Origin of the sequence: Ilyomonas limi, assembly GCF_005233845.1 — a bacterium.
In the GTDB taxonomy this organism is placed as follows: domain Bacteria; phylum Bacteroidota; class Bacteroidia; order Chitinophagales; family Chitinophagaceae; genus Ilyomonas; species Ilyomonas limi.
In genome coordinates this window covers 77501-135171 of sequence record NZ_SZQL01000004.1, presented here as the reverse complement: position 1 = coordinate 135171, position 57671 = coordinate 77501, and the positions used below count along the sequence as shown (strand labels likewise).

Genomic DNA, 57671 nt, shown 5'->3' with positions numbered 1-57671 from the left:
GATCTTTACAATACATAAACTTATTTAGAGTTTTTCGCAATAGATTGTCTCTTAATGATTCTGTTTTTCTCTAAAAATTATTACTGTTTTCAAAATCAATAACTTACGAAAAAACTCTGAGCAGGTTCCATATAAGTTCTTGTATAAAAGACAATTATTAAGTGAATAATACTACATTTTATTTTGCCGAAAGCATTGTTTGCATACCGCAACTTAGATAGTTGTTAAATATGTGTACTATTTGCAGGTATGTTCTTTAAGTAAACTTAGCCGCCTGAAACAATAAAATTTTATTGAACGCATCCTGTTTCAAAACGATTTCTAACATCATACATAAGCATTACATTTGCTACCCGTTTATTTTTTACCTATATAAAAACAAAAACCAATGGCTGAAAAAATTAAAGTAGCAAACCCGGTGGTAGAGCTGGATGGCGATGAAATGACGCGCATCATCTGGAAGTTCATCAAAGACAAACTCATTCTTCCATACATTGATGTGGATATAAAATATTATGATCTCGGTATTGAGCACCGCGACGAAACCAACGACCAGGTAACGATAGATGCGGCTAATGCTATTAAACAATATGGCGTAGGTATTAAATGTGCCACTATTACGCCAGATGAAGCCCGTGTAAAGGAATTTAACCTTAAGCAAATGTGGAAAAGCCCTAATGGCACCATTCGTAATATTTTGGATGGTACTGTATTTCGCGAACCAATTGTGTGCAGCAATGTACCGCGCCTGGTGCCCAACTGGACAGCGCCCATTTGCATTGGCCGTCATGCGTTTGGCGACCAGTACCGCGCCACCGATTTTGTAACTAAAGGCAAAGGCAAACTGATTATAAAGTTTGAGGGCGAAGACGGCAACTCCCAGGAATATGAAGTATATAATTTTAAAGGCGATGGTGTGGCTTTAGCCATGTACAACACCGATGAAAGTATCCGAGGTTTTGCACATGCTTGTTTCAATCAGGCTAAGAGTAAAGGCTGGCCGCTGTATCTTTCTACCAAAAACACTATTCTTAAAAAATATGATGGCCGCTTCAAAGATATTTTCGAGGAAGTAAGCAAAGAGTTTCCCGATGTGCACTACGAACACCGTCTCATTGACGACATGGTGGCAAGCGCGCTAAAATGGAATGGCAACTTTGTATGGGCTTGTAAAAACTATGATGGCGATGTGCAGAGCGATACCGTAGCACAAGGCTTTGGCAGTTTAGGTTTAATGACTTCTACACTGGTAACGCCTGATGGGCAAACAATGGAAGCTGAAGCTGCACATGGCACGGTAACGCGCCATTACCGCGAGCATCAGAAAGGCAATCCTACTTCTACTAATCCTATCGCTTCCATTTTTGCGTGGACACGCGGGCTGGAGTTTCGTGGTAAGCTGGACAGCAACCAGGAATTAATAAACTTTTGTCATGCATTGGAACAGGTGTGTATAGAAACAGTGGAAAGTGGTAAAATGACCAAAGATCTAGCCATTACCATCAAGCCAAAAGTGGAGCATGGTAAAGATTACCTATATACCGAAGAATTTCTGGAAGAACTGGACAAGAACCTGAAAGCAAAGCTTAATAAATAGTAGGATTTCAGATTATACTAATGAATAACTGATTATACTGATGAATAAATGTAAGCCTACCTCATCAGTATAATCAGTTTTCTGTTAATGGCATCTGTAATAAAAAATATCAGAACAAATTGTGATCAAAAAAGTATGAATTTCAAGATCCTTCTTTTTATGCTCATTATACTGGCGGGCGGTTGTATGCTGCCTATTCAGGCAGGTATTAATGGCAGGCTTGGGCGCGCTGTCAACAACCCCATAGTAGCAGCATTTATTTCGTTTATTACCGGCACTGTCCTGCTGGGTCTTTACCTGATGGCAATGCGACAAAACCCTTTCGACCTGGCAGGCACCAAAGGTGCCCCCTGGTGGATCTGGTCAGGTGGATTGATAGGTGCGTTTTTTGTAAGTATTGCCACAACGCTGGTACCACGCCTGGGTGCTACCTTATCTTTTACACTCATTATTGCGGGGCAGTTAATTATTTCCATCATCATAGATAAATACGGTTTGTTTGGCATTGCAGCCTCGGATATTAATATAAAAAAGATTGCCGGCATTAGTCTGGTCATGGCAGGTGTTTTATTAATAAAAAACAGCTAATTATTAAATCGTTTACTACAGTTAGCAGTATCCATTCTATAAATCCCTTAGCACACAACTTATACTTGCAGCTTGTAGCCTGAGGCTTGCAGTTTTGCATGCGCTATAGCCCGTTTTGCCTGTAACACATGGCGGTAGTTGTGCGCTATCAAAAACCTAAATGTATCGCCCACCGGCAGCCTGATAAATTTGCTAATGGAAACGGGTGTTGTAGCTTTTCTTAAGTCAATTCCCCTTGCTTTCTCCAGCAACTGCAATAGCATTTCCTGCTGATCTATAAAAGTGGCAATAGCTACATCACTGTTGTCATTTGCCAGCGGCGTATGATTCTTTGGCGCTTTCATTTTTCTTACAGTTCCTGCAGCATCTTTTGGCAACATCAGTTCGGTAAAATAATTACCTATCCAGCTACTTTTAAAGTCTTTTGTATGCAACACTTGTTTGCTTTTGGCTTCATCAATAGTTTTAGCGATTGCCGGTAAGTAATAAAGTCCATAGCTGTTAAGGTGCATCAGGCATTGCGTGGCACTCCATTTTTCGGGGCTTTCTTTGTGCAGCATGGTGGCGGGCGGCAGCATTTGCCATTGTTGTACTGCTTCGTTTAAAAAACTTTCTGTTTGCTGTTGCAAATCGGTAATGAGTAGATTGCTGTTGAATGTAGGCATAGTGGTTTGTTTATGTTGCAAAGCTCCCATTCACCCAAAACATAAATCTTGGCCTGCACCAAGATTTTTACAGCCGTACACTGCCTAATAATTTACTGAACGTAGTGGCATCCAATCCCAGATAAGAAGCTAAGTATTTGTGTGGAATAAGCTGTAATACATGCGGGCTGCGCTTGAGGAGCGTTTTAAACTTTTGCTCTGCCGAAAAACATTGCAGTTCTATTTGCCTTTCCAGTACGCCGGCAATTGTTACACTTAATGCCTTGCGGATAAAGGTTTCAAACGCATGGTATTGAAGCATTAAAGTATTGATATGCGCATAAGTAGTTCTTAAAAAATAGCTTTGGGTTAATGTTTCTAAGTAATATTTAGAAGGCGTTTGTAACAAAAAAGAATCCATTACGCCAGAAAAAGAATAAGGATAGCTAAACACCAAAGTAGCTTCTTTTTCTTCGGTTAAATAAAATGCACGCTGTACACCTTCTGCAACAAAATAGAGGTACTTTTCGGTATCACCGGCTGCTGTAATAAGGGTTTTTCTTTTGGCGGAAAAAGGTTGCCAGCCTTCCGCAAAAGCTTCCCATACATCGGCAGGAAGCGGATGAAAGGCATACGTAATTTTCTGCAGTTGAGCAAGTGTGGTAATAACATTCATGTACTGCTAAATTAATCTGCAACTACTTATTTTGGTATAGTTTTTTAGACCTTGCCGTTTTAAAATTAATATAAGATGATGATGAAGAAAAAACAATGGATGCAGCTTGCAGTAATGATTTTAATTTGCGTGATAACAGCAATGAGCGCCAAAGCACAAAACGGACCTTTGCGCATGGGTGTAGCTGTAGATGCAGGCTCTACTTTAAAAAACCCTGCGAGAACAACCTTGGGCGCTGATTTTAGATTGCAACAAAGTTTTGGTGGTGGCGTTTCGGGTATTTTAACTACGGGCTATTATCAATTCTTTAAAGCCAATAAATACAACGAAGGTTTTGGTATCGTTCCGTTGAAAGTGGGTTTGAAATATTTTCCGGTAAAAAATGTATATGTAGCCGGCGAAGTTGGGGCAGGCTTTGGTACTAAAAAAGGGGCAGGCACTTCGTTTGTGTATTCACCATCGTTTGGGCTTGCCTTTGGCGATGGCTTTGATGTAAGTCTTAAATACGAAAACTTTACGGATTATAATGGCTATGCGCAGCAACTGGCGCTGCGTTTTGCTTATGGCTTTAAATTGTAATAGTTGAGTTGAACAACAGCAATGATATATGCCTCTTGTGCGGGCGACCGCTTGCCAGGCCTTGCAACAAGCATCATTTATTGCCCTTAAACAAAGCTGGTATTCGGGATGGAGTCCGAAGTGTTAGCTTTCTTTGCAGCCGCATCTTTTGCCGCATCCTATGTACCCTGCTGATTACTCATTTTTCTGTGTTTCGCTTTGCATAGATTAGGTTTTTATAACAATGAATGTATATACATCGCTTTACAAATACCAAACCAAGCAAAGGAGAAAATGGGACTAAATAAAACAAAAAACCTGTACATTATTTCCTTAACAAGAAAAATAATGTACAGGTAATAGCAGCTACAACCTGCTTCAATTATTCATTCCAAATGCGCCAGTTATGTTCTGCCTGTATAGTAAGCATATCATAACCGTTTTGTATAATAGCACCTTGCGCCTGCCCAAGTGCTAAAAACTTAGTGAGCGGCGGATTATAAACAAGATCAAATAAATAGTGTTGTGGCGTAAGCAACTGATAAGGTAATGCAGGTGCTTCATTTACTTCGGGATAAGTGCCGAGCGGTGTGCAATTAATAATAATGTTGTATTGATGTAATAAAGCTTCATCTACAGCCTTGTAATCAATAATATTTTTTTCGGGTAAAGCCCTGCGCGAAACAATAAAGTACTCAATATTCATTTTTTGAAGCACATATTCTACTGCCGCCGCTGCACCGCCACTACCTAATACCAATGCTTTTGTATGATGTGGTTGTAAATGTATTTTAAAAGATTCTTCAAAACCTATTACATCGGTGTTATAACCAATCAGCGCTTTATCTTTTATGCGGATGCAATTACAGGCGCCCGTTTGCTGCACTGCTTCGGTTGTCGTGTTTAAGAAAGGTAGTACTGCTTTTTTATAAGGAATTGTTACAGCTAAACCTTGCAAGTCCGGCTCTGTTGCCAGCACATTTTCCAGTTCATCTATATCTTTTATGGCGTAGTTTTTAAACACGGCATCTACTACACCTTCCTGCTCAAACTTTTGAGTAAAATAGCGCTGCGAAAATGAGTGCGACAACGGAAAGCCAATGATACCAAATGTGCGCATGGAATTACATTCTTTGCTTGGTTAATTCATCAAGGTATAAATGGAACGTATCGCCACGCAACCCGATGCGCATCGTCTCCAGCGGAATGACTTCGTTGGGAGCAATATTGCCCAGGTTTACATTGCAACCTAATAATTCAAGGAAATATAATTGCTGCTCTTTTTGCGGTGCTTCCCACAATATTTTCTCGCCGGGTATTTGTGTAAGGATTTCATTTACGAGGCCTTCGCGTACTTCGCCGCTGCCGCGGTAAATGCCTACGTTACCACCTTCGCGCGCTTCGGCTATCACATACGAAGAACCGGCTTCCAGTTCTGCCTTCATCAGTTGAATCCATTTATACGGCGGAATAATATGTGTTGCATCTTTGCTGCCCACCTCACTTAATACAGTTGCGTGTTTTGTAAGCTTTTCTATATAGCCACATTTCTCGGCATGAGGGATAGTAATAGAGCCATCACTTACCTCCATATACGTAATGCCATAGTCTTTGCAAATAGCTATATAATCATCCAATTGATTGCGAATGAGGAAAGCTTCGAACAGCGTACCGCCAAAATAAACAGGAATGTTGTACGATTGATATACTTCAATTTTCTCGCGCAGGTTGGGCGTAACGAACGATGTTCCAAAGCCCAGTTTTACAACGTCCACATACGGGTGAGCAATGCTTAGCCAATTCTTTACATCATTAATACTTAACCCTTTATCCATTACCATGGTAATGCCGTTAACACGGGGTTGCCGGGTGCGTTCTGGTATCTGTAGCAGGTTGAAATTCATGCTATAAAATCGTTTATGTGCGGCGCAAAAATAGGAAACAGTGCGAAAGCAGCATTTATAAATCTCTTAAATAAGGAAATATGCCGGTAAGTATGTATTTATTTACAGTGGTGAGAAAAAGAAAAGAGCAGCTTGCAGAATGCCCGCTGCTCTCTGAAATTATATAAAACAGGTTGCTACCAAATAGAACAAATCTACTTCTTCTCCTCCACTTCTTCCATGCGTTTAGCCTTTGCATCCTGCAAAAAGTCGGATGCAAAGATGAAATCATTTAAGCGTTTGTTTTTGCTGAAGATAATGTCGTCCTTTGTACCCTCCCATTGCCTCAGTCCTTCGGTCATAAATAAGATGTGGTCGCCAATATCCATTACGCTGTTCATGTCGTGTGTATTGATAACCGTAGTGATGTTGTTTTCTACCGTAATATCGTGCACTAACTCATCTATCAACCCCGAAGTTTGCGGGTCGAGACCGGAGTTGGGTTCATCGCAAAACAAATACTTAGGGTTCATTACAATGGCTCTCGCAATGCCAACACGCTTCATCATACCACCACTTATCTCGGCAGGATATTTTTTATTGGCATCTTTCAGATTTACTTTTTCCAACACTTCATTCACCCGCTTTTTGCGCTCTTTATAGCTCATGTTGGTAAACATCTGCAACGGAAACATTACATTCTCTTCCACCGTTTGCGAATCAAATAATGCAGATCCCTGAAACAACATGCCTACCTGCTGGCGCAATTGCTTACGATCTTCCGCATCCATCGTTACAATGTCTTTTCCATCATAGCATATTTCACCGGCATCAGGCTGAATCAATCCAATCATTATTTTCATGAGCACCGTTTTACCACTGCCACTCGTACCAATAATGAGGTTGCACTTGCCCGTTTGCATAGTTGAACTGATGTCCTGCAACACTACTTTTTCGCCAAAGCTTTTCCGTACATGTTTTACATCAATCATGATGATTATTGTTAGTTGAATAAGGTAATTGCGTAAATGCCACGAAAACACCCATCAAAACTAAAATGCAACTTCCACCTGGTTTTTTAGCAGGTCTTCAAAGGCATCGCGTTTCCGTATCAGGTGCGTTTTACCATCTTTCACCAATACTTCGGCAGGCTTTAACCTCGAGTTGAAGTTGCTGCTCATTTCAAATCCATAAGCGCCGGCATTGTAAAAAACAAGATAATCGCCTTCGCGTACCTCATTTATTTTCCTGTCCCACGCAAATGTATCCGTCTCGCAAATATTACCTACTACGGTATAAATACGCTCCGGACCCTGCGGATTGCTGATGTTTTCAATGCGATGAAAAGCATCATAAAACATCGGGCGTATGAGGTGGTTAAAACCGGAATTTACACCTACAAAAACAGTGGCGGTTGTTTGCTTTATTACGTTGGCCTTTACCACAAAATAACCGGCTTCACTCACTAAGTATTTTCCAGGCTCAAACCATACTTCCAATTTCCTGCCAGTCTCCTGTTCATATACTTTAAATGCTTCGGCAACTTTTTCGCCCAAAGCACGCACGTCGGTTGCTACATCATCTTGTTGATACGGCACTTTAAAACCACTGCCCAAATCAATAAACTCTATTTGTGGAAAATGGGTAGCAATGTCAAACATCACTTCCAATCCGCGCAAAAACACTTCAATATCTTTTATTTCACTGCCGGTGTGCATGTGCAAGCCATTCACATGCAGGTTGGCACTTTTAATAATGCGCTCAATATGGCGCAACTGGTGTATGGAAATCCCAAACTTGCTATCAATATGCCCGGTAGAAATCTTGTAATTGCCGCCTGCCATAATATGGGGGTTAAGGCGAATACATACCGGATAGCTATTGCCATAGCGGTTACCAAACTGTTCCAGAATAGAAATATTATCTATGTTCAAATTTACACCAAGCCCTTTTGCTTCATCAATCTCTGCAAAATCAACACAGTTAGGGGTAAATAAAATACGTTTTGCATCAAAGCCGGCTTTCAATCCCAGCTTTACTTCATTAATACTTACACAGTCAAGATTAGCCCCCAACTGATTTACCAGCTTTAATATATTGATATTGGTAAGTGCCTTGCAGGCATAAAAAAACTTTGCCTTACAGCCGGCAAAAGCTTGTTGCAGTTCTGCTAATTGTTGTTCTATTTTTTCGGCATGGTACACATAAACCGGTGTACCAAATTCATTTGCAATCTCTATTAATTGCGCATTGGTTAGTTGCTCCAGCATAATGCGCGCGAAGATACGGCGTGCCGATGGTTTGTCGTAATGATTAACGAATTGAATAATAGCACAACCCTGCCTGTCGGCAGACAGGAATGACACGGATGCTTCAACACGGACTAGAACGGAAAGTGTATTAAGTAAGGATAAAACTAATGACTGACCGATAAAACCGATGAGTACAATATCCATTCAATTTTACAGATGCTACCCGCATTCGTCATTCCGATAAAACTGTTGCTCATTCGCCAATGATTTATTCTTTTAATTGGTGGTAACTCGGAATGGTGGAGTCAAGTAGCATCTTATAGCGTCATCAAAATAATTATTTACTCATCCTCTTACTCCAAACCTCATAGCTTTAACCTTCCGTTTTACCAAACTAAATACCTCTTGGAATAGTTTCTGTGGAAGAATTTTTTTTGAACTGAAAAAATAGCATAAAAGCCTTTGCAGCACTGCATTACAGTCAGTATAAACATGTAAAAAATGACATAATTTCTACATACTTTATGCTGGTTTGATGTTTGATTGATAAGCTATACTAATCACAGCTAAAAAGATTGAAAACACGATATGAATTTAAATAATTATACCATCAAAGCACAGGAAAGCATCCAGGCGGCACAGCAGGTAGCTTTCAATAGCGGCAATACCAATATTGAAACCGCTCACCTGCTCAAAGCTTTACTGGATGATAAGGATAGTCCTGTAGAATATTTATTAAAGAAAAACAACGTCAATGTACAGTACGTTGACAACAAGCTGGACGATATTATCAGCCGCCTGCCCAGAACCGAAGGCGGACAGCCGGCGCAAAGCATCAGCCGCGATTTGAATAATGCGCTGCTGTATGCTCCTTCTACCCTCAAACAATTTGGCGATGAGTTTGTAAGTGTTGAGCATTTGCTGCTGGCGGTACTGCATGGCAACGATAATGTATCTAAATTATTGAAAGATGCCGGACTTACCGAAAAGGGTTTAGTAGCTGCCATCAAGGATTTACGTAAAGGTTCAACCGTTAATTCACAAACTTCTTCTACGCAATACAATGCATTACAGAAGTATGCCCGCAACCTCAATGACATGGCTATCAACGGTAAGCTGGACCCCGTTATCGGCCGCGATGAAGAAATCCGTAGAACCTTGCATATTCTTTCGCGCCGCAGCAAAAACAACCCCATTTTGGTAGGTGAGCCGGGTGTAGGTAAAACAGCTATTGCCGAAGGTTTGGCAATGCGTATTGTAAATGGCGATGTGCCCGAAAATCTGAAGAGTAAGATTATTTATGCGCTGGATATGGGTCAGTTGATTGCCGGTGCAAAATATAAAGGGGAGTTTGAGGAAAGGCTAAAAGGCGTAGTGAAAGAGGTAAGTGAGAGCGAAGGCGAAATCCTGCTTTTTATAGATGAGATACACACGCTCGTAGGCGCTGGCGGTGGCGAAGGTGCCATGGACGCAGCAAATATTTTGAAACCTGCATTGGCACGTGGTGAGCTGAGGGCCATTGGTGCAACCACCTTAAACGAGTATCAAAAATACTTTGAAAAAGATAAGGCCTTGGAACGTCGTTTCCAAAAAGTAATGATTGATGAACCGAATGTAGAAGATGCTATTTCTATCCTGCGTGGCATTAAAGACCGTTACGAAACGCACCATCACGTGCGCATCAAAGATGAAGCAATTATTGCAGCAGTGGAATTATCCAACCGATATATCACTGACCGTTTCTTACCCGACAAAGCCATTGACTTAATAGATGAAAGCGCCGCCAAGCTTCGTTTGGAAATGAACTCCCAACCCGAAGAACTGGATAAGCTGGAACGCCAGATTCGCCAGTTGGAAATTGAGCGCGAAGCCATCAAGCGGGAGAATGATGAAGAAAAGCTGAAAGATTTAGCGCAGGAAATTTCGCTCTTAAGTGTGCAGCGGGACACGCTGAAGGCTAAATGGAGTGAAGAAAAAGAAGTGGTTGAAAAAATTCAAACCGCTAAGGCAACAATTGAAGAGTTGAAGCAGGAAGCAGAACGTGCAGAACGTGAGGGCGACTTTGGCAAAGTAGCAGAAATACGCTACGGTAAAATAAAAGAGCAGGAAAAGATTATTGCTGACAACTCCAAAGAACTGGATGCTATTAGCGAAAGAAGATTATTAAAAGAAGAAGTAGATGCGGAAGACATTGCGGAAGCTATTGCAAAAGCTACTGGTATACCGGTAAGCAAAATGCTGCAAAGCGAAAGAGAAAAACTGTTGAATTTAGAAGATGAATTGCACAAGCGTGTAGTAGGTCAGGATGAAGCAATAGAAGCTGTTGCCGATGCTATCCGCCGTAGCCGTGCCGGTTTGCATGATCCCAAAAAACCAATTGGTTCTTTCATCTTCTTAGGCACCACCGGTGTGGGTAAAACAGAGTTGGCAAAAGCACTTGCCGAGTATTTGTTTGATGATGAAAATATGCTTACCCGCATAGACATGAGCGAGTATCAGGAAAAGCATTCTGTGTCGCGCTTAGTGGGTGCGCCTCCGGGCTATGTAGGTTATGATGAAGGTGGACAATTAACGGAAGCGGTGCGCCGCAAACCATACAGTGTAGTACTGTTGGATGAGATAGAAAAAGCACATCCGGATGTGTTCAACGTATTGCTGCAGGTGCTGGATGATGGTCGCCTTACCGACAATAAAGGTCGCGTGGTAAACTTTAAAAACACCATCATCGTTATGACCAGCAATGTGGGCAGCCAGGTAATTCAGGATGCCTTTGAAGATATAGATGAAAAGAATATGGAGGATGTAGTAGAGCGTACCAAAGATGCTGTGATTGATATGCTGCGACAAACCATACGTCCTGAGTTCTTCAACCGTATTGATGAAGTGATTATGTTCCGCCCATTGTCGCGCAAGGAAATAAAAGGTATCATCCGCATACAATTAGACCAGTTGAAAAAGACAGTGGCTATGAATGGCATAGACCTTCAGTTCAGCGATTATGCCCTGGATTATTTGGCACGGAACGGCTATGATCCGCAGTTGGGGGCAAGACCCTTGAAGCGTTTAATCCAGAAAGAAATTATTAATGGATTAAGCAAAAAAATACTCAGCGGTACAATAGATAAAAGTCAGCCTGTGCTCGTAGATGTATTTGACGATAAAGTAGTCTTCAGAAATGAAGTGCATGAACATGCGTAAGCATTTTTGAGTAAATAAAATAGAAATCCCGGTGTTTAAAAGCATCGGGATTTTTTGTTTTTATACCGCGGAGATATGAAGGCGCAAAGGTGTATAAAGAAAGAAGAAACATTTAAGTACTTGCTGTCCGTCCTTCCGGAAGGATTAGACTGTCTTGCGCCATCAAACAACCATAGCTTCGCGCCTTCATATCTCCGCGGTATAAAAAACTTACTCTCACCACAATCGTAGGGCGCCCTGTTCCGCTAACACTGCACAGACCAACCTAATTGGGAGATAAGAGCTTATAAGAACGTTAGGGAGTTTGGCAAAAGAGGTTCAAATAAGAGGGTAAAATAAAAGCGCCTGTTTATAATAAAACAAGCAAAGGAAGTATGACAAGCTTTAAGGTAAAAGAATAATTACTGGATGTAAATGCAATAAAAAACAAGCAATTTCATATTGCGAAAAGCTATAGATACGCTCCTTTTTGTGCAATTTAATTTAATAGTCAATGTGCTATTGTTATCCCGATTTTAACAGCATATCAAAGCATGGATTTAGCTGTTACCTGCAATACAGCGCGAAGTGCACATCATCTTCCGAATACTAAAAGTGAGCTAAATTTTTGTTATAGGATGAATTATTCCACCAGAAAGGCATCTAAGGCTTTTGTAGGCCTGCCGTTATCGCCCCAGGCACTCAGTCCATAATGGCTCCAGCTTCTCGCACCTTCAGGCTCCCAGTAGATGACTCCTAAACCTTTACCATTGGGCACGGCTTTTACTTTTTGCATTACAGCTACCAACATATCGTAAGTGTTTTGTACTTTAAAATCCTCCCCACCTACTTCCACAACCATTACTTCTTTATTATATCGTGTCGCCATATCTTTTAAATTATTGCCCAAGTCATCAATAGACAACGTGTAATCGGGTTTACCTTCGAGCCAGTAGGGATAGTATGACAAGCCAATCACATCAAACTTTGCACCGTTTACTGTAGCACTGTCAAACCAGGTACGGAACCGCTGGTTATTATTTCCCTGGTCAACATGCAAAATCACTTTCGTGGCCGGGCTAACTGTTTTTACAGCCGCATACCCCTGATTGATTAATTGTGCCAGACTATCCCAATGTTGCGTGCTGCCTTCGGGATAAATCATGCCGCTTGCAGTTTCGTTGCCTACTTGTACCCATTCGGGTGCTATGCCTGCATTTTTAAGTGCCTGCATGACCGCTTTGGTATAATCATACACATCTGTAAGTAATTGTGGAAAAGGATGACCTTCCCAGGCAGCAGGTTTATTTTGCTTACCAGGATCTGCCCAGCTATCGCTGTAGTGAAAATCAATCATTACGCGCATGCCCCATTTTTGTGCACGCACTGCCATTGCCACTGTCTCCTCTTTGCTGCAATGACCGCTGGCGGGATTATCTGAAGGATTAACCCAGGTGCGTAAACGAATGGTATTGATGCCATGATCCTTCAAAATCTTAAAACAATCTTCCTGTACACCATTATCGTTGTAAAACTTATAGCCAGTAGCTTCCATTTGCGGCAACCAGCTTATATCGGCTCCTTTTACAAAGGGTGTGCTGTTGATTTTCTGAGGAGCTGTTTTTTGTGAACAACCAATATGCAATAAGACGCAAAAGAATACAAGTGCAAGATATTTCGATACTATTTTCATATGCTGTAAATGGGATAAAATTAAAGATTATAGCTCTTCTTCTGTGCAGTTCATATTTTAGCAGTTATTATATTTTTTGGTGGAATGGAATTGATAGGTATAAAAGAGCTTGTAAAGAAATAATGGAAGTCACTTCATTTTTATATCATGTTGCGCGATGCTTACACAAGGCTGGCGCAGGTTTAAAAAGGAGTATTGATTTAAAATAACCTTTAGATGCTTTACTGCCAATTACAAACATAGCTTGAGAACACCAAATTAAATCATTAATTCTTTACAACTACCTGTGATGAAAACGCGCACCAGCAACAATCTTATAGCAATACCACCTGATTTATAAACATCCTTACATTACTCTTTTTGCTTTTGCCCGGAATAGAAAAGAAAATACCAATTATTTTAAACTACCACCATTATGCTTTACTGTTTTTAGTAGTATTGTAATGTCGTTATTTTGATCACACCTAATGAATTGTTTGCATGAAAAAAACGTTTCTCTTATTATCACCTGCTGTTCTGTTTTGTACTATGCTGTTTGCACAACTAAACAATGATATGGCACCACCACGTGTAAAGGTTGCCAATGGCATGCTCGAAGGCGTTAATGTATCGGGCATCCGCGAGTTTAAAGGAGTGCCATATGCCGCACCACCCGTTGGTAATTTGCGCTGGCGCGAACCGCAGCCCGCGCAAAACTGGACTGGCGTGCGCAAAGCAGACCATTTTGGTCCGCGTGCCATGCAGTTGCCCCTCTTTGGCGATATGAATTTCCGCTCCGATGGCATGAGTGAAGACTGCCTGTACCTGAATGTATGGACGCCGTCGAAAACCGGCAACGATCATCTGCCGGTAATGGTGTATTTCTACGGCGGCGGTTTTGTGGCGGGCGATGGTTCGGAGCCACGCTATGATGGCGAAAGTATGGCACGCAGGGGTATTGTAGCAGTTACAGTCAATTATCGCCTTGGCGTATTTGGCTTTTTTGCCCACCCCGAATTAACAAAAGAATCTCCGCATCATGCTTCGGGCAACGAAGGCTTGCTCGATCAAAGTGCGGCCTTACAATGGGTGCAGCAAAATATTGCAGCTTTTGGTGGCGATCCTAAAAAAATTACGATTGCCGGCGAATCTGCCGGTTCTTATTCTGTAAGTGCGCAAATGGCTTCCCCCCTTTCCAGAAATATCATCAATGGCGCTATTGGCGAAAGTGGCTCTTTACTGGGGCTGAATCCTGCTGTTTCGCTGGCAGATGGTGAAAAGTTTGGGGTTCAGTTTGCCGATAGCGTAAACGCCAAATCATTGGCAGAATTACGTGCTATGTCTGCCGAACAATTGCTGAAAGCTACTTCCAAGCCCGGCTACGCACGTTTTCCGGTAGTGGTGGATGGTTATTTTTTCCCTAAGCAACCGATTGCTATTTATAAAGCGGGGGAACAGGCAAAAGTACCTTTATTAGTGGGCTGGAATTCACAGGAGATGCCTTATCAGGTCGTATTAGGCAAAGATGAACCCACTATTGAAAATTATACCAAAGCTGTACAAAAATTGTATAGCGATAAAGCACAGGATGTATTATCAGTCTATACAGCAAATACCGATGCAGATGTAAAGACAGTAGCCACCAAATTGGCGAGTGATCGCTTTATTGGCTTTAGCACCTGGCGCTGGAGCGATGTGCAGGCACAAACAAGCAGCCAACCGGTGTACCGGTACATGTATGCGCGCCCACGCCCGCAAATGCGTGCTGAAATGGGCAATGCCACAGCCGGCTTAGCTGGCGGTGTTATTAAAGATAGCCCGGCTGCTAAAACACCGCCTCCGCCACCAGCTACCGGCGCAGTTCACTCGGCAGAGATTGAATATGCGCTGGGTAATTTATCCACTAATCGCGTGTACGACTGGCAACCGGAAGATTTTGAAGTATCGCAGATTATGCAGGCATTCTTTGTAAACTTTATTACAACTGGCAATCCCAATGGTTTAGGCGTTCCCAACTGGCAACCGGTGGAGAAAAACCAACCCGCTACAGTAATGCATATAGATGCCAATACCGCAGCAGCAACGGAGCAGCATCGCGATCAATACCTGATGATGGAAAAGATGGCAAAATGATTCTTTTTGATCGGGATATTGCCTGATATTTTCTAATGAGGCTGATATTAAGCATTTCGTCATTGCGAGTACAAGCAAAGCAGTCGGTGGGTGATGGTAAAATCAAAATGAGCTATCAATAACAATTTATTGCAAAGCTCAAAGTGAGCCATCCATTTTGATTTACAGCTATCCACAGATTGCTGCACTGCGCTCGCAATGACAATTTTTTAGTGTTCCTTTATGCCAAAATTTCAATACATCTCCGGTTTAAAAATCACGTACTTGCATAACTGTTCAATAGATATTCAATAACTGCAGTGTGCGATCACCACCTGTGGCGGTACAAGGCGCAAGGGACGATTCAAAGTAGTAAAGCACGTCCTAATAAAAAGGAAAACACCTTGCGGTGTTTTCCTGTAAAAAATTACTATTACCTACTATACACATAAGAAACCATCAGATTTTACCGATAGTTTTTATGTATCGTAAACAAATTACGTGCATTATTTAGCAATAGTGGAAACGTGCAACCCGCACTCTTTCTTAGAGGCTTCCCACCACCATCTGCCGGCGCGTGGATCTTCACCGGGCTCAATGGCACGGGTGCAAGGTGCACAACCAATACTAATGAAACCTTTATCGTGCAGCTTGTTGTAAGGCACGTGGTATTCTTTGATATAATTCAGCACTTCATCGTATGTCCAGTGGAGCAATGGATTAAATTTGTACAACTGGCGCTCTTTGTTCCACTCTACCAGCGGCATGTGGCTGCGGTTTTCGCTTTGCTCGCTGCGAATGCCGGTTACCCACACCTTGGCACCCTGTAAAGCACGGTTGAGCGGTTCTATCTTGCGCACCGCACAGCAGGATATACGATTCTCAACTGAATGATAAAAGCCATTAATGCCATTTTGCTGCACCAATTGCTGCACCATTTCAGCCTGCGGAAAATAAACTTTGATTTCTTTATTATACCGATAACCTGTACGCTCTATCAAATCGTACGTTTCGGGAAATAAACGACCGGTATCCAGTGTAAAGATTTCTACATCTATTTTATTACGCCAGATCATATCGGTGATTACCTGGTCTTCCTGCCCCAGCGAACTGGAAAATTTTACCGCACCCGGAAACAGGCTCGAAAAATAAGCAAGTGTATCTTCTATACTATGCTCCGTTGCAAACTCTTCTAATGTATTCAAATGCTCCATAGAAATAATCTTATACTTCCTTTTTCAAATATCCTACCAAAGAGGTGGACTAAATTGTTCTTAAAAAACCTTGCACTTTAAACACAAGGTTTTTATAAAAACAACTTAGTCAACGTTTGGCTGAGGTGTATATCTTAAATAAGGTTTTACAATTTTTACGCCCTTTGGAAACCTTTGGTGCGCATCTTCTGTTTTTACAGCACCTGTAATAATAACGTCTTCGCCGTGCTTCCAATCGGCAGGTGTAGCTACGCTGTGGTTGGCAGTAAGCTGCAGCGAATCAATCACCCGTAATACTTCTATAAAGTTTCTGCCTGTAGAAGCAGGGTAAGTGATGGTGAGCTTTATTTTTTTATCGGGGCTAATTACAAATAAGGAACGAACGGTATGCGTCTCCGATGCATTTGGATGGATCATGCCGTACAATTCGGCAACATGATGGTCTTCATCAGCAATAATAGGAAACTCAACCGTGCAATTTTGCGTTTCGTTGATGTCCTTAATCCAGCCCGTATGTTGCTCCACAGAATCTACACTTACGGCCAATATTTTTACATTGCGTTTTTCAAACTCTTCATTTAATGAAGCCATCCGGCCTAATTCGGTAGTGCAAACCGGTGTAAAATCTCCGGGATGCGAAAACAATACACCCCAGCTATCACCAAGAAATTCATAAAAATCTATATCACCACTAGAGGTTTCTGCCTTGAAATTGGGAGCGGTGTCGCCTAAACGTAAACTCATAATTGTAATTTATTTATTAATGTTGAGAAATATGGTTTGGACTGTAAAAGTAGTAATTCTCTACAAAAAAAGTGGACTAATAAAAAAATTTCACTTTTTTGATTAAATTACCACATTGCTAATTGCCTCTGTTTGAGGCGAGTGTAAACTATTATGCCGGAAGCAGCACTCTGACTGATGATTGTTTGTAGAAAAAATTAAAATGTGGCATGTTATTGCGTAATTCCACAACGCAATTTTTTAAATAAAAACTCAACCTATGAAAGTAACACTGATGGCCCTCACCGGGCTGCTGGCGGTAGCGAGCTTCTGTGCCTGCGACAACAACGATGACACTGACAACATGAATGGAATGGTAAATGCCACCGACTCGGCATTTGTATTGAGTGCCGGCATGAGTAACGCTGCTGAAATAGATGCAGCAAATCTGGCGCTCACCAAATCAACGGACTCCGCTATTCTGCACTTTGCGCAAATGATGATTACTGATCATTCGGCAGCACAGACAAGCCTTGCAGCTATAGCAGGTAAATACAATCTTACCGTACCAGACAGTGCCGATGCTATGCACCAGCAACTGGCAGCATCATTGGCATTAATGAGTGGCAGAGCGTTTGACTCGATGTACATTCACCAACAGGTAACCGACCACCAGGCTGCTGTTCAATTGTATCAAAATGAAGAAAATGGTGGTAACAATACCGATTTGAAAAACTTTGCAGATTCCACACTACCAAAATTGCAAATGCATCTGGATAGCGCTAATACTATCGTAGCAAATTATTAAGGTATCTGTATAGTTTTAAATAATCTCCGCAAAAGTTGAATGCTTTTGCGGAGATTATTATTTTAATGCTATTGCTGCATTGTTATAATGTAAATACATACGCTATTTACTTTACTTCACACAATTCTTCCCAGCGTGTAGTAAAACGCGGACTGCGCATTTCCTGGCGCATTTTCCAGTTTTTGGTAATGCCTGCCGCAGCAAATTTTACCACCTCATCGCGCATAGCGGCGTTAATGTTATCTATGGCATTCATTAGCATACGCTGATTACTTTTATCTGCTTGCTCAAACAGGTTGGATTGTATAGATTTATCGGGTACCAAACTACCAAGCATCACGCCGGCTTTGCTGTACAATACATCGGGCCTATATATTTTTTGTGCCAGCATCATGGCTGCTTTTATCAGTTCGTTGGTATTGCTGGTAGCATACGGCAACGTAGAATAGTCGCTCACCGTAGTACCGTGGTGGTATTGGTCTGCCGTTGCATTACGTGGTACCTTAATGACTGCAAAAACACTAATCATACAGGCAGCACTGTATTGCCTGCGCAACTTTGCAGCAGCTATAGCAGTGTAGGTAGCTATCGCTTCTTTTATTTCTTTCAATCCCGATACGGGCGCACCAAACATACGCGTGGTGGCAATATTTTTTTTATTGGTTAATGGCTCTTGCATGTCAATTGCAGGTTCGCCTTTTAATTCTTTCAATAACCGCACCCCCACCACGCCGCCTAAATGCCTGCGTGCCCAATCCTCATTCATTAGCTGCAAATCGTATGCGGTGTAAATGCCCCAATCAACTATTTTCAAAGCATACTGGCGGCCAATGCCCCAAACATCTTTTACAAACGTTTGTTGCAAGGCTACGGCTATTTCTTCTTTGGTATTTAAAACTTTAATGCAGTCCGTTTCAACTTTATTTTTTTTGGCAATGCGGTTTGCCACTTTGGCTAACACTTTTGTAGGAGCTGCACCTACACTCACCTTAATGCCGCTCCACTGTTCTATCGTTTGCCTGAACGATTGGCAAATAGCATGAACATCTTTTACATCGCCCAGGTTTACAAAGGCTTCATCGACCGAATATACTTCTACATTGTCTTTGCCTGCTAAGGTGCGCAGGATTTCCATTACGCGCCAGCTCATATCGCCATACAAATTGTAGTTGGAAGAAAATACATACATACCATTATTTTCTACCAACTGTTTTACCTGATAGTAAGGTACTGCCATTGTTACTCCCATTTGTACCGCCTCATCGGTGCGCGATACCACGCAACCATCATTATTGCTAAGTACCACAACAGGCGCATCGTACAAGTCGGGACGAAAAACGCGCTCGCAGGAGCAATAAAAGCTATTGCAGTCCACAATGGCTATCATATACAGTTGATTTAGCTGGCTAAAGTATTTAGCAAAAATAGGGCGATAAATTATTGCTTTTAGATAAAAAGAATAAGTTGTGGACATCTTGTTTGTATTAATAAACAGCACAGCAAATACTGTCTTATTTCAGGCAAGGTATTCGCATACCATACCCAAAACAATTCATTTGCTTATAGAATTTACAGATAAAGGTTTGTATTGCCGGCAAGGCAATTTTTATATTGATCCCTGGCGACCTGTAGAACGTGCTATTATCACCCATGCGCACAGCGACCATGCGCGTGGCGGAAGTAACTATTATTTATGTCATCATTACACCAAACCCTTGCTGCAGGCACGTTTGGGCGATGGCAACTATGAAGGCATCGAATGGAATAAAACGGTGGACATGAACGGAGTAAAAGTGTCTTTGCATCCTGCTGGTCATATCATTGGCTCCTCGCAAATACGGGTAGAATGCAAAGGTGAAGTGTGGGTTGTAAGCGGCGATTATAAAGTGGAAAATGATGGCATTACTACTCCCTTTGAGCCGGTAAAATGTAATGTATTTATTACTGAATCCACCTTTGGTTTACCCATTTATAAATGGAAGCCACAGCAGGAAATTTATACTAACATACAGGAGTGGATTAAGAAAAATAAAAAGAATAATGTAAGTAGTATTTTAATTGCTTACAGCCTTGGTAAAGCACAACGCATTTTGCAACCAGTAAGCGAAGTAAGCGATACTATTTACGCGCATGGTGCAGTTGCTAACATGCAGCAGGCATTGGAAAATGCATGGTGGAATTTTCCTAAAGTAGAACGCATTACCCCCGGAATACCAAAAAGCAAATTACTAGGCAGTATAATAATAGCGCCGCCCAGTGCAGATGGTACACCCTGGATGAAAAAATTTGCACCCTATGCAGTAGGTATTTGCAGCGGCTGGATGCAAGTACGTGGCAACGTGCGCCGCCGCAATGCAGATGCGGGCTTTGCTTTAAGCGATCATGCCGACTGGGATGGATTACTCACAGCCATCCATGCTACCGGTGCTGAAAAAGTATATGCCACCCACGGCTTTCAAAGTGCACTGAGCCGCTACTTAAACGAACATGGAATAGAAGCTGCCGAAATAAGAACAGAATACGGTAATGATGAAGACGAAGGCATTGGGAACGACACGAATTTAAAACAGGAATCGGACGAATTACATGAATTATTATAGCACACAGATGAAAACAACACACGGATAATACGGACTAAAGCATTGATTAGACTGATTAATTCTACTTAATATACCCTTTCTTATCCGTGTGCTATAATTCGTGGAATTCGCTCCATTCGTATATATAAAAACAAAAGCATGAAAAAAGAGGAAGACTATAAAGAACTAATTGAGGAAGAACACCAGTTGGATGCAGCAACGGATGAGCTTCCAAGCCCTGCGCCCGGCACCGGTGGACTGGCTGCCTTTGCTCAATTGGTACAGGTGTTGGGAACCTCTACTAAAACATTAGATAAACTCGCGGCTTTATCCAACTACTTTACTGTTGCAGAAGATAAGGATAAAGTGTGGGTGATTGCTATTTTCAGTGGCAGAAGACCACGGCGCGCCGTAAACGTTTCTCTGCTGCAAAGCTGGTGTATAGAGCTGGCAGGCATACCCGCCTGGCTATTTGCAGAATGCTATCATACGGTTGGAGACCTGGCAGAAACGATTGCTTTATTGTTACCGGAGTTGGACGAAACCAAACATAAAAATGTAAGCCTTTCTTATTATTTGGAAGAATTGATAAGATTAGAAAAGCAGGACGAGCTGGTAAAAAAGCAATTTATAATTGATGCGTGGCAAACAATGTCGCAGAGTGAACGCTTTGTGTTTAATAAATTTATCACCGGCTCTTTTCGCATTGGGGTATCGCAAAAAATGATGGTGAATGCGCTGGCAAAAACAATAGAGTTGGATGCTTCCGTTATTGCACATCGCATTAGTGGAAACTGGGATCCATCTACCACCACCTTCAATGAATTACTGAGCGAACATGCAACGGCCGTTGATTTCTCCAAACCTTATCCTTTCTATCTCGCTTATGCGCACGAAGGCGACTTATCGGTGCTGGGCAAACCGGAAGACTGGCAGGCAGAATGGAAGTGGGATGGCATACGCGGACAAATGATTAAGCGCAACAACGAACTCTTTATCTGGAGTCGTGGTGAAGAATTAATGACGGAAAAATTTCCCGAATACCAGGTATTGAAAGATAAGCTGCCTGAAGGCGTGGTTTTGGATGGCGAAATCATCCCGGCAAAAGATGGTAAACCATTGCCATTTGCTTTATTGCAAACGCGTATCGGCCGAAAGAATATTACCAAAAAGCAACTACAGGAAGCACCTATTGCATTTTTTGCTTATGACTTATTGGAGTATAATGGAGAAGACTGGCGCAACAAAGAACTGGGACAACGAAGAGCAACATTGGAAAAAATAGTAAAGTCCGTAAATCATCCAACCCTATTATTATCGGATGTAATTGAATATACAACGTGGGATGAATTAGCGAAGATCCGTGAAAGCTCGAGAGATGTGGGTGCCGAAGGATTGATGCTGAAGAACAAATATTCGGTATATAAAGTAGGTAGAAAAGTAGGTGACTGGTGGAAGTGGAAAATAGAACCACTTACCATTGATGCAGTAATGATATATGCACAAAAAGGTGCCGGCAGACGCAGTAATATTTACACAGACTACACTTTTGCAGTAAAGGATGGAGATAATTTGGTGCCATTCACCAAAGCCTACTCTGGTTTAACAGATAAAGAATTTAACGCGGTAGATGCTTTTGTAAAGCGCAATTCTCTCGAAAAATTTGGACCGGTACGTACCGTAAAGCCTGAACTTGTTTTTGAAATTGCATTTGAAGGAATAGCTGCCAGTAACCGGCATAAAAGTGGTGTAGCGTTGCGCTTTCCGCGCATTTTACGCTGGCGCAAAGACAAGCCGGTTTCTGAAATAAATACATTAGAAGATTTAAGAAAAATGCTGGAAATGTATGGTAAAAGCTAATGTTAACTTTTGCCAAAAGGGTGCAAACGCACTAAGTAATAGCCCATTTTATAAGTTGCCTTTTCTCTCTTTATTGTTTGTGTTTTTGTGACTTCGAGATAAAAATTCATTTATAAAAACACTGCTTTATTTATTCCTTCACCCGTTTATCTTCGCAGCTTATTTTACTTGTATGAAAGTTGGTATTCTTGGTGGCGGACAATTGGGCAGAATGTTGCTGCAGGCAGCAGCCAATTATGTAGTAGAAACGTATGTGTTGGAAAATGATGAACACTGCCCGGCAGCACATCTTTGCCATCATTTTGTAAAAGGCGATATTAAAGATTTTGATACCGTTTACAACTTCGGCAAAATGGTAGATGCCTTAACCATCGAGATTGAAGCGGTGAATGTAGAAGCATTGGAACAGTTGGAAAAAGAAGGCATCAAAATGTTTCCAAAACCATCTGCTATCAAAACCATTCGCAATAAAATAATACAGAAACAATTTTATAAAGAGCACGAAATTCCCTCGCCCCCGTTTACCATTACCCAGAATAAAAATGAACTTACTAATCATTTGTCTTTTTTGCCCGCAGTACACAAAATAGGACAAGGTGGTTATGATGGTAAGGGCGTGCAAATCATTAAAACAAAAGAAGACATCAGCAAAGGTTTTGATGCGCCATCCGTACTCGAAAAGATGGTAAATACGGATAAAGAAATTGCCATTATTATTGCTACCAATGAACGGGGCGAAACGGCTATTTATCCGCCGGTAGAAATGGTGTTTGACCCGGTTTTAAACTTATTGGATTACCAGATTGCACCGGCACGCATTTCGCAAAATGTGTTATGGAAAACAGAAGCCATTGCCCTGAAAGTAGTAAAAAGCCTGCAAAGTCCCGGCTTGTTTGCTATAGAATTGTTTGTAGATAAGAACGGGGAAGTATGTGTAAACGAAACGGCACCACGCGTGCACAACAGTGGTCACCACACCATAGAAGCGAGCTATTGCAGCCAGTACGATATGCTTTGGCGCGTTATCCTGGGTTATCCGTTGGGCAACACGGCCAATATCACTTGTTCTTCCATTGTTAATTTATTGGGTGCACCGGGTTACAGCGGTAATGCAGTATATGAAGGACTAAATGAAGTATTAAAGATGGATACAGTATTTGTGCATTTGTATGGGAAGGCACAAACAAAGCCCGGACGCAAAATGGGGCATGTAACGATATTGGGCAAAGAAACCGCAGATCTTACTTACAAAGCCAATAAAATTAAAAGCCTGCTGCAAGTGAAAAGCGAGCAGTAAGCTTTTGAAAATCCATAAAAAATCATTTACTGGCAAAGTTGATAGCATCCTGCACCTCGCCGCATGTAACCATGCCGCTTTTGTATTTTGGATGTTTGTTACCCATATATGGATTGCTGATGGTACTATCGCGGCTCAACCAGTATGCCTGTTCCGTTTCGTTAAAAGCCATTGGGCACATATCATGATAAATCACTTCTCTATCATATCGCACGGTATTGATAAGACTGTATAAATTTTCCGAAATGGTATTGAATGCACGGCGCTCTGCTTCTATGTTATTAGCTTTACTTAAAACTTCACTTTGATTAGCAATTTCATCCGAAAAATTCTTTGCCGTCAGCACAATATTTTTATCAGCCTGCAGCGTATCATACGGTACTTCCTGTACAAGTTGCTTTAGTGTTGTAGCAGTGTTAGCCGCTTTGGTGCTATCCCAGTTTACCAGATCATTTTTCAGTGAATAATATGCATCCATCATTTGGCCAAAAGCAACATTAAATGCTTCGGGGTTTTTGCTGATAGCCAGCGGCACCGGCTTTTGCTTTTGCGCAGTAGTCTGCGCTTCTTGTGGTTTATCGTCAAAAAACAAATAATACGCTACGGCTGCTATTACTGCCAATGCCACGATAATTATTACACCTTTTTTCATACAGACTTGCTTTGTTTATCAAACTGCAAAAGTACGGGTACTAATCGCTGCTTCAAAATCTGTTAGTTGGTAAGCTCATGTTGTACCAGATGCAAACAGGTGATGTTAGACAAGTTGCAAGCATTGGGCAGAAAGTGGAATACGCTACTTAATTGAAATGGCAGTATATATTTAAATGAATAATTACGCTCCTTTTACTGCAATTTTTAGCTTTTAACAACTTATCCTATTGCTGCTGCGCAGGCACTGTTTACAAGGGGCATTATTTATGTAGCTGAAAACTGATGTTGTTCACCTAAAAATAGTTAAGTCATGGATTACAGTTTCAGGCAAACGCTATTGTCGAGAAGCCTGTTGAGTGGCTTGCTGGCAGGCCTTGTAGCAGTAGCTATCAATGTCGTTTACGACTATGTCTTTCGCGAAATAACCAGCTATTCTTTATCAGAAGTAGTAAACGTAGCATTCATTATTTTCAGCTCGTTGCTGGTAGAGCTGGCAGCCGGCATCTGTTATTATTTATTTTCAAAAATGAATAGAGGAAAGCTTATTTACATGGCTTTCTTTCTGGCTTTGATTGTATTAGGCATCCTTGGTGCCTTTCAAACAGAAAGATCAAATAATATAACGAATCAGCACGAATTCCGTTATCTATTTTCCGGTATTATGCTTATAGATGGATTAGTGGCTGCATTTCTTATCCCCTATTTCGTCAACCACGATAAAATTTATAGCTGATATTTTTGCAACGGAAATAATCAATTCAATGCGTCTTTTAAGCCCAACAGGTATATGCCAGTGGAGCATACATCTGCTGAGCTTTTATTTGCACATTAGAGCATACATATAAAATCGAATAACCGGCTGCGATTCCAGTATATTGATTACTTCAATAAAATGTATACTTTTTTAAATAAAAAAATAGAATAATGGGTTTAGATTGTATTACAACAAAATATTAAGCAATTCCTTAATCATTTACTTTTTTCGTTATTTTCGACAACCGTTTTCTACTGCTTTTATTCTCACTAAACCATAAAACATGAAAAAAGTAATTGCTTGCCTCTCCGCAGTTGTTCTATTTAGCTGCTTAGCGCCGCAGGTACAGGCACAAGGGCTTTTGAAAAAGCTGAAAGACAAGGTAAATGACAAAGTAAATGATTTGAAAGGTAACAATAACAGTTCCTCGTCATCTACCAGTAACAGCGATAACAATAGTTCGGCTGCATCCAATAATAGCAGCGGCCCCGTAAACCGTACCGGCGCCGGGCTTACCAACACCGCACCCCCCGATGTACTCAGCAACATTGCAAAGGCTGAAACTGCCAGCAAAGACACCAACTATAGCCAGGTAAGATATGCCTTGCAGCAAGCCATCATGGGTGTTGAAATTCAATTAGGCAGGCAAATTCTTCAATCGTTGCCCAATACCGTGGACGGACTTACAAAAGACACCACCAAAAATGTAGTATCGAGCACGCAGTTTGGCTGGACCAACATGACCATACAAGCGGTGTATAGCGATGGAAAGGATAAACAAATGACGGTAATGATTGGTAATATTCCAATGTATGCGAGTTTGGTAGGCATGTACTTCAATAATGCATATGTGCAAAATAATATGATGGAGAAAAATCCCAACATTAAGCAGGTGCAGGTAAAAGGTGAGAAAGCCATTATCCAGTTTGACGAAAGCACCGGCTATTCGCTGATAGCACAGATGGGGCAATCAACCGTTATAGCGTGGCAATGCGTAAACTTTGCTACCGAAGATGAAGTAATGAAGGCTGCCGAATCTTTTGATATCACCGGTATTAAAAAACTAATGGGCGAACAATAAACCTTTAAAACCAATTCAATTTATGAAATCATTTATCATAGCTGTTATTTTCGTAAGCAGTGCCGCTGTTGCCACTGCACAACAACAAGACCTCAGCAAATACCTCGCTACTGCCAAAAGCTCGTATAGTGCCAACAAGCTGGAAGATGCACATTTTGCCTTGCAGCAGGCCATTGCCGAAGTAGATATTCTTACCGGCAAAAAAGTGCTTCAAATGTTGCCTGCCACTTTGGATACCATGAGCGTAGATACCAAGCAGGATAATGTATATGCCAATAGTGGTTTTATAGGTGCAACCATACACCGTACCTGGGGACAAGGCGGCACGCAAACTGCCGAACTGGACATCATCAATAATTCGCCGCTGATTGGCACCCTTAGCGCATTTTTGAATACACCAATTATTGGTGGCATGATGAACAGCGAAAAGTCGAAAGCGATAAAAATACAAGGCTATAAAGGAAGGCTGAACAACGATGGCGAAAACACTACCGGACCTTCGGATTATTCGCTGCAAATACCGCTGAACACCGCCCTGGTTACCTTTAAAGTTACCGGAGCTACACAAGACCAGGTGATAAAATATGCCAACTCGCTGCCACTGCAACAAATAGCAAAGCTGATACAGTAAATGTAATCAGGATATGGTTAAAAATCGGGATAATACTGATGCTTTACGGATAGCTCTGATAGAAAAATAAAACAAGCTGCTTTTTATGACAGCTTGTTTTATTTTAAAAAGTATGTAAGAGGCTGTTTAAATTTTATAAATTAAAGACAGGGAAGGGAATCAGGTTTGCGAACAAAAGGTTGAACCAAATTCAGTTGCGATGAATTATCCTTTTATGCTATCTGATTCCCAGTGGGATGAAGTTAAGCCATACTTTGACAGTAAGAGCAGGAAAGGCAAACAATCTTTACAGGTGATTGTCAGTAGTATTATCTATTTGCTCAGAACAGGATGCCAGTGGCGGATGTTACCGGAGGAAGTATATGGTAAATGGGAGTTAGTGTATTATTACTACCGTAAGTGGATGGCATATGCAGTACTGGAAAATCTGTTGTATAAATTAGTGGGTAAAGTGCGTAAAAACAACGGCAGGGCAAAGGAGCCTACCGCAGCAGTTATTGATACTCAGAGTATTAAAACACCCGCTGGGGTGAGTGAGCAGATAGGTTATGATGGTGGCAAGAAGGTAAAAGGACGAAAGCGAAGCATTGCTGCTGATACGCAGGGCAATATTATAGCAGCTGGTGTAACTGCAGCAAGCGTTCATGATAGCAAAGCAGTATGCGTGCTCAAGGAGCAAGTCGAAGATTATGGCACTATCACCACCATCTTTGCCGATGGTGCTTTCAAAGGTGATCCTCCTTTTGATCGAAAAGGAAAGATCAAATGGAAGATAGTGAACAAAAAAGCAGGACCTTTTAAAGTGCTTCCAAAGCGATGGGTAGTGGAAAGAAGCATTGCCTGGCTGACTAACTTCAGAAGACTGGCTAAAGACTATGAAAAGAACATAGAATGTTCAAAAGCTATGATTATTATGGCTGCAATCACCATAACTCTCAATAAATTACTTACTTAATTTTAAACAGCTTCTGAGAATAATTATAAAGCGGTGCCATTAATGGCACCGCTTTATTGAGCCAACTATCGAAGTCGAACCGACGACCCTTTCATTACGAATTAAAAAAATCTACACTATGTATGTTCATGATATTTATATACATAGTATTCATTGAATTTCAGCCACTATGGCAATGTTTATCAGGCATGATAAGTAGTCACTCACTATACAATGTTGAAGGGAGTGTAGATACTAAGGAACTGGTAGTAGCTGAATAAAATATAATAGTCAATATAAAATTAGCCCTGCCGTTTATTGTCAGGGCTTTTTATTTATGAGTTATTGGTGACAACTTATTAGTATTGTTATAATAGCTACAATAACTCCGAAAATAGTCCAGAAGAGTGATTTTTTACTTACATTAAGTCCTTGCTTTGCTATTTCATTTTGTTCTTCATCCGGCTCATTGATGATTGTGTCTCTACCTGATATATGGCTACCATTGCCATTAGTTACAGGACCATGATAGTTGATTGATGTTATTGGTATCGCATTCTTCCTTTCAAGAATTCTTATTGCTTCCTTTACATTGCTTGCACCAGTTACTTCAGAATTAAGCCTAATGCTTTTTACATTGTTAGATGATGTTGTTTCAACTATTATCTCTTTATCAATCAATGCTTGCTTTCCATTGAGAAGTACCCCCATACCATGTACAATTGGTATAGTGTAATTTCGGCTTTGTTTAAGTTTATCAAATAGAAGTTGTTGGCATATTTCATCTTGAAACTTTCTACCCCTTGGTGTCAATTTGCGCCAACAGTTTGCATCTGGATATAATGAAGCATAACCTTCTTCATGTATCATTATATTTTCTATTTCCTGTACTAATCTTCTTGCTAACTTTTTCTCTTCTTCAGGTAAGTTAGACTTTTTGATAGAACCATGAATATCAAATCGCCCTTCAAAATATGGAAACAGTTTTTCCATGTAATAAATTGCTTTCCCATGACTATCATCAATGGGTCCTTCTCTTCCAACTAATACGCGTGCCATAAGAATAAATTTTCGAGTTTATTTAATGACAGCAATTTACTAAGAAATTTGGAAATGCTAAATATGTTAGGATTTGAATGTGCTTAACTTGTGAATAAATGTATCAACAAACAAAAGATAGGCTGCTATAGGTCAATTATAGTCCATTCAGTATTATCAGGTAGTTGAAGCATACACTCACCTGTATGCTTCGCTTGTCTTCTTTATCTCCCTGCTTTAATGAGTTTGTGATGGAGAAAAAGCAGCCATAAAAACAACAATTAAAAAATGCCTATAAACTCCACGCATCAATGTTAGGGAAACTGACTTCACAACAACATAACTATCATAGACTTTAAAAGGTATTATTGCACGCTGTTTGACATTGAGAAAATAAAATGGTTCCAGAACTTCCAGAACCATTGCTGCTATTGAGTTTGAATCCTTGAGCCAACTATCGGAGTCGAACCGACGACCCTTTCATTACGAATGAAATGCTCTACCAACTGAGCTAAGTTGGCTTAACGGCGGTAAAGATATTATGTACTTCCATTTCATTTGTAACAATTTTTATAAAGCTTTCAAATAACATTACCTCTTTCTTCCTGCTGCTTTCAACTTAATTTTGTAGTATGAACAGCGATACCGGCAAATGGCTCATGCTTATTGGCGCCTTCGTTTTATTGGCAGGTGTTTTTATTTATTTTTTTCACGATAAAATACAGTGGCTCGGCAGGTTGCCGGGCGACATCCGTATTGAAAAAGATAATTTCCGGTTTTATTTTCCCATCACTACCATGATTTTGCTGAGCTTGCTGTTGTCTCTTATCATACAAATATTCAGGCGCTTCTTTTAAGAAAGGGCAAAGTAAAAAATCAGCTATAATGGTAATTTAAACGAGGCATCTCCTCCTTAAAAAATAATGCCTGCACAAACCAAATTATGTGCATTTAAATAAGATACCTATATTGTTTCCTCATCCAAAAACGCATGAGAGAAACACACACGCCGCAGTTAAGCAAATCACTAGGGTTACGGTTGGTAGTTGTTGTAGTTATTGGAAACATTATTGGTTCCGGTGTATATAAAAAAGTAGCGCCCATGGCTGCCGAACTGCATTCATCGGGTTGGGTGCTGGTGTGTTGGGTGCTTGCAGGTATCATCAGTTTATTTGGTGCTTTGTGCAATGCAGAAGTTGCAGGCTTGCTTGCAGCTACAGGCGGCGAATATGTGTATTACCAAAAAATCTACAATAAATTTTTTGCATTCCTATTTGGATGGTCACTGTTTACCATTATTCAAACAGCGGCAATAGCTGCGCTGGCTTATGTATTTGCGCAATCGTTAAACAGCATTGTGCATTTACCCGATGTATTGCCGGCGCTTGCAAAATGGAGTATCGGCGGCGTGTTTTTTCCTTTTGCTGATTTAAATGTAAAGCTGGTTGCCATTATGCTCATCATTATACTAACATGGATAAATACAAAAGGCATTAAAACAGGTGCAGGTGTAAGCATGGCTATTTTATTGCTGGTGTTTGGAAGCATCTTTACCATTATTGCGTTTGGCTTAACCAGCAGCGCTGCTGATTTTAACCGTATAGAATGGAAGACATCCAATGTAACACCTGTAACATTAAACATGGTATTTACTGCAATGCTTGCTGCTTTTTGGGCATATCAGGGCTGGGCATCAGTAGGGTATGTTGGGGGCGAAATAAAAGACGCGAAAAGGAATCTTCCGCGTGGCATTGTAATTGGCATTTTTACCATCATTGGGCTTTACCTGTTAGTGAATACAGCTTATCTATCGTTATTGCCCATTCCGCAACTGGAAGAAATTTACAATAAAGGAAACAAGATTGCAGCTATTGAAGCAGTAAGAAGTTTTTGGGGTGAGAACGGCGCTTTGTTTATCTCGCTATTAATTATTGTTACAACATTAGGTTGTTGCAATGCCACTATACTTGCAAGCTGCCGACCTTATTTTGCTATGGCAAATGAAGGCTTATTTTTTAAGCCCGTGGCCAAGCTGAACAACAAAGAAGCGCCCGTAAATTCCTTGCTATATCAATGTGTGTGGGCATGCATACTGGTGCTTTCCGGAACATTTGACCAGCTCACCGATATGATCATTTTTTCCGTATTCATCTTTTACGGTGCAACAACACTCGGCGTTTTTATTCTTCGCAAAAAAATGCCTGATGCACACCGGCCTTACAAAGTGTGGGGTTATCCTGTTGTGCCGGCAATAGTTGTTGTGTTTTGTGTGATATTGGTTATCAATACAGTTTTCAGCAGACCGCGGGAAGCAGCCATTGGTGCGGTGCTGATGTTGACAGGCGTGCCGATGTATTATTTATTCAAAAGAAAAATCATCAACAAATAAAATGGAAATGGTTGAGACTTACTATTATAATGTGAACGAAGTAGTTTCAGCTTACCTTACAGGTACAACCATGTAATAACCTGCCAGGTTCTTGCACTAGACAGGTTAAACAGTTATTCTGGCTTATACCGGTATAAAATAACTACAAATCTGTTCCTTCCTCCTCTTTATCGTTTTTATTTTTGTTATCGTAAATGGTAAAGTGTGTTTTGCCCAGATAATATTTGCGGTATTTTTCAGTTGTTTCTTTGGTTTGTTTTACACCATTTATATACAGCACATTATCTTTTAGTTCTATTTTGTACGGCTCACCGGCTTTTATCAGCCCATCGCTTTGCAATGCAGCTACAAAGTTTCTGTAGTTAGCAATTTCAGTTTTAGCCTTTTCTATTTCTTTCTTTGCTTTTACCATACTTTCCTGTACTTCCTTTTGCAAATTGGATAAGTCAATTTGTTTCTTAAACTGCTCGCTTTTTAGTTCTGCTTTTGCTTTTTCCAGGCTTGCCTTTATTTCTTTGGTATTCACCTTAGCTATCTCGGCTTTAGCTTCGTCCATTGCTTTATTTACTTCTATTTTCATTCTATCCCAATCAATATTTTTCATAGAAGCTTCTATGTTTTTATTAATTTCATCAAAATTGATATTGGCCAGAGAAGCATTGATTTGCTGCTGTATTTTATTAAAATCAATAGCCGATACTGCCGCCTGGGCTGCTTTCAGTATAGAATCAGTGTTTATTCCAAGGTCAATTTTATCAGGATAAACTGCACCGGGTCGGGTAGTGTCGCCGCTACTGGTTTGCTCATTGTCTTGTGCCGCAGGCTCCTCGTTGGTTTGAAGTTGCCAGGCTGATGTGCCGATAACAATAATAAACAGCCCAGCAAAAAGAGCGATTTTTGAATTTTGCAATACATGTTTCATGGTTTGAGGTTCATTTAATCTGTTTACGAATTATTTCGTAACAAATGTACGATTAGTTTCGTAATTCAAAATACGCGCATCTACTTTTTATTTATTTTAACACTTGAGCTTTTGAAAATCCCGTTGTAAAATGTTGACTTTATGCCGGCAGCATTATTTCCATTTGCAGCCTCTTGGTAGTATGTACTTCAAAACCATTTTTTTTCTGCTTATGACAGTTGGCTTTTTAAAAGCAAACGGGCAAGCATGTACTGTACGTGGGCAAACACCCGCCAGCGCTTTTCCGGTGTGCGGCACCAAAAATTTTGTGCAGGAAAGTGTACCACTTTGCTCCAATCGTCCGGTACCGGGCGGCTGTAATACAGATGATACCAACCCATTCTGGTATAAGTTTACGTGCTTTAAAAGCGGTACGCTTGGCTTTGTTATTACTCCCAAAAATCTTGATGAAGACTACGACTGGCAATTGTTTGATATAACCGGCCACTCACCCGATGAAGTATATACCAATGAATCACTTACCGTTACCGCTAACTGGGCTGGCACGTATGGTACCACCGGCACATCCTCTACAGGTGTCAGCTACCGGCAATGCGGCTCCAATCCTACAGAAAATAAACCCACCTTTGCCGCTATGCCCAACATTGTTCAGGGGCATACCTATTTGTTACTCATTAGCCACTTCACTCCTACGCAAAGTGGGTACTCGCTTTCCTTCAACGGTGGCACAGCCTCCATTACCGACACGCTACCTCCAAATCTGGCAAGTGCTGCGGCTGATTGCGATGGCTCCGCCATTACTATTACCCTTAACAAAAAAATGCAATGCACTTCACTTGCTGCCGATGGCAGCGATTTCAGCATTAGTGCGCCGGGTGTACTCGTTGTTGCCGCCGATGCGGTAAGCTGCGCCTCCGGCTTCGACATGGATAAGCTGGTTATTAAATTAAACAAATCGTTAGCGCCGGGCAGCTATACAATACAAATGAACAAGGGTAGCGATGATAATACATTGCTGGATAATTGTGATAATAGCGTGCCCGAAGGAGCTTCTGTATCGGTTATTGTATTGCCTAAGCAGCCTACGCCAATGGATAGTCTCACTACACCCGCCTGTGCACCGCAAACATTGCAACTGGTATTTGCGAAGCCTATGCGTTGCAGCAGCATAGCAGATGATGGCAGCGATTTTATCATCACAGGACCTTCGCAGGTTGCTATTTCCCGTGCAGAAGGCACCTGCAACGATGGTGTGAGCAATTCCATTTTAGTGCATCTTGCTACACCTATCGTACACAATGGCACTTATACCATTGCTTTGAAAAATGGCACAGATGGCACTACCTTAATAGATGAGTGTGGTGAGATAACGCCTGCCGGTTCTTCTTTATCGTTTAGCGTAAAAGATACGGTGTCGGCGGCTATTACAACTACCCTTTTATATGGTTGTAAATGGGATACAGTATTGGTTGCACATGATGGCAAGAATGACGTACATCAATGGAACTGGCTGTTTGATGGCAATTACAGCCGCACCACTCAGCAAGCGCAGGTAGTGTACAACTCGTATGGTGAAAAAAAGATAAAATTAATGGTATCTAACGGCTTCTGCAGCGATACAGCTACCACTACCGTAAACCTGGATAATGAATTGAAAGCCCGTATGAATGGCCCGGCAGTTATTTGCCCAACAGATCCGGTTGTTTTTGCAGATAGCAGTATAGGAAATATTGTTGCGTATAAGTGGAACTTCGGGTTTACAGATAACTATTTGCAAAAGATACCGCCCGTACAGTTTTACCCGCAGTCGGAGGGAGAAAAGAATTATACTGTAAGTCTGATTGTACAAAACGAACACAACTGCTACGATACAGCTTTGCAAGTAGTAAAAGTACCATTCAGTTGTTATATAGCTGTGCCCACGGCATTTACCCCCAATGGCGATGGCAGAAACGATTTTTTGTACCCACTCAATGCCTACAAAGCAAATCATGTAGATTTTAGAGTATATAATCGTTATGGACAGTTGGTATTTCGTACCAACAACTGGCAGCAAAAATGGGATGGTACTATCAATGGTCAGCCGGCAGCCAACGGCACATATGTATGGGTATTTTCTTATACCCACAGTGACACCGGCAAACCTTATTTTTTAAAAGGCACCTCGGTACTTATACGGTAAATGCTAAAAGTTGGAGTGCCTGATTATAAATTACTCTGCCTAAGCTGTAAGCATCAAGGGGCAATGGGGTGAGTCTCGGGTAATGTGCACTTTGAACTAAAGATATTATATGCATTGCTATGCAAAACAGCCGGCAAAATGCCGGCTGTTTTGCATAGGTAAAATTATCTATTAAATCACGTCCTCATCATCGTCGTCTTCATCATCTTCGTCCAGATCGTCATCGTCAAAATCATCATCAGTCAATTCCGTATCATCAAAATCCATATCGTCGTCGGTGTCATCAATTAAGGTATCATCATCCAAATCCTCCAGATCGTCGTCGTCATCATCGTCATCATCATCGTCATCTCCAATATCGCTGGCGTAAGCCGAAATGGTAGGTGCATAACCCGGCAACGTATTGTAGTCGAAGCCATTGAAGTAGTTTTCTGTTTGCAAATTGAAGAACAACATAGAATAAGGTTTTTGTGATGTATAATAAGATAGCGACAACTTTTAAGCCAACCCGTACCGCATATTTTATTGCACTTAAAATGCCTGATAAAAAAATAGCCAGACAGTTTCTTTTTATGCAAAAAAAGTTTATATTTGTTATCCAGCCTTATCTCATAAAAAACGTTTCTGAAAACCAATGTTAAAATTCGCTTATTTGCAATAGCCTCATAATTATTGCATTTCAAGATACTTTTTGCTGCCAGGGAATAATAATTATTCTTAGGCTAAGCCTCTGTTTCTACAGAGACTTTTTATTTTAGCTCAGCCCATCTCATAACCTTCTTAATCCTTTTTTCCCGTAAAAGCTTATTCTCTGTACCGCATTCTGCATCATTCATTTGTAGCAGTGTTGATTTTTTTCCCTGTTTTTCAACAATCGTTTTTTACGCATCAAAATAGTTGTAATTTTTCCTGGCTCTTTATATTAATACACCAAATCTTCATATGCGCTTTGCAACTCATTGTATGCATGCATATCATTTGTTTTTTTGGCAGCCTGCATACCTTGCTCGTACCAGTTGATAGCTTCCTGTGTATTGCCATTACGTTCCAGTAGTTTGGCAAGATGATAATAAGAACCAACATAATCCGGACATTCAGTAAGGATAGCTTTGAAAAGTTTTTCTGCCTCGGTATCATCGCCCGTTTTTATATATTCCAATGCCAATGCATGGCGCAAAAAATTATCCTGTGGCGATGCCTGGAGCATTTGCTGTATTCTTTCAATCCTGTTCATGTGCTAAAAATAGCAAAGTATGCGTTTAATTGTAAAAGTGACATTTTTTATACTAGTTGTAAATACTTCGTCCTTAATCTTATTTCTGTCTTACATTAACGCCTTTCTAATTATTCATTTACGATATTTGTAACCAAAATATTTAGCAATTTTCACCGCTCCGTCCATATTAGATTCACCCATAGAATACCTCAAAGGTGTAGGTCCTTTGCGTGGTGATATGCTGCGCAAGGATTTAAACATTCATAGTTTCCGCGACCTGCTGGAGCATTATCCATTGCGCCATATAGATAAAACCAATATAAGTCTTATTGCATCCATTACGCCAGAGACCGATTTTGTACAGGTAAACGCCCGGCTGTTGCATTGCGAGATACTGGGCGAAAAGAGAACACGTCGCCTGGTAGCGCAGGTAAAAGACAGCAGCGGCACGCTGGAACTCACGTGGTTTCAGGGGATTAACTGGGTAGAAAAAATGTTGCGGGAAGGTGACTATTACCTCGTGTATGGCAAAGCCGGCTTTTTTAACGGTAAGCCGCAAATGTCGCATCCTGAAATTGAAGCCGTAAAAGAAGCCAAAGCGGATGGCAAACCTTTTTTAGAACCTATTTATTCTACTACCGAAAAACTGAAAGCACGCGGGCTGAATGCGCGGCAAATTGGCAAGCTTACTTATGCCTTAATATCGCAACTGAGCGAGAAAGATATTCCTGAAATATTGCCTGCAAACATTATCAAAAAAATGCAGCTTATATCCCGTTTTCAGGCTTTCCGGCAAATTCATTTTCCTGCATCTATACAAGAATACAACGAGGCATTGCGACGACTCAAGTTTGAGGAATTGTTTATTGCGCAGGTTCGTTTAAATATTGTGCGCATCCACCGCAACCATCATAGCCACGGAAACGTATTCACTAAGGTTGGCGATCTGTTCAATACGTTTTACAATAACTATTTACCATTTGAACTCACCGGCGCGCAAAAGCGTGTGCTGCGTGAAATACGGCAAGATACGCTGCACGGACATCAAATGAACCGCTTATTGCAAGGCGATGTGGGAAGCGGAAAGACAATAGTTGCATTGTTAAGTATGCTGCTGGCGGCAGACAACGGCTTTCAAAGCTGCCTGATGGCACCAACAGAAATACTGGCACAGCAGCATTATAACGGGTTAACAGAATTGCTGAAAGATTTGCCGATAACTATTGCATTGCTTACCGGCAGCACCAAAGCAAAACAGCGAAAAGAAGTTTTGCAACAACTTGCCGAAGGCTCTTTGAATATGGTAGTTGGCACACACGCTATTATTGAAGATACGGTGCAATTCAGCAATCTGGGCTTAGCTATTGTGGATGAACAACACCGTTTTGGTGTGGCACAGCGGGCAAAATTGTGGTCGAAAGCAGCCATTCCGCCGCATGTATTGGTGATGACGGCAACGCCCATCCCGCGCACGCTGGCAATGACGGCTTACGGCGATCTCGACTACAGTGTAATAGATGAGTTGCCGCCGGGCCGCAAACCCATTACTACGGTACATCGCAATGAGATGCACCGTGCCAATGTGATGGGTTTTATACGAAGTGAAATAGACAAAGGCAGACAGGCATATATTATTTATCCATTGATAGAAGAAAGTGAAAAACTAAGCTATGAAGATCTGATGCAGGGTTATGAGCAGGTAAAAAGCTATTTCCCCGAGCCAAAGTTTCGCATCAGCATGGTGCATGGCAGGCAGCCAGCGGAGCAGAAAGAAATAAACATGCAGCGTTTTGTAGAAGGCAATACGCACATAATGGTAAGCACAACAGTAATAGAAGTAGGCGTGAATGTGCCCAATGCGAGCGTGATGGTAATAGAAAGTGCGGAGAAGTTTGGGCTATCGCAACTGCACCAGTTGCGTGGGCGCGTAGGTCGTGGCGGCGAGCAAAGTTTTTGCATACTTTTAACCGGCTCTAAAACAGGAAACGATGCGCGCGAGCGTATTAAAACGATGTGCAGCACCAATGATGGCTTTAAGATTGCGGAGCGTGATTTGGAGCTGCGCGGCCCTGGCGATATTGAAGGCACGCGCCAAAGCGGTGCACTTAATTTAAAGCTGGCGAGCCTGGTAGATGACCGGCAGTTAGTAGCCGAAGCACGCCTGCTTGCCGAAGGACTGATTGACGGGGACGAGCAGTTGGAACTACCGCAAAATGCACCTTTAAAAACTTTTTTGAACCTGCATAAAGGCAAAACAGTATGGAGTAAAATTTCGTAGTTTTAATGGGGTTTTGAAACCGATGGAGCGGCAGTTCTTTCACAGGTCTTACACTTGTAATTTTTACCCTTTTCTAAAGTTTATAAAATGTGTTGCTGTGTAACAATTATGTTGTAACAGTGCCTGTTGATATGCTGATTAAGAACTACTGTTTTTTATCTGTAAACGCTTGCTATAACAATTATTTTATTAGCTTTTGTATGTATAAACGAGTAATTTTACAATAGCATGTTTTACAGAAATATGTGCTTTTAACCCCAACCGCTGCTATCTGCATTTTTGAAAAAATTGTTTGTGTAAAATTTATCTGTCAGGCATCATTTATAAGTAAGAAGCATCTTATTTATATCGTTTATAGGTTACTTGCCTTGCTTGCAAAAAAGCAGGGTGAGATGTAAGAGGAACGTTGCATCAATAGCTATAATTTTAAAAAATTTACCTTGAAAATTCACGTACTACTGATTGGCTTTATCGCAGCACTAATAACAAACATACAGGTAAGCCAGGCTCAATACATAGACTTTGTAGAAAACAAAGGGCAGTGGAACAGCAAAGTAAACTTTACCGGCGAGTTGAACGGCGGCGCTTTTTATCTGCAAAAAAATGGCTATAAAGTATTACTCAACAGCGATGATGACTGGCGGCGTATAGCCGAGCATTACAGCGGCCATTCCGATGCGTCAGCAAATAACCCAAAATCGTCGTATGGGGCACAGGCAAGCAATCAAAAGCTGCCGTATATTGATCCAAAACACGATACCAGCGGGCATTCCGATGACGGCGGAAGCAGCAATCTCATCTTACATTCTCATGCTTATGAAGTAACTTTTGTTGGCGCCAATCCCAACCCGCAAATTGTACCCGAGCGCCAGGAAGATACTTACAATAATTATTTCATTGGCAACGATCCGTCTAAATGGGCTACCAATTGTAAGATATACCAGGCAGTGGTGTATAAAAACATGTATCCCGGTATTGATGTACGGTATTACACCGATAACGATAAGTTGAAATACGACTTTATTGTGCATCCCGGTGCCGATGCGGACAAAATAGCTTTGCGGTTTGATGGTACAGACGGGCTAAGTATAAAAAAGGGAGATCTGATTATTAAAACTTCGCTCGGCGATGTTACCGAACTTTCACCGATTGCTTATTATTCTTCCACTTCCAAGTCTACTGTTCCTGCTATATTCATGCTTTCTGGCAATACTGTGCGTTTTAAGGTAGATACATATCCAAAAGATGCTACCTTAACCATCGATCCAACATTGGTTTTTCTTACCTATACCGGCAGTAAAGCTGATAACTGGGGTTATACTGCTACGTATGATGGCTACGGCAATCTATATGCGGGGGGCATTGTGTTTGGAACAGGCTATCCTATTACCAATGGTGCGTTCCAGAGTGAATTTGGCGGTGGCGACCAGGCAGAAACGCACCAGCAACCTATTGATATCGGACTTACCAAATTTAATCCAACTGCTACGGCACGGGTATATAGCACGTATGTAGGTGGCAGTGGCGATGAACAGCCGCATAGCTTAGTTGTTGATAATGCAGGAAACCTGATCATTGCAGGAAGAACAACTTCAAAGAACTTTCCTGCTACTGTAATTAAATACGGACCTGATAATAATAATGGTGATTTTGATATTTTTTTAGCCAAATTCAATAGTAATGGCGGGCTTGTTGCCGGTCGCCGTATTGGTGGCGATGCCTGGGATGGTGTAAATATTGGACCTAAAGACCTGGATAATAAAAATGCAATCAGTACCAGGCAAAATTATGGCGATGATGCCCGTACAGAAGTAATTACCGACGCCGCCGGTAATATTTACCTGGCATCTTGTACCAAATCATCCGATTTTCCGGTTACTGCCAATGCATTTCAAAAAACATTTGGCGGCTCGCAGGATGGTGTATTTATTAAAACATCGCCCGATATAGCTACTATTTTTTGCGCATCTTATTTGGGCGGCAAAGGAGATGATGCAGCCTTTGTATTAGCCCTTAATCCTACTAATAACAATGTGTATATAGCCGGCGGAACCGGCAGCAACAATTTTCCGGGAATCACTGCCGGCGTTTTGCACGCTACTTACCAGGGCGGTATATGCGATGGATTTATTTCTGTCATCAATAATAGCACGTATGCTTTGTCCAGAAGTACCTATTTTGGTACCGGTGGTACCGATCTTATCTATGGCGTGCAGTTTGACAAGTTTGGCTTTCCTTATGTAATGGGCACCGCTACCGGTATTATCCCTGTTAAAAACAGCGCCTGGACAACTGAAGCGACCGGTAAGCAGTTTATCAGCAAGCTAAAGCCCGACTTGAGCGCCTTTGAATACTCTACCAATTTTGGTAGCGGCACCGCTTTACCCGATATTTCCCCTACCGCTTTCCTCGTTGACCGTTGTGAGAATGTGTACGTCTCTGGTTGGTCGGGTGGTATTAATAAAAACTATCAGCAAAACCAAAGTTCATCGCGCCTGAAGGTGACGCCTAATGCAATGCAGTCTGTTACTGATGGGGATGATTTTTATTTTTTTGTATTGAAAAGAAATGCATCAGACCGCTTATACGCCTCCTTTTTTGGGCAAAATGGTGGCTTTGGCGACCATGTGGATGGTGGCACCAGCCGCTTTGACCGGCAAGGCGTTATTTACCAGGCTATTTGTGCCAATTGTATAGACCATAGCGTATCGTTAAAAACATATCCCCCCAATGTGGTAGGGCCTTACAATGGTGCACGCGATGGATCGGGTTGCAACCTTGCAGCAGTAAAGCTGGCTTTTGAACTGGCGGGTATTGGCAATGGTGTTCGTGCCAGTATTGAAGGACGAGCTTACGACACCACCGGCTGCGTACCCCTTACTGTTGACTTTACCGATACATTGGCGCTCGGTAAAAAATACGTTTGGAACTTTGGTGATGGCTCACCGGATACCACCACTACTACTACAAATGTTTCGCATACGTACACCCAGGTGGGCGACTACCGGGTGCGCCTTATTTCCATTGACTCTTCTGCCTGCAACATTGCCGATACGGCTTATACTACCATCCGTGCCAGAAGAGATAAAGCCTTGCTTTCGCTTACTACTACCAAGCTGCCGCCTTGTACCAATCTTACTTATCAGTTCAACAATACATCGCAATATCCATCGGGCAAGCCGTTTGGCCCCAAGTCATTTGTATGGGATTTAGGGGATGGAACGATAGATACTGCCATTCAGGTGCCCCCGCATACGTATGCGTCAGAAGGGACGTATGTGGTAAAGCTGTATTTAATTGATAGTAACTATTGCAATGCACCGGATGTGCTAATAGATACCTTGCGCATTGCAGCGAATGTTAAGGCACAGTTTGATACACCGCCATATGGCTGTGCACCGTACGATGCTGTATTTAATAATACTTCGCTGGCGGGACATACCTTCGCCTGGAACTTTGGTGATGGCTCACCAATAGATAGCTCGGAATACCCAACGCACCATTATGAAAACCCCGGCACTTATACTGTTACGCTTACGGTATTCGACTCCGCTACGTGCAACAAGCAAGACCAGCTTTCTAAAACCATTTTAGTGAGTGCCAGTCCTGTGGCAGGCTTTACGTTTGGACCTATACCTGCACAGGAAAATACGTTTACTACTTTTACTAACACTTCCACCGGCGCTAATAGTTACAAATGGATATTTGGTGATGGCGAAGAATTGGAAACGGTGCGCCTTGATACACTGGTAAGGCATATTTACAACCGTACAGACACTTTTACCGTACAGCTAATAGCCTATAACCAGTATGGCTGTACCGATACTGCTACTGCCAGGGTGTATTCCATTGTTGTACCGCTGGTAGATGTGCCTAATGCGCTATCACCTTTTGGTACCAATCGCCGGGTGTCGGTGCAAGGCTATGGCATTGCTAAAATAGACTGGAAAATATATAACCGCTGGGGTACAATGGTATTCAATAGCACAAGCCAGAAAACCGGCTGGGATGGTACATATAAAGGCGTTGTACAGCCAATGGATGTATATACGTATGTGTTGGATGTTCAATTTTCGGATGGTACAAAATACAGGAAGACAGGTGATATTACATTAATCAGATAAAGTGTGGGAGAACTATGAAAAAACAATTGTTAGCCGTAAGCTGTTCTATGATGCTGGTATTATGCTGCAGTGTGCAAACAACACTTGCGCAGGACCTGCATTTTTCTCAATATTTTAATAATCCATTGCTTATCAATCCGGCCAATACCGGCTTTGCGCCCGAAGTGGACTGGCGTGCAGGAGTAAGCTACCGCAACCAATACTCCAGCCTTACTGCCAATCCATATAAAACGATGAGCGCCTGGGGTGATGCACAATTGTTTAATAACCGCTTTGATAATGGATGGGTAGGTATTGGTGGTGCGCTGCTGCGCGATGTGGCAGGTGCCGGCAATCTCACCTCTACCCGGGCCTTTGGCTCGGTGGCTTATCATCAGTTGCTCGGCTTATCCAGTTTGCTGAGCGCCGGGTTTAATGTTGGTTTTATCTCTAAAAAAGTTGACTTTACCAAGCTTACTTTCGATAATCAGTGGAACGGAAAATTCTTTGATATTAATATCCCTTCCAACGAAAGTTTTGCCTATAGCCAGATTGGCTATTTTGACCTGCAGGCAGGACTGAACTATGCATTTTTCCCGAGTGAAAATTTGTATTTTAATGCAGGATTTAGCGCATCGCACATCAACCGCCCGCGGGAAAGCTTTTTTTCGCAGCAATCGTTAGTAGATCAAAGATTGGATGTACGTTATACGGCGTTTGCAAATGCTGCTATTAAATTAAACGACCAATGGATTGTAAACCCTAATGCGTATGTGAGTAAAATGGCAAATAACTGGGAAGTGGTAGCTGGTCTGAATGCCAATTACAACCTCAGTGGCGATGGTACCGCGCAGTTGATTGGCGGCTTGTATTATCGCTATAGAGATGCCGCAATCCCGATGGTAGGTTTTCAGCTAAAAGATTATAAAATAACGGTGAGCTACGATGCTACCACCTCTTCCTTAGGCAATTACAATAATCGCTATGGCGCCTATGAATTATCATTAGTAAAAACGGGCATTTATGGTGGCGGCGATAAATCGGTAAAATGCCCTACGGTAAAGTTTTAACCAGCAAACAGCATTTATGAACTTACAGTTCGTATAGGTATACAGGTTGTTATTAAAAATCAGCAGTATTAATAAACACCTTTTAATAGCATAGCAATCTCACAAATAAAAGAGCCTCACCGTTGGTGAGGCTCTTCATTATATAAATAACCCTTCGAAATATCTAACGTGCGTCAGCCATATCGGGTATTGCTCCTACTTTGTATTCGCCGGCATCCAGCTTTTGTTTAGTTTCGGTAAAGGCTTTAAGCGTTTGTTCTATATCTGCATCTGTGTGTGCAGCAGTAGGTATCATACGGAAAATAATGTGCCCTTTTGGAATAACCGGGTAAGTAACGATAGAGCAAAATACACCATAATTTTCACGTAAATCCATTACCATTGCGGTTGCCTCTTCTACCCCACCTTTCATATACACCGGCGTTACCGGGCTATTGGTCTTACCAATGTCAAAACCATTCTCTTTTAAGCCTTGCTGCAGCTTACGGGCAGTGTACCAGAGTTTTTCTTTTAGTTCGGGTTTGCTGCGCAATAGCTGCAACCGCTTCAAATTGCCAACTACAAAAGGCATAGGAAGGCTTTTGGCGAATATTTGCGAGCGGATGTTGTAACGGATATAATCAATAATTACATGCGGACCGGCAATAAACGCACCTATAGAAGCCATAGATTTAGCGAATGTGGAAAAGTATAGATCTATTTCATCTTGGCAGCCTTGCTCTTCGCCGGCACCTGCGCCGGTCTTGCCCAGCGTGCCAAAGCCATGCGCATCATCTACCAGCAGGCGGAATTCGTAAGTCTTTTTCAGGTCGCAGATTTCTTTCAGTTTGCCCTGGTCACCCGCCATACCAAATACGCCTTCGGTAATAACGAGTATGCCGCCATTACCTTGCTTTTCTATCATGCTAGTAGCGCGTTCCAGTTGCTTTTTCAGGTCTTCTACTTCGTTATGCTTATATACATATCGGTGACCAGGATGCAGGCGTAAGCCATCTATAATACAAGCGTGGCTTTCGGCATCATAAATAATTACATCGTGCCGGCCGCAAAGCGCATCTATAGCACTCATTATACCCTGATAACCGTAGTTAAGCAGGATGGCATCTTCTTTATGTTCAAATTCGGCAAGTTCTTTTTCCAGTTGCTCATGCCAGTTGGTATTACCACTCATCATACGCGCCCCCATAGGTGCCGCCAGACCAAATTGAGCCGATGCTTCCGCATCTACCTTTCGTATTTCGGGATGATTAGCTAAACCAAGATAATTATTCAAACTCCACACAATTACCTCTTTACCACGAAATTTCATACGGCTACCTATCTCACCTTCCAGCTTGGGAAATGCAAAATAGCCATGCGCACGCTCACGGTGCTGGCCAATAGGGCCATAGTTTTTAAGCAATCTTTCAAAAATATCTGCCATACATGTATTGTTTTAAAGTACGACTGCTGTTGCAATCGTTTATTTTTCGCGTGCAAAAATAGCCATTAATTAAAAAGCGACCAATCAATTGTATAAAGCTAACATTACATTTGCGCTTTAATGCTTAACCATGAAGAAAATTATATGGCTCTTTCTCCTCTTTTTGCTTGCCCAATCTGCTCCTGCACAATCACTTAGCAAGAGCGCAGCTCCGGCACTTACTACTTCCAACGTTAGTCGTCCTAAGCTGGTAGTGGGTATTGTGGTAGATCAAATGCGCTGGGATTATCTGTACCGTTTTTACCCGCTATTTAAAAATGATGGCGGTTTTAAACGCTTTTTGAACAACGGCTTTAGCTGCGAAAATACGTTTATTCCTTACACCCCTACGGTTACGGCAGCAGGTCATACCTGCGTGTACACCGGCAGCGTACCGGCAATACACGGTATTATGGGTAATGAATGGTACGACCGGCTGCAACATACCACTATGTATTGTAGCGAAGACAACAGTGTAAACTCCGTAGGCAGCAATGATGAGGTAGGCAAAATGAGCCCCCGCAACCTGCTGACAACCACCATCGGGGATGAATTGAAACTGGCTACCAACTTTAAGAGCAAAGTAATTGGTGTGGCTATTAAAGACCGCGGGGCCATATTACCTGCCGGTCACGCTGCCGATGCAGCTTATTGGTACAACAATAAAACCGGCGATTTTATAACGAGTACCTATTATATGCAGCAACTTCCGCAGTGGATGCAGGCATTTAATAGCCGGAAAATAGTGGATTCTTTATATAAACTTAACTGGAATACTCTGTTGCCCAAAGAAACGTATTTGCAATATTCCACCGCAGATGAAGTGCCTTATGAGAATAAGCCGCTGGGCAGCGAGCAAAAGGCATTTCCTTATAATCTTGCTGCTTTTGCAGGTAAAGATTATGGCAAAATAGCTTCTACACCTTATGGCAACAGTTTAACAGCAGCTATTGCAGAAGCTGCAGTAATAGGTGAACGTCTTGGCAAATCCGCTCAAACAGATTTTTTAACGGTTAGCTTTTCTTCGCCCGATTATATTGGTCATTCTTTTGGGCCAAATTCGTGGGAGCAAATGGATGATTATGTAAGATTGGATGCTGTACTGGGCAACTTCTTTAATTTTTTGGATGCACAGGTGGGCAAAGGCAATTACACCGTATTTCTTACTGCCGACCACGCGGTGGCACATGTGCCCAATTTTTCTGTTGAACACAAATTGCCCGGCGGTGCTTTCAAGGGCGCTGCAATAATGAATAGTTTAAAAGCGCTTTTGAAGGATAAGTATAATACAGATAAACTGATAATAGCTGAAGAAAATTATCAGCTTTACTTAGATAACAATCTGATAGACTCTGCACATTTTAATAAAAAGGAAATCAGTGATTTCATTGTAAGTTATTTACTGAAGCAGGATGGCATTACCAATGCTTTTGCGCTCGATAATTTGATGACTATCCCATTGAACAGTAAACAGCAGGATATGTTTGCGAACGGCTTCATGCCTACACGCAGCGGTGATATTCAATTTGTTTTAAAGCCTGGATATGTCTCGGGCAATGGCAATGGTACTTCACACGGTTTATGGAATCCTTACGATTCGCATATTCCCTTGCTGTGGTATGGCTGGGGCATTGCCAAAGGCAAAACCAACCGCGAAACGTATATGACAGATATTGCTGCTACTACGGCTGCCTTGCTGCACATACAAATGCCCAGTGGTTGTGTGGGTAAAGTGATAGAAGAAGTAATGAAGTAAATGGAAAAGGAATAAAGTAGTAGTATTCCAGAGAGGTAAGAAAATAAGATAAATCTTGAAGAACTAAGAGAGAGCAATAGCAATATAACTTCAATAAAAAATGCCGCAGCTATGTAAAACAAAACTGCAGCATTTTTTTATTTATAAATTCTTATTTATTAGTCTGAAAGGCTATTGAGCCATTTGATGGTAGCGGCGGCAGCTAAGGCTCCGGCTACATAGTAACCAACGGTTAAGTATTGTGTTGCCTTAGTGCGATTGCTGGGGGCAGGATCTATACCTAAATGTTCCGGCAAAATAACAGCGCTTACTCCTGCAACAGCGCCTAACAACCAACCTTTCATTTGTGGGCAGTTGCCACCAATAAGACTGTAGTAAGCTGTGTTGCAGACTGCTTCTCCTATAAAAGTTGCTTTATACAATTCATCATCAGGTGGCAGCGCAAGATGCATACGATCGCCTACTTTATGTATTAAATTGAGGTCTAATAAATCCATACGTGGGGCTATATTGGGGAAAGCATAACGAATAGACTGGTGCAATGCAGTGAGGACAGCGGTACCTACTAACCCACCTGCAAGTGCATATAGCTTTTTTTTCATAGTAACAGTTTTATTAGAGTCTGCAAGTGTTATTCCAAAATTTGTGCATCTATGTTTTTCGTGCTTATTATAAGCCCGTTTACACTAAAACTGTAAAATCATAAGCCTTTTTAAAAGCATTGTCAAAGCGGAAGAGTTTGCAAGCTGCTGACTGCGTGATGTTTCGTGAATGCGATTGCTACCAATGAAGGGTACGATGTTATAAAACCTCATTTTTCCGTCCCCTTCTATTAAATTAAAAAGGAAAGGCATGAGAGCCTTTCCTTTTTAATTATACAAGCTAAAACATTAGTTCTTGGCAACATTGCTGTTTGCCGACGTAATCATATCTTTTAAAATATCTACAGTTTCATCAACATATCTGTCCTTTTGCAATGCCTGAAGCCACTGCTTATTGCGCTCTCCCTTGATCGTGTCCGGATTGTTGAAGTATCTGTCCACATCAGAAGCTGCCGGCTTAATATCCAATGGTTGTGAAAGCTTAGCGAGCGAATCATTTGCACGACTTACTCTTTTCAAAGTTTCCATTTGTGCTTTATACTTATCTATGTTAAGAGCGTATTCCTTATCTGTATTCTCACCCAGCCAGGCCGTGTTTCTACGGATGCCCATAAATGCCGAATCACTATTGATCTGCTGCTTTGCTTCTGCTTCTACCTGGTTGAAATCAGCTTCAGGCTTCCAGGGTGTATAATCTGTTTTTTGTATCTGATCCCAGGGCAAAGCCGATGGATTGTCTTTCTCACGGAATTTAAAATATTCGTAAGCATCAGGTATAATTATATCGGGTGTTACGCCTTTCTGTTGCGTAGAACCACCGGTAATACGGTAGAACTTCTCAAAAGTAAGCACCAAAGCTGCACTGCTGCCATCTGCAGCATTTGTAAACATATTCATAGAATTGCCCAACATCACAGGCACTGGTTTTTGCACGGTACCTTTGCCATACGTAGAAGAACTGCCTACGATAATAGCACGCTTGTAATCCTGCATAGCAGCGGCAAAAATTTCGGAAGCAGAAGCACTGCCTTCGTTTACCATCACTGCCAACGGCCCATTATACAATATACTTTCATCATCATCACTCCAGATGATGGGCTTACCATCCTTATCCTTTGCCTGCACAATTGGGCCTGATTTGATAAACAAACCGGCCATTTTTACCACTTCCGGCAGGCTGCCGCCGGGATTTCCACGCAAGTCTATCACAATGCCATCTACATTCTCTGCCTGTAGCTTGCGCACTTCCTTAGCAACATCCTGCGAGCATTGTGCACCATCGGGGCGGGTTACATCCAAATAAAACTCCGGAAGAAATATATAACCTATTTTTTTGCTGCCACTGTTAATGATTGCACTGCGGGCAAAGGTTTCATCGAGTGTTATTTCATCTCTTATAATAGGCACTACCACCTGTGTTCCATCCGGCTTTTTAAGTGTTAGGCGAACTTCGGTGCTTTTGCTGCCGCGAATAAGTTTTACTGCATCGGTAGTACCATAACCAGTAATATCAACCGGCGGATTGCTACCCTGCGCTACTTTCACAATTACATCATTTGCCTGTACTTTACCCGTTTTCCAGGCTGGACTGCCGGTAACAACGCTGGCAATTTTTATTTGCCCGTCTTCTTCTTTCAGCAATGCGCCTATACCATAAAAGCGACCGCCCATCTCTTCATCAAAAGTGCGTTTGGCAACCGGCGGATAGTAGTTGGTATGAGGGTCCATTGTATTGGTAATTATATTAATGAAGTCGCTAAACTGTTCTTCTTCATTAAATGTTTTTTGCTGGCGCTCGTAAATGCGATCCATTATTTTAAGCACCGTTTCGCGCGCCTCTTTTTCCAGTTGTACATCTGTTTTACCGCGCAAGCTGTCTTTGGCACCTGCTTTATCGCGCTGTGTCTGCAAGTCTACATAACGGTCGAGTGTATAATATTTCAACCGCTTGCGCCATACATCCTTGCGGGCAGCAATATCGGCAGGATAGTCGTTTTTATCAGCATCCATCTGTACTTTTTCATTCACCGTAAAATCAAATGGCTTTGAGAGAATTTCTTTGTAAATAGCAGGTGATTCTTTCAGCCGCTGCTGATACAAAGCCGTAGCTACCGGATAAAATTCCAATGCTATATCGCCATGAATTTCATCATCAATAGTGGTTTCGTATTTTCTTAACGAAGCAATGTCCGTCTGCAAAAACAAATCTTTGTCCTGGTCGAGCGCATTGAGATATTGCTTGAATATTTCTTTTGAAAAACTATCATCAATCTTTTTTGGATCGTAGTGCCGCTTTTCCAATATTACACCTATGGTTACCAATAGTTGCTGTTGCTTTGTTTTTTCATCGTCTCCCGGAGTTTTTCCGCTACTCCTGAAAGCCCATAAAATTCCGCCCAACAACACAATAATTACTATTGGCAGCACTTTTTTACTCATCATAAAGTTTATTGTTTTTTGTAACATGCGTATCAAAATTAATTGAAAATAAAAGAGCCGCTGCAAGCGTATTTGTAATTAACAAGGAATTTTGTTAAGCGGCAAAAGAAAATTTTTACTATAGCATACACCTGATTATTAATGGTTTTGTTTTTTAATTAAGACTATTTAATACCGGCATATATTTAAAAGTAGTTGTGAAAAACGCCTCCAGAAGCCTCCTTCTTATGCGCTTAGCAGTAGTGCTTTGATTAGCTTTTACACTATCGTGCACTTCAAATTTCCACCTGATACTTTAAACTATTTAAAAATAACCTTATCGTACAAATAATCAATTGTGCAAATCCTATGCAAGTATTTAAATAAAAAACGCTTTTTGCCGGCAAAAAGCGTTTTTTATTTAGAAGAAATTAAATATTACTGCTACTGCAAAAGCGGATTACTGCATTTTAAAAGTTTCTAAGAACTTGGTAGTAAAGTTGCCCCTGCGGAAATCTTCATTTTGCATCAATTGTAAGTGAAAAGGAATAGTGGTTTTTACGCCTTCTATCACATACTCTGTTAATGCACGGTACATTGTATCTATGGCTTCTTCGCGGGTACGCGCTGTGGTAATTAATTTACCAATCATTGAATCGTAATACGGCGGAATAACATAGCCGGTATAAACATGGCTATCTACCCGCACGCCATGACCGCCAGGCGTATGCAGCACCGTTATTCTGCCGGGTGAAGGGCGAAAATCGTTGTACGGGTCTTCGGCATTAATGCGGCACTCAATAGCATGTCCCTGTGGTTCGTAGTTTCTGCCCGAAATCCGCTCACCCATTGCAATCTTTATTTGTTCCTTTATCAGATCGAAGTTGATTACCTCTTCAGTTACACAGTGTTCTACCTGTATGCGGGTATTCATTTCCATAAAATAAAAGTTGCGGTGCTTATCTACCAGAAATTCAACAGTGCCCACACTCTCATAATTAATTGCACTTGCTGCTTTAATGGCGGCAGCGCCCATTTCTTGCCGCAGTTCTGGTGTCATAAACGGCGAAGGGCTCTCTTCTACCAGTTTCTGATGCCGGCGTTGTATGGAGCAATCACGCTCGCTTAAATGGCAAACGGTACCATACTGGTCGCCTGCCACCTGAATCTCGATATGCCGCGGCTCCTCTACAAATTTTTCCATGTAGATGCCATCGTTCTTGAACGCGGCTGCCGCTTCGGCTTTGGCTGTGTCGTACGCCCGCTCCAGTTCCCTTTCTTCCCACACTACACGCATACCCTTACCACCACCACCGGCAGTAGCTTTTAAGATCACCGGATATCCTACTTCATTCTTAGCTAAATACTTTGCCTGCTCCAGGCTTTCGAGCAAGCCACCACTACCGGGTACTACAGGCACACCTGCTTTTATCATGGTTTCTTTAGCCGTTATTTTATCGCCCATGCTGCTTATCATTTCCCCGGTAGGTCCAATGAACTTAATGCCATGGTCTTCGCATATTTTAGAGAATTTAGCATTCTCTGCAAGAAATCCATACCCCGGATGAATAGCATCGGCATTGGTTATTTCTGCCGCTGCCATAATATGCGGAATATTCAGGTACGACTCGCTGCTTTGCGGCTTGCCTATACACACGGCTTCATCTGCAAAGCGTACATGAAGGCTGTCTTTATCGGCAGTAGAATAAACAGCTACCGTTTTTATGCCCATCTCGCGGCAGGTGCGAATAACACGCAAGGCTATTTCACCGCGGTTGGCTACGAGTATCTTATTAAACACTTATAGTTAATTTGAGAAATAAAATTTTGAAAATAAAAGAGTCATAATATAAAGGCAATTTACAATCTGTCACTTCCATATACAAAATTGCCTTCTTTGCATTTAAGAAGGCTCTACTAAAAACAGGGGCTGATCATATTCAACCGGGCTGGCATCTTCTACCAATATCTTCACAATTTTACCACTTACCTCACTTTCAATTTCGTTGAACAGCTTCATAGCTTCGATAATACAAACCACTTTGCCCGGCGTTATCTCATCCCCTATCTCTGCAAAAATCGGTTTGTCGGGCGACGGACGACGATAAAAAGTACCAATCATCGGACTCTTAATCGTAATGTAATTATCTGTTTTGGTAGAAGCAGGCTGATCTGCAGCTGCAGCAGCATCCATAGAGGTGGGTGTTGGCGGCATAGGCGCTGGTACGATCGTTTGCTGCTGGGGTATTGCCATTGGCTGCGGCGCTGCTACAATTGTTTGTACCTGGTGTTCTTCTTTTTGTTTAATAGTAATTTTAAAATCGTTTTGTTCAATGCACAGTTCGCCAATATTACTCCGGTTAACGATCTTAATGAGTTCCTGAATCTGTTTAAAATCCATATAGCAAATGGTTTGATGATTTCAATGATATGGCGGTAAAAGCTACTTAAAAGAATGGAAAAGTAAACCTTTTTTTATAAAGCAAATAGAAAACAATGTATCTGCCATATAGCACGTGCCCTATTCTGTAATGATTACTTTATTAATGAAGGTAAAGTTATATCTATTCTTTTACGCGCTCTACATATTCGCCGGTTTTCGTGTTTATTCGTATCATTTCTCCTTCATTCACAAACAGTGGTACCTGTACATTAGCACCAGTTTCTAATGTTGCAGCCTTTAGCGCGCGGGTAGCTGTATCACCTCTTAGTCCAGGCTCACAGTAAGTAATTTGCAAGGCAATTTTTTCGGGCAGTTCTGCGCCAATAGGTTGCTCGGTTTCCGTATTAACAAACACAAATACTTCGGCACCCTCTTTCAAAAATTGTGGCGCATCTATCATGTTTTCGGCCAGCGTAATTTGCTCAAAGGTTTCGTTGTCCATGAAGTTGTAACCCGACTCATCTTTATACAAAAACTGGTACGTTTTCTTTTCTACACGCACCGGAAAAATATTCTCACCGCTGTTCCAGGTTTTTTCGATGGTGCGGCTGTTATCAACGCCCTTTAGCTTAGCCCATACTTTTGCCGCAGCACGGGCAGTTTTATTTTCTCCAAATTCTACTACAGAATACAAACTGCCATCCAGCTTCAAAATCATACCTCTGCTAATGTCTGCTGTTGTTGCCATAAATTTTATTTTAAAATAATTGGCGGCAAATGTAATGATTGCTGTTTAAAATCAACCATCCGCATTCACACTACGTAAGACAATGATTTTGCATAAAAAATTGAAAAATAAACTCAAAATTATTTTGGAAAAATAAACTTAATTACTTTTCTTCGTTAAGCAATCAACAGTTATTTCCATACCCTGAACGTTTCGACGTAAATGTTTTTGGATCTTGGTACACTGTTTTTAGTTATTTAATTATTATCCATAAACAAAATGAACATTTACGTTGGAAACCTTAACTGGGGGATGACCAGTGATGATTTGTACAATTTATTTGCCCCTTACGGCGAAGTAGCTTCCGCAAAAATTGTTACCGACAAATTTAACAACAATCGCAGCAAAGGTTTTGGTTTTGTAGAAATGAACGATGATGAAGCAGCACGTACTGCCATTAGCAATCTGAACGAAACTGAAATCTCTGGCCGCAAAATTATTGTAAACGAGTCTGCTCCACGCCAGCAAGGCGAAGGTGGCGGCGGCGGTTACAAAAAGAAAAGCTTTGGCGGCGGTAACAGCGGCGGCGGATTCCGTGGCGGCAATAGTGGCGGTGGAGGTTATCGCGGCGGCAACAGCGGCGGTGGCGGCTACAACCGTAATCGTGGCGAAGGTGGCGGTGGCTATAATCGTTATTAGTATTAAATCATCAAATCAAAATAGTTGTTTAAGTCTGGCTTGAGAGCCGGACTTTTTTGTTGTAATACAATTTCAAAAGAAATAATCGTGATCATTAAGACCTTATTGAACAAATAAGATAAAGATGAGTCCTACAAACATTAATCGTGAGCCGTTATTATGACAAGACGATTGGTATAATAGCGAACATAGTATGGCGGAATGTGAAATAAAGATCAGTCAACAAATTACTTATAGAACGAGATAATTCAAAAAATCTTTTAAATCGAATTAGTGTAAAATAGGATAGAATCAAATTTACTTTAATGGGATTTTTTGAGGCAAACTTTGCTATCACACTTTCTGTCTGATTAATTATTTGCTGCAAAGTTTGGTATTGTTTATTAGCTGTTTGCTAAAAGTAATCAACCTCATTATCATATCCATCTACTGTTATATCATGATGAAATCCACTATAATTGATGAAAATTAATTCTCTTTGATTAGTTTGAAAAAAATTTGACCAAGTATGAAACAGATTACTTGATGTCAAAATAGGATTTTGAAATTGACTGTTTAAAATAGAGTCAATTACCCTTGTGATTTTAATATAACTTGCCTTGTCAGGAGTAAAATCTCCATCTTGTGCAAATAAAACCTGGTAGAAACTTTTAAATTCTAATTTGCAGTAGATAAATAATTAATATCCTGCTGGAACTGTATTTGATTTCGTACCTTATGTCGTGGCTCAAATTTTTGGAGAAGTAATTGATCTGACAAATGCCTAAACATTGATGCACCAACTGAATAAATATTCCGAAGTGTCTCAAACTATTGCGACAAAGATTTTATTAAATTATCTTGTTTTGTATTCAAAGATATCATCAGTGCAGTCTGTTGACTTTGTAGTCTAAGCAATTCTTTCATCCTATCTATTTGAACTTTTTGAAAAAAATGAAAAGGAAGCTACTCTAGAGACTTCACTAAAATATTGTAATAAATACGCAACTGCTTAGGAGAATTTTTCATACGCTTCGCATTCCAAGATTTTTATATTTATTGTTTAAACCGAAACAATCAAGTTCAGATATAAACAAAAAAGCCTCATAGAAAAACTATGAGGCTTTTTAAATAAATATGGCAGCTACCTACTCTCCCAGGGACAAAACCCAAGTACCATTGGCCATGAGGGGCTTAACTGCTCTGTTCGGGATGGGAAGAGGTGAACACCCTCGGCAAAACCACCATAAAAAGGTAAAGCTTTTGCGGAGCTTTTAATAAGTTAACATATTGGGAAAGAAACGAATTATAAAAATAAAAAATTAAAGCTTACGGGCAATTAGTACTACTCGGCTTTGCTGTTACCAACTTTAGACCTGTAGCCTATCAACGTCATCGTCTTTGACGACCCTTAAAAGTAAACTCATCTTGAGGAAGGTTTCACGCTTAGATGCTTTCAGCGTTTATCCTGGCTGTACGTAGCTACTCGGCATTGCAGTTGGCACCACAACCGATTCACCAGCGGTACATGCGACCCGGTCCTCTCGTACTAAGGTCACGTCCTCTCAATTTACTAGCGCCCACCACAGATAGGGACCGAACTGTCTTGCGACGTTCTGAACCCAGTTCACGTGCCACTTTAATCGGCGAACAGCCGAACCCTTGGGACCTTCTCCAGCCCCAGGATGTGACGAACCGACATCGAGGTGCCAAACCTTACCGTCGATATGAGCTCTTGGGTAAGATCAGCCTGTTATCCCCGGAGTACCTTTTATCCTTTGAGCGATGGCCCTTCCATGCAGAACCACCGGATCACTTTAGCCTGCTTTCGCACCTGCTCGGCTTGTCTGCCTCACAGTCAAGCACCCTTATACTAATGCGCTCTATGTACGATTACCAACCGTACTGAGGGTACCTTTGCGAGCCTCCGTTACTTTTTAGGAGGCGACCACCCCAGTCAAACTACCCACCATGCAATGTCTCCCGCAAGGGATTAGGTTCTAAGCAACAAAAGGTTGGTATTTCAACGTTGACTCCACCACCCCTAGCGAGGCAGCTTCATAGTCTCCCAACTATCCTACACATTTGTTGCTCAAAATCAATGCAAAGTTGTAGTGAAGGTTCACGGGGTCTTTCCGTCCCGTGGCGGGTAACCGGCATCTTCACCGATACTACAATTTCACCGGGCTCGTGGAGGAGACAGTGTTCAACTCATTAGACCATTCGTGCAGGTCGGAACTTACCCGACAAGGAATTTCGCTACCTTAGGACCGTTATAGTTACGGCCGCCGTTTACTGGGGCTTCAGTCAGAAGCTTTGGGCTTGCGCCCGAACATCCTTCCTTAACCTTCCAGCACCGGGCAGGTATCAGGCTCTATACGTCATCTTACGATTTTGCAGGGCCCTGTGTTTTTGTTAAACAGTTGGTTGAACCATTTTACTGAGACCGCATCGCTGCGGTACGCTTTATCCCGAAGTTACAGCGTCAATTTGCCTAGTTCCTTCTCCACGGCTCACCCGAGCGCCTTAGAATACTCATCCCGTCTACCTGTGTCGGTTTGCGGTACCAGCTGCTATACTCGCTTTTCTCGGCAAGACTTTTATGGCTTCGCTTCCCCCGAAGGTTCAGCTCAACGTACTATTCCGTCAGTACGTAGCCACCACGATCTTGCGTCACTTTTATTGCATAGCAGGTGAAGGAATATTAACCTTCTTTCCATCAGATGCCCCTTTCGGGTTTTCCTAAGGACTGGACTAACCCTGATCCGATTAACGTTGATCAGGAACCCTTAGACTTTCGGCGAAGAAGTTTTTCACTTCTTTTATCGTTACTTATGCCTACATTTTCTTTTGAAAACGCTCCACCATTGGTCGCCCAACGGCTTTGATGCTGTTTTCAATGCTCCCCTACCACTCGCGCAATTAAGCTTGAGTTTAGAACTTCGGTTAGCAGTTTGATGCCCGATTATTTTCCGTGCAGGATTTCTCGACCAGTGAGCTGTTACGCACTCTTTAAATGAATGGCTGCTTCCAAGCAAACATCCTGGCTGTTATAGAAATCCCACCGCGTTTGATCAACTTAACTGCTTATTAGGGACCTTAGTTGCTAATCTGGGTTATTTCCCTCTCGGCCACGGACCTTAGCGCCCGCAGCCTCACTCCCGTAGATATGTGTTAGCATTCGGAGTTTGTCAGGGTTTGGTAGGCGGTGAAGCCCCCTAGCCCAATCAGTAGCTCTACCTCTAACACACTTCAATATACGAGGCTGTTCCTAAAAACATTTCGGGGAGAACGAGCTATCTCTCAGTTTGATTGGCCTTTCACCCCTATCCACAAGTCATCCCAGAACTTTTCAACGTTAATGGGTTCGGTCCTCCAGTGTGTGTTACCACACCTTCAACCTGCTCATGGATAGATCACAAAGTTTCGCGTCTACCCCCACTGACTAAACGCCCTATTCGGACTTGCTTTCGCTGCGGCTCCGTTAAATAAGAACTTAACCTTGCCAGTGAGGAGTAACTCGTAGGCTCATTATGCAAAAGGCACGCCGTCACACCATTGCTGATGCTTCGACCGCTTGTAGGCGTACGGTTTCAGGTACTATTTCACTCCCCTGTTCGGGGTGCTTTTCACCTTTCCCTTACGGTACTGGTTCACTATCGGTGTCTGAGGAGTATTTAGCCTTACCAGATGGTGCTGGCAGATTCATGCAGGATTCCTCCGGTCCCGCATTACTCAGGATACTGCTCGTTACTGTTAATTTGTGCTTACGGGGCTATCACCCGCTATGGCTCAACTTTCCAGAAGATTCAACTTGATAACAGCTTCTAAATGCAGTCCTACAACCCCTAAGGAGCACGCTCCTTAGGTTTAGGCTCTTCCCATTTCGCTCGCCACTACTCAGGGAATCATTATTATTTTCTTTTCCACCGGGTACTTAGATGTTTCAGTTCTCCGGGTTGGCTCCCTTTCGGGTACTATACCTTCAGTATAGTGAGTTGTCTCATTCGGAAATCTACGGATATAATGCTCGTGTGCAGCTTTCCGTAGCTTATCGCAGCTTACCACGTCCTTCATCGCCTCTCAGACCCAAGGCATCCACCATACGCCCTTATGTTGCTTTAAAAAATTTTGAAATTGCAGTGATGTTACCACCACTAATTTGCTATGTGTAAATTTATAATTCGCTTTCCCAATATGTCAAAGAGCTTCAGTTGTTAACGATTTAAAGATTCGTTCGTAAACAACAGTGTAGTAATTATGGATTCGATCCAAGCGACCCTTCTGGTCATTACTAAAATAAGATTGAAAGAACTTAAGTAAGTGGAGGATATCGGAGTCGAACCGATGACCCTCTGCGTGCAAGGCAGATGCTCTAGCCAGCTGAGCTAACCCCCCGTTTTATACTCTACTGTATGATAAGTAGACCCGACCAGAGTTGAACTGGTGACCTCTACATTATCAGTGTAGCGCTCTAACCAACTGAGCTACGGGTCTGAAACGGGCCACTAACTTAACCAGCAAAGAACTTCATTAATAAGTTTAAAAGAAAAGGAAGCAACAGCATTAAGTAGTTAAACAGTACTCTAAAAAGGAGGTATTCCAGCCGCACCTTCCGGTACGGCTACCTTGTTACGACTTAGCCCCAGTCACTAGTTTTACCTTAGGCAGCTCCTTTCGGTTACCGACTTTAGGTACACCCAGCTTCCATGGCTTGACGGGCGGTGTGTGCAAGGTCCGGGAACGTATTCAC

At 41.7% G+C, this 57671-nt stretch carries 42 protein-coding genes, 3 tRNA genes and 3 rRNA genes (1 of these 48 cut by a window edge); 21 read left to right on the top strand and 27 right to left on the bottom strand.

Annotated elements, in window-relative coordinates; translation table 11 throughout:
* Positions 1–388 precede the first annotated feature (388 nt).
* A complete protein-coding gene (locus FC093_RS06970; RefSeq protein WP_137261033.1) occupies positions 389–1597 on the top strand; it encodes an NADP-dependent isocitrate dehydrogenase in 1209 nt (402 codons plus the stop codon).
* A gap of 135 nt (positions 1598–1732) precedes the next feature.
* On the top strand, positions 1733–2185 hold the full coding sequence (locus tag FC093_RS06965) for a DMT family transporter (protein ID WP_170971014.1): 453 nt from the start codon (positions 1733–1735) through the stop codon (positions 2183–2185).
* Positions 2186–2244: 59 nt separating this feature from the next.
* On the opposite strand, the gene FC093_RS06960 is transcribed toward FC093_RS06965, so the two are convergent.
* The gene (locus tag FC093_RS06960) at positions 2245–2850 is read right to left on the bottom strand and encodes a DinB family protein (RefSeq protein WP_170971013.1); all 606 of its coding nucleotides are present in this window, start codon (positions 2848–2850) and stop codon (positions 2245–2247) included.
* A gap of 67 nt (positions 2851–2917) precedes the next feature.
* The gene (locus FC093_RS06955) at positions 2918–3505 is read right to left on the bottom strand and encodes a Crp/Fnr family transcriptional regulator (RefSeq protein WP_137261030.1); all 588 of its coding nucleotides are present in this window, start codon (positions 3503–3505) and stop codon (positions 2918–2920) included.
* A gap of 75 nt (positions 3506–3580) precedes the next feature.
* On the opposite strand from FC093_RS06955, the gene FC093_RS06950 reads away from it, so the two are divergent.
* Entirely contained in the window at positions 3581–4084 is a 504-nt protein-coding gene (locus tag FC093_RS06950) for a hypothetical protein (RefSeq protein ID WP_137261029.1), read from the top strand.
* 361 nt (positions 4085–4445) lie between these two features.
* Here the strand turns inward: FC093_RS06950 and FC093_RS06945 are convergent, their stop codons facing one another.
* From FC093_RS06945 to lysA, 4 genes are all read right to left on the bottom strand, one after another.
* Positions 4446–5183 carry a shikimate dehydrogenase family protein gene (locus tag FC093_RS06945; protein ID WP_137261028.1) on the bottom strand — a complete coding sequence of 246 codons (738 nt, stop codon included), beginning with the start codon at positions 5181–5183 and terminating at the stop codon, positions 4446–4448.
* Positions 5184–5187: 4 nt separating this feature from the next.
* On the bottom strand, positions 5188–5967 hold the full coding sequence (locus tag FC093_RS06940; RefSeq protein WP_137261027.1) for a phosphosulfolactate synthase: 780 nt from the start codon (positions 5965–5967) through the stop codon (positions 5188–5190).
* A 194-nt stretch (positions 5968–6161) separates the two neighbouring features.
* Entirely contained in the window at positions 6162–6938 is a 777-nt protein-coding gene (locus FC093_RS06935; RefSeq protein WP_137261026.1) for an ABC transporter ATP-binding protein, read from the bottom strand.
* 60 nt (positions 6939–6998) lie between these two features.
* Positions 6999–8402: a diaminopimelate decarboxylase gene (lysA, locus tag FC093_RS06930; protein WP_240743228.1), complete on the bottom strand. Its 1404-nt coding sequence runs from the start codon at positions 8400–8402 to the stop codon at positions 6999–7001.
* A gap of 384 nt (positions 8403–8786) precedes the next feature.
* On the opposite strand from lysA, the gene clpB reads away from it, so the two are divergent.
* Positions 8787–11396, top strand: coding sequence for an ATP-dependent chaperone ClpB (clpB, locus tag FC093_RS06925; RefSeq protein ID WP_137261025.1), 2610 nt, complete (start codon positions 8787–8789; stop codon positions 11394–11396).
* Between the two features lie 622 nt (positions 11397–12018).
* Here clpB and FC093_RS06920 read toward each other — a convergent pair.
* Positions 12019–13068: a glycoside hydrolase family 53 protein gene (locus FC093_RS06920; RefSeq protein WP_137261024.1), complete on the bottom strand. Its 1050-nt coding sequence runs from the start codon at positions 13066–13068 to the stop codon at positions 12019–12021.
* 480 nt (positions 13069–13548) lie between these two features.
* Between FC093_RS06920 and FC093_RS06915 the strand changes: the two genes are divergently transcribed.
* On the top strand, positions 13549–15180 hold the full coding sequence (locus tag FC093_RS06915; RefSeq protein ID WP_137261023.1) for a carboxylesterase/lipase family protein: 1632 nt from the start codon (positions 13549–13551) through the stop codon (positions 15178–15180).
* Between the two features lie 485 nt (positions 15181–15665).
* Here the strand turns inward: FC093_RS06915 and FC093_RS06910 are convergent, their stop codons facing one another.
* Together FC093_RS06910 and FC093_RS06905 are read right to left on the bottom strand one after the other, a co-directional pair.
* Complete coding sequence (locus FC093_RS06910) at positions 15666–16373, bottom strand: phosphoadenylyl-sulfate reductase (protein WP_137261022.1); 708 nt, start codon at positions 16371–16373, stop codon at positions 15666–15668.
* A gap of 105 nt (positions 16374–16478) precedes the next feature.
* Positions 16479–17117: a peroxiredoxin gene (locus FC093_RS06905; RefSeq protein ID WP_137261021.1), complete on the bottom strand. Its 639-nt coding sequence runs from the start codon at positions 17115–17117 to the stop codon at positions 16479–16481.
* Between the two features lie 259 nt (positions 17118–17376).
* Between FC093_RS06905 and FC093_RS06900 the strand changes: the two genes are divergently transcribed.
* Positions 17377–17904 carry a DUF4142 domain-containing protein gene (locus FC093_RS06900; protein WP_137261020.1) on the top strand — a complete coding sequence of 176 codons (528 nt, stop codon included), beginning with the start codon at positions 17377–17379 and terminating at the stop codon, positions 17902–17904.
* Positions 17905–18010: 106 nt separating this feature from the next.
* Here FC093_RS06900 and FC093_RS06895 read toward each other — a convergent pair whose 3' ends face one another.
* Complete coding sequence (locus FC093_RS06895; RefSeq protein ID WP_137261019.1) at positions 18011–19378, bottom strand: Y-family DNA polymerase; 1368 nt, start codon at positions 19376–19378, stop codon at positions 18011–18013.
* Here FC093_RS06895 and FC093_RS06890 point away from each other — a divergent pair.
* From FC093_RS06890 to FC093_RS06880, 3 genes are all read left to right on the top strand, one after another.
* Positions 19371–20504: a ligase-associated DNA damage response exonuclease gene (locus tag FC093_RS06890; protein WP_240743227.1), complete on the top strand. Its 1134-nt coding sequence runs from the start codon at positions 19371–19373 to the stop codon at positions 20502–20504. The two genes, FC093_RS06895 and FC093_RS06890, sit on opposite strands and share 8 nt — an antisense overlap.
* Positions 20505–20642: 138 nt before the next feature.
* Complete coding sequence (locus FC093_RS06885; protein WP_240743226.1) at positions 20643–22343, top strand: ATP-dependent DNA ligase; 1701 nt, start codon at positions 20643–20645, stop codon at positions 22341–22343.
* Positions 22344–22515: 172 nt separating this feature from the next.
* Positions 22516–23640: a 5-(carboxyamino)imidazole ribonucleotide synthase gene (locus FC093_RS06880; protein WP_137261018.1), complete on the top strand. Its 1125-nt coding sequence runs from the start codon at positions 22516–22518 to the stop codon at positions 23638–23640.
* 22 nt (positions 23641–23662) lie between these two features.
* Here the strand turns inward: FC093_RS06880 and FC093_RS06875 are convergent, their stop codons facing one another.
* Entirely contained in the window at positions 23663–24292 is a 630-nt protein-coding gene (locus FC093_RS06875; protein ID WP_137261017.1) for a DUF3347 domain-containing protein, read from the bottom strand.
* 312 nt (positions 24293–24604) lie between these two features.
* On the opposite strand from FC093_RS06875, the gene FC093_RS06870 reads away from it, so the two are divergent.
* The 4 genes from FC093_RS06870 (at position 24605) to FC093_RS06855 (ending at position 27715) form a co-directional block, all read left to right on the top strand.
* Entirely contained in the window at positions 24605–25027 is a 423-nt protein-coding gene (locus FC093_RS06870; RefSeq protein WP_137261016.1) for a hypothetical protein, read from the top strand.
* Positions 25028–25331: 304 nt separating this feature from the next.
* Complete coding sequence (locus FC093_RS06865) at positions 25332–26129, top strand: hypothetical protein (protein ID WP_137261015.1); 798 nt, start codon at positions 25332–25334, stop codon at positions 26127–26129.
* A 22-nt stretch (positions 26130–26151) separates the two neighbouring features.
* Entirely contained in the window at positions 26152–26760 is a 609-nt protein-coding gene (locus FC093_RS06860) for a hypothetical protein (RefSeq protein ID WP_137261014.1), read from the top strand.
* A gap of 214 nt (positions 26761–26974) precedes the next feature.
* The gene (locus FC093_RS06855) at positions 26975–27715 is read left to right on the top strand and encodes an IS5 family transposase (protein WP_170971012.1); all 741 of its coding nucleotides are present in this window, start codon (positions 26975–26977) and stop codon (positions 27713–27715) included.
* Between the two features lie 321 nt (positions 27716–28036).
* Here FC093_RS06855 and FC093_RS06850 read toward each other — a convergent pair whose 3' ends face one another.
* Positions 28037–28753 (bottom strand): hypothetical protein, encoded by a 717-nt coding sequence (locus FC093_RS06850; RefSeq protein WP_137261012.1) that lies wholly within the window; start codon positions 28751–28753, stop codon positions 28037–28039.
* Positions 28754–29180: 427 nt separating this feature from the next.
* A tRNA-Thr gene (locus FC093_RS06845) sits at positions 29181–29253 on the bottom strand.
* A 111-nt stretch (positions 29254–29364) separates the two neighbouring features.
* Between FC093_RS06845 and FC093_RS06840 the strand changes: the two genes are divergently transcribed.
* The gene (locus tag FC093_RS06840) at positions 29365–29589 is read left to right on the top strand and encodes a DUF2905 domain-containing protein (RefSeq protein ID WP_137261011.1); all 225 of its coding nucleotides are present in this window, start codon (positions 29365–29367) and stop codon (positions 29587–29589) included.
* Between the two features lie 134 nt (positions 29590–29723).
* Entirely contained in the window at positions 29724–31121 is a 1398-nt protein-coding gene (locus tag FC093_RS06835; protein WP_137261010.1) for an APC family permease, read from the top strand.
* Positions 31122–31263: 142 nt separating this feature from the next.
* Here FC093_RS06835 and FC093_RS06830 read toward each other — a convergent pair whose 3' ends face one another.
* A complete protein-coding gene (locus tag FC093_RS06830; RefSeq protein WP_137261009.1) occupies positions 31264–32043 on the bottom strand; it encodes a hypothetical protein in 780 nt (259 codons plus the stop codon).
* Positions 32044–32254: 211 nt separating this feature from the next.
* Here FC093_RS06830 and FC093_RS06825 point away from each other — a divergent pair, with 211 nt between their 5' ends.
* Positions 32255–34225 (top strand): gliding motility-associated C-terminal domain-containing protein, encoded by a 1971-nt coding sequence (locus tag FC093_RS06825; protein ID WP_240743225.1) that lies wholly within the window; start codon positions 32255–32257, stop codon positions 34223–34225.
* A gap of 171 nt (positions 34226–34396) precedes the next feature.
* On the opposite strand, the gene FC093_RS06820 is transcribed toward FC093_RS06825, so the two are convergent.
* Positions 34397–34681: a hypothetical protein gene (locus FC093_RS06820; RefSeq protein WP_137261008.1), complete on the bottom strand. Its 285-nt coding sequence runs from the start codon at positions 34679–34681 to the stop codon at positions 34397–34399.
* Positions 34682–35147: 466 nt separating this feature from the next.
* Positions 35148–35459, bottom strand: coding sequence for a tetratricopeptide repeat protein (locus FC093_RS06815; RefSeq protein ID WP_137261007.1), 312 nt, complete (start codon positions 35457–35459; stop codon positions 35148–35150).
* Between the two features lie 148 nt (positions 35460–35607).
* On the opposite strand from FC093_RS06815, the gene recG reads away from it, so the two are divergent.
* The 3 genes from recG to FC093_RS06800 all read left to right on the top strand — a co-directional run bounded on the left by recG (position 35608) and on the right by FC093_RS06800 (position 42892).
* Positions 35608–37719, top strand: coding sequence for an ATP-dependent DNA helicase RecG (gene recG / locus FC093_RS06810; protein WP_137261006.1), 2112 nt, complete (start codon positions 35608–35610; stop codon positions 37717–37719).
* Between the two features lie 440 nt (positions 37720–38159).
* Positions 38160–41843 carry a DUF7948 domain-containing protein gene (locus FC093_RS06805; protein WP_240743223.1) on the top strand — a complete coding sequence of 1228 codons (3684 nt, stop codon included), beginning with the start codon at positions 38160–38162 and terminating at the stop codon, positions 41841–41843.
* Positions 41844–41857: 14 nt separating this feature from the next.
* Entirely contained in the window at positions 41858–42892 is a 1035-nt protein-coding gene (locus FC093_RS06800) for a PorP/SprF family type IX secretion system membrane protein (protein ID WP_240743222.1), read from the top strand.
* A gap of 163 nt (positions 42893–43055) precedes the next feature.
* Here FC093_RS06800 and FC093_RS06795 read toward each other — a convergent pair whose 3' ends face one another.
* A complete protein-coding gene (locus FC093_RS06795) occupies positions 43056–44315 on the bottom strand; it encodes an aminotransferase class I/II-fold pyridoxal phosphate-dependent enzyme (protein WP_137261005.1) in 1260 nt (419 codons plus the stop codon).
* 130 nt (positions 44316–44445) lie between these two features.
* Here FC093_RS06795 and pafA point away from each other — a divergent pair, with 130 nt between their 5' ends.
* Complete coding sequence (gene pafA, locus FC093_RS06790) at positions 44446–46110, top strand: alkaline phosphatase PafA (protein ID WP_137261004.1); 1665 nt, start codon at positions 44446–44448, stop codon at positions 46108–46110.
* Between the two features lie 158 nt (positions 46111–46268).
* Here pafA and FC093_RS06785 read toward each other — a convergent pair whose 3' ends face one another.
* From FC093_RS06785 to efp, 5 genes are all read right to left on the bottom strand, one after another.
* On the bottom strand, positions 46269–46712 hold the full coding sequence (locus tag FC093_RS06785; protein WP_137261003.1) for a hypothetical protein: 444 nt from the start codon (positions 46710–46712) through the stop codon (positions 46269–46271).
* Between the two features lie 288 nt (positions 46713–47000).
* Positions 47001–49154: a carboxy terminal-processing peptidase gene (locus FC093_RS06780; protein ID WP_137261002.1), complete on the bottom strand. Its 2154-nt coding sequence runs from the start codon at positions 49152–49154 to the stop codon at positions 47001–47003.
* A gap of 436 nt (positions 49155–49590) precedes the next feature.
* The gene (gene accC, locus FC093_RS06775; RefSeq protein WP_137261001.1) at positions 49591–50931 is read right to left on the bottom strand and encodes an acetyl-CoA carboxylase biotin carboxylase subunit; all 1341 of its coding nucleotides are present in this window, start codon (positions 50929–50931) and stop codon (positions 49591–49593) included.
* A 102-nt stretch (positions 50932–51033) separates the two neighbouring features.
* Positions 51034–51531 (bottom strand): acetyl-CoA carboxylase biotin carboxyl carrier protein, encoded by a 498-nt coding sequence (gene accB, locus FC093_RS06770; protein ID WP_137261000.1) that lies wholly within the window; start codon positions 51529–51531, stop codon positions 51034–51036.
* A 163-nt stretch (positions 51532–51694) separates the two neighbouring features.
* The gene (gene efp, locus FC093_RS06765; protein WP_137260999.1) at positions 51695–52261 is read right to left on the bottom strand and encodes an elongation factor P; all 567 of its coding nucleotides are present in this window, start codon (positions 52259–52261) and stop codon (positions 51695–51697) included.
* A 258-nt stretch (positions 52262–52519) separates the two neighbouring features.
* On the opposite strand from efp, the gene FC093_RS06760 reads away from it, so the two are divergent.
* The gene (locus tag FC093_RS06760; protein ID WP_137260998.1) at positions 52520–52939 is read left to right on the top strand and encodes an RNA recognition motif domain-containing protein; all 420 of its coding nucleotides are present in this window, start codon (positions 52520–52522) and stop codon (positions 52937–52939) included.
* A 1114-nt stretch (positions 52940–54053) separates the two neighbouring features.
* Here the strand turns inward: FC093_RS06760 and rrf are convergent.
* The 5 genes from rrf to FC093_RS06735 all read right to left on the bottom strand — a co-directional run.
* Positions 54054–54167, bottom strand: a 5S ribosomal RNA gene (rrf, locus tag FC093_RS06755).
* 70 nt (positions 54168–54237) lie between these two features.
* A 23S ribosomal RNA gene (locus FC093_RS06750) occupies positions 54238–57044 on the bottom strand.
* 198 nt (positions 57045–57242) lie between these two features.
* Positions 57243–57316 (bottom strand) — tRNA-Ala (locus tag FC093_RS06745).
* Between the two features lie 25 nt (positions 57317–57341).
* Positions 57342–57415, bottom strand: a tRNA-Ile gene (locus tag FC093_RS06740).
* Positions 57416–57508: 93 nt separating this feature from the next.
* Positions 57509–57671: ribosomal RNA gene (locus FC093_RS06735) — 16S ribosomal RNA — on the bottom strand; it runs 1364 nt beyond the window's last position.
* The 16S, 23S and 5S rRNA genes sit together here with 2 tRNA genes alongside, the layout of an rRNA operon.

What these genes read in the sequence shown, in the direction of transcription:
- FC093_RS06970 (WP_137261033.1), top strand. Translation starts at nt 389, where the DNA reads ATGGCTGAAAAAATTAAAGTAGCAAACCCGGTGGTAGAGCTGGATGGC.
- FC093_RS06965 (WP_170971014.1), top strand. Translation starts at nt 1,733, where the DNA reads ATGAATTTCAAGATCCTTCTTTTTATGCTCATTATACTGGCGGGCGGT.
- FC093_RS06960 (WP_170971013.1), bottom strand. Translation starts at nt 2,850, where the DNA reads ATGCCTACATTCAACAGCAATCTACTCATTACCGATTTGCAACAGCAA.
- FC093_RS06955 (WP_137261030.1), bottom strand. Translation starts at nt 3,505, where the DNA reads ATGAATGTTATTACCACACTTGCTCAACTGCAGAAAATTACGTATGCC.
- FC093_RS06950 (WP_137261029.1), top strand. Translation starts at nt 3,581, where the DNA reads ATGATGATGAAGAAAAAACAATGGATGCAGCTTGCAGTAATGATTTTA.
- FC093_RS06945 (WP_137261028.1), bottom strand. Translation starts at nt 5,183, where the DNA reads ATGCGCACATTTGGTATCATTGGCTTTCCGTTGTCGCACTCATTTTCG.
- FC093_RS06940 (WP_137261027.1), bottom strand. Translation starts at nt 5,967, where the DNA reads ATGAATTTCAACCTGCTACAGATACCAGAACGCACCCGGCAACCCCGT.
- FC093_RS06935 (WP_137261026.1), bottom strand. Translation starts at nt 6,938, where the DNA reads ATGATTGATGTAAAACATGTACGGAAAAGCTTTGGCGAAAAAGTAGTG.
- lysA (WP_240743228.1), bottom strand. Translation starts at nt 8,402, where the DNA reads ATGGATATTGTACTCATCGGTTTTATCGGTCAGTCATTAGTTTTATCC.
- clpB (WP_137261025.1), top strand. Translation starts at nt 8,787, where the DNA reads ATGAATTTAAATAATTATACCATCAAAGCACAGGAAAGCATCCAGGCG.
- FC093_RS06920 (WP_137261024.1), bottom strand. Translation starts at nt 13,068, where the DNA reads ATGAAAATAGTATCGAAATATCTTGCACTTGTATTCTTTTGCGTCTTA.
- FC093_RS06915 (WP_137261023.1), top strand. Translation starts at nt 13,549, where the DNA reads ATGAAAAAAACGTTTCTCTTATTATCACCTGCTGTTCTGTTTTGTACT.
- FC093_RS06910 (WP_137261022.1), bottom strand. Translation starts at nt 16,373, where the DNA reads ATGGAGCATTTGAATACATTAGAAGAGTTTGCAACGGAGCATAGTATA.
- FC093_RS06905 (WP_137261021.1), bottom strand. Translation starts at nt 17,117, where the DNA reads ATGAGTTTACGTTTAGGCGACACCGCTCCCAATTTCAAGGCAGAAACC.
- FC093_RS06900 (WP_137261020.1), top strand. Translation starts at nt 17,377, where the DNA reads ATGAAAGTAACACTGATGGCCCTCACCGGGCTGCTGGCGGTAGCGAGC.
- FC093_RS06895 (WP_137261019.1), bottom strand. Translation starts at nt 19,378, where the DNA reads ATGTCCACAACTTATTCTTTTTATCTAAAAGCAATAATTTATCGCCCT.
- FC093_RS06885 (WP_240743226.1), top strand. Translation starts at nt 20,643, where the DNA reads ATGAAAAAAGAGGAAGACTATAAAGAACTAATTGAGGAAGAACACCAG.
- FC093_RS06880 (WP_137261018.1), top strand. Translation starts at nt 22,516, where the DNA reads ATGAAAGTTGGTATTCTTGGTGGCGGACAATTGGGCAGAATGTTGCTG.
- FC093_RS06875 (WP_137261017.1), bottom strand. Translation starts at nt 24,292, where the DNA reads ATGAAAAAAGGTGTAATAATTATCGTGGCATTGGCAGTAATAGCAGCC.
- FC093_RS06870 (WP_137261016.1), top strand. Translation starts at nt 24,605, where the DNA reads ATGGATTACAGTTTCAGGCAAACGCTATTGTCGAGAAGCCTGTTGAGT.
- FC093_RS06865 (WP_137261015.1), top strand. Translation starts at nt 25,332, where the DNA reads ATGAAAAAAGTAATTGCTTGCCTCTCCGCAGTTGTTCTATTTAGCTGC.
- FC093_RS06860 (WP_137261014.1), top strand. Translation starts at nt 26,152, where the DNA reads ATGAAATCATTTATCATAGCTGTTATTTTCGTAAGCAGTGCCGCTGTT.
- FC093_RS06855 (WP_170971012.1), top strand. Translation starts at nt 26,975, where the DNA reads ATGCTATCTGATTCCCAGTGGGATGAAGTTAAGCCATACTTTGACAGT.
- FC093_RS06850 (WP_137261012.1), bottom strand. Translation starts at nt 28,753, where the DNA reads ATGGCACGCGTATTAGTTGGAAGAGAAGGACCCATTGATGATAGTCAT.
- FC093_RS06840 (WP_137261011.1), top strand. Translation starts at nt 29,365, where the DNA reads ATGAACAGCGATACCGGCAAATGGCTCATGCTTATTGGCGCCTTCGTT.
- FC093_RS06835 (WP_137261010.1), top strand. Translation starts at nt 29,724, where the DNA reads ATGAGAGAAACACACACGCCGCAGTTAAGCAAATCACTAGGGTTACGG.
- FC093_RS06830 (WP_137261009.1), bottom strand. Translation starts at nt 32,043, where the DNA reads ATGAAACATGTATTGCAAAATTCAAAAATCGCTCTTTTTGCTGGGCTG.
- FC093_RS06825 (WP_240743225.1), top strand. Translation starts at nt 32,255, where the DNA reads ATGACAGTTGGCTTTTTAAAAGCAAACGGGCAAGCATGTACTGTACGT.
- FC093_RS06820 (WP_137261008.1), bottom strand. Translation starts at nt 34,681, where the DNA reads ATGTTGTTCTTCAATTTGCAAACAGAAAACTACTTCAATGGCTTCGAC.
- FC093_RS06815 (WP_137261007.1), bottom strand. Translation starts at nt 35,459, where the DNA reads ATGAACAGGATTGAAAGAATACAGCAAATGCTCCAGGCATCGCCACAG.
- FC093_RS06800 (WP_240743222.1), top strand. Translation starts at nt 41,858, where the DNA reads ATGAAAAAACAATTGTTAGCCGTAAGCTGTTCTATGATGCTGGTATTA.
- FC093_RS06795 (WP_137261005.1), bottom strand. Translation starts at nt 44,315, where the DNA reads ATGGCAGATATTTTTGAAAGATTGCTTAAAAACTATGGCCCTATTGGC.
- pafA (WP_137261004.1), top strand. Translation starts at nt 44,446, where the DNA reads ATGAAGAAAATTATATGGCTCTTTCTCCTCTTTTTGCTTGCCCAATCT.
- FC093_RS06785 (WP_137261003.1), bottom strand. Translation starts at nt 46,712, where the DNA reads ATGAAAAAAAAGCTATATGCACTTGCAGGTGGGTTAGTAGGTACCGCT.
- FC093_RS06780 (WP_137261002.1), bottom strand. Translation starts at nt 49,154, where the DNA reads ATGATGAGTAAAAAAGTGCTGCCAATAGTAATTATTGTGTTGTTGGGC.
- accB (WP_137261000.1), bottom strand. Translation starts at nt 51,531, where the DNA reads ATGGATTTTAAACAGATTCAGGAACTCATTAAGATCGTTAACCGGAGT.
- efp (WP_137260999.1), bottom strand. Translation starts at nt 52,261, where the DNA reads ATGGCAACAACAGCAGACATTAGCAGAGGTATGATTTTGAAGCTGGAT.
- FC093_RS06760 (WP_137260998.1), top strand. Translation starts at nt 52,520, where the DNA reads ATGAACATTTACGTTGGAAACCTTAACTGGGGGATGACCAGTGATGAT.